The organism is Leptospira hartskeerlii (assembly GCF_002811475.1).
In the GTDB taxonomy this organism is placed as follows: domain Bacteria; phylum Spirochaetota; class Leptospiria; order Leptospirales; family Leptospiraceae; genus Leptospira_B; species Leptospira_B hartskeerlii.
Genome location: NZ_NPDL01000003.1, coordinates 1 through 57671, shown reverse-complemented (window position 1 = coordinate 57671; position 57671 = coordinate 1). Strand labels below are relative to the sequence as shown.

General features: G+C 40.9%; 56 protein-coding genes, 1 tRNA gene and 1 pseudogene (1 of these 58 running past the window's edge). 52 read left to right on the top strand and 6 right to left on the bottom strand.

Annotation, left to right across the window (positions count from 1 at the left end):
* The 3 genes from CH352_RS05675 to CH352_RS05665 form a co-directional block, all read left to right on the top strand.
* Nucleotides 1-2900: the 3' portion of an efflux RND transporter permease subunit gene (locus CH352_RS05675; RefSeq protein ID WP_100705865.1), read on the top strand. 388 nt of this gene lie to the left of the window's left edge; only the last 2900 of its 3288 coding nucleotides appear in the window; the start codon falls outside the window, past its left edge; it ends in the stop codon at nt 2898-2900.
* Nucleotides 2901-2917: 17 nt separating this feature from the next.
* Nucleotides 2918-3181 carry a BufA2 family periplasmic bufferin-type metallophore gene (gene bufA2, locus CH352_RS05670; protein WP_100705864.1) on the top strand — a complete coding sequence of 88 codons (264 nt, stop codon included), beginning with the start codon at nt 2918-2920 and terminating at the stop codon, nt 3179-3181.
* Between the two features lie 117 nt (nt 3182-3298).
* Nucleotides 3299-3607 carry an LIC_10421 family protein gene (locus tag CH352_RS05665; protein ID WP_100705863.1) on the top strand — a complete coding sequence of 103 codons (309 nt, stop codon included), beginning with the start codon at nt 3299-3301 and terminating at the stop codon, nt 3605-3607.
* 75 nt (nt 3608-3682) lie between these two features.
* Here CH352_RS05665 and CH352_RS05660 read toward each other — a convergent pair whose 3' ends face one another.
* Entirely contained in the window at nt 3683-4534 is an 852-nt protein-coding gene (locus CH352_RS05660) for a flagellin N-terminal helical domain-containing protein (RefSeq protein ID WP_100705862.1), read from the bottom strand.
* 311 nt (nt 4535-4845) lie between these two features.
* Here CH352_RS05660 and CH352_RS05655 point away from each other — a divergent pair, with 311 nt between their 5' ends.
* The 3 genes from CH352_RS05655 to CH352_RS05645 are packed head-to-tail and all read left to right on the top strand — an operon-like array spanning nt 4846 to nt 7915.
* Nucleotides 4846-5403 (top strand): cob(I)yrinic acid a,c-diamide adenosyltransferase, encoded by a 558-nt coding sequence (locus CH352_RS05655; protein WP_100705861.1) that lies wholly within the window; start codon nt 4846-4848, stop codon nt 5401-5403.
* Entirely contained in the window at nt 5376-6668 is a 1293-nt protein-coding gene (locus CH352_RS05650) for a peptide MFS transporter (RefSeq protein WP_100705860.1), read from the top strand. Before CH352_RS05655 ends, CH352_RS05650 begins: the two co-directional genes overlap by 28 nt.
* Nucleotides 6665-7915, top strand: a complete 1251-nt coding sequence (locus CH352_RS05645) for a C40 family peptidase (RefSeq protein ID WP_100705859.1) — start codon at nt 6665-6667, stop codon at nt 7913-7915. The genes CH352_RS05650 and CH352_RS05645 overlap by 4 nt, the downstream gene beginning before the upstream one ends.
* Here CH352_RS05645 and CH352_RS05640 read toward each other — a convergent pair whose 3' ends face one another.
* Nucleotides 7916-8530 (bottom strand): LON peptidase substrate-binding domain-containing protein, encoded by a 615-nt coding sequence (locus CH352_RS05640; protein WP_100705858.1) that lies wholly within the window; start codon nt 8528-8530, stop codon nt 7916-7918. It abuts the gene before it with no gap.
* A 62-nt stretch (nt 8531-8592) separates the two neighbouring features.
* Between CH352_RS05640 and rfaE1 the strand changes: the two genes are divergently transcribed.
* The 28 genes from rfaE1 (at nt 8593) to CH352_RS05500 (ending at nt 32407) form a co-directional block, all read left to right on the top strand.
* A complete protein-coding gene (gene rfaE1 / locus CH352_RS05635) occupies nt 8593-9603 on the top strand; it encodes a D-glycero-beta-D-manno-heptose-7-phosphate kinase (protein ID WP_165780152.1) in 1011 nt (336 codons plus the stop codon).
* Complete coding sequence (rfaE2, locus tag CH352_RS05630; protein ID WP_100705856.1) at nt 9600-10094, top strand: D-glycero-beta-D-manno-heptose 1-phosphate adenylyltransferase; 495 nt, start codon at nt 9600-9602, stop codon at nt 10092-10094. The genes rfaE1 and rfaE2 overlap by 4 nt, the downstream gene beginning before the upstream one ends.
* Nucleotides 10095-10175: 81 nt before the next feature.
* Nucleotides 10176-11792: a CTP synthase gene (locus CH352_RS05625; protein ID WP_100705855.1), complete on the top strand. Its 1617-nt coding sequence runs from the start codon at nt 10176-10178 to the stop codon at nt 11790-11792.
* A complete protein-coding gene (kdsA, locus tag CH352_RS05620; protein ID WP_100705854.1) occupies nt 11792-12643 on the top strand; it encodes a 3-deoxy-8-phosphooctulonate synthase in 852 nt (283 codons plus the stop codon). The genes CH352_RS05625 and kdsA overlap by 1 nt, the downstream gene beginning before the upstream one ends.
* Before the next feature lie 11 nt (nt 12644-12654).
* Entirely contained in the window at nt 12655-13281 is a 627-nt protein-coding gene (gene lptC / locus CH352_RS05615; RefSeq protein WP_100705853.1) for an LPS export ABC transporter periplasmic protein LptC, read from the top strand.
* On the top strand, nt 13278-14609 hold the full coding sequence (locus CH352_RS05610) for an LptA/OstA family protein (protein WP_100705852.1): 1332 nt from the start codon (nt 13278-13280) through the stop codon (nt 14607-14609). Before lptC ends, CH352_RS05610 begins: the two co-directional genes overlap by 4 nt.
* A 9-nt stretch (nt 14610-14618) precedes the next feature.
* Nucleotides 14619-15344, top strand: coding sequence for an LPS export ABC transporter ATP-binding protein (lptB, locus tag CH352_RS05605; protein ID WP_008590112.1), 726 nt, complete (start codon nt 14619-14621; stop codon nt 15342-15344).
* Nucleotides 15341-16777 (top strand): RNA polymerase factor sigma-54, encoded by a 1437-nt coding sequence (gene rpoN, locus CH352_RS05600; protein ID WP_100705851.1) that lies wholly within the window; start codon nt 15341-15343, stop codon nt 16775-16777. Before lptB ends, rpoN begins: the two co-directional genes overlap by 4 nt.
* Before the next feature lie 3 nt (nt 16778-16780).
* Nucleotides 16781-17743 (top strand): HPr(Ser) kinase/phosphatase, encoded by a 963-nt coding sequence (hprK, locus tag CH352_RS05595; RefSeq protein ID WP_086448715.1) that lies wholly within the window; start codon nt 16781-16783, stop codon nt 17741-17743.
* Nucleotides 17718-17984 (top strand): HPr family phosphocarrier protein, encoded by a 267-nt coding sequence (locus tag CH352_RS05590; protein WP_207766650.1) that lies wholly within the window; start codon nt 17718-17720, stop codon nt 17982-17984. Before hprK ends, CH352_RS05590 begins: the two co-directional genes overlap by 26 nt.
* Before the next feature lie 17 nt (nt 17985-18001).
* Nucleotides 18002-19777 carry an LIC_11548 family sensor histidine kinase gene (locus tag CH352_RS05585; RefSeq protein WP_207766661.1) on the top strand — a complete coding sequence of 592 codons (1776 nt, stop codon included), beginning with the start codon at nt 18002-18004 and terminating at the stop codon, nt 19775-19777.
* The gene (locus CH352_RS05580; protein ID WP_100705849.1) at nt 19778-21121 is read left to right on the top strand and encodes a sigma-54-dependent transcriptional regulator; all 1344 of its coding nucleotides are present in this window, start codon (nt 19778-19780) and stop codon (nt 21119-21121) included.
* Nucleotides 21114-21953, top strand: coding sequence for a hypothetical protein (locus CH352_RS05575; RefSeq protein WP_100705848.1), 840 nt, complete (start codon nt 21114-21116; stop codon nt 21951-21953). The genes CH352_RS05580 and CH352_RS05575 overlap by 8 nt, the downstream gene beginning before the upstream one ends.
* Nucleotides 21950-23893 carry a replication restart helicase PriA gene (gene priA / locus CH352_RS05570; RefSeq protein ID WP_100705847.1) on the top strand — a complete coding sequence of 648 codons (1944 nt, stop codon included), beginning with the start codon at nt 21950-21952 and terminating at the stop codon, nt 23891-23893. The genes CH352_RS05575 and priA overlap by 4 nt, the downstream gene beginning before the upstream one ends.
* A complete protein-coding gene (fmt, locus tag CH352_RS05565; protein ID WP_100705846.1) occupies nt 23893-24837 on the top strand; it encodes a methionyl-tRNA formyltransferase in 945 nt (314 codons plus the stop codon). Before priA ends, fmt begins: the two co-directional genes overlap by 1 nt.
* On the top strand, nt 24834-25838 hold the full coding sequence (locus CH352_RS05560; RefSeq protein WP_100705845.1) for a PASTA domain-containing protein: 1005 nt from the start codon (nt 24834-24836) through the stop codon (nt 25836-25838). The genes fmt and CH352_RS05560 overlap by 4 nt, the downstream gene beginning before the upstream one ends.
* On the top strand, nt 25835-26479 hold the full coding sequence (gene rpe, locus CH352_RS05555; RefSeq protein WP_100705844.1) for a ribulose-phosphate 3-epimerase: 645 nt from the start codon (nt 25835-25837) through the stop codon (nt 26477-26479). The genes CH352_RS05560 and rpe overlap by 4 nt, the downstream gene beginning before the upstream one ends.
* Nucleotides 26480-26581: 102 nt before the next feature.
* A complete protein-coding gene (rpsP, locus tag CH352_RS05550; protein WP_100705843.1) occupies nt 26582-26848 on the top strand; it encodes a 30S ribosomal protein S16 in 267 nt (88 codons plus the stop codon).
* Complete coding sequence (locus CH352_RS05545; RefSeq protein ID WP_100705842.1) at nt 26848-27078, top strand: KH domain-containing protein; 231 nt, start codon at nt 26848-26850, stop codon at nt 27076-27078. Before rpsP ends, CH352_RS05545 begins: the two co-directional genes overlap by 1 nt.
* Nucleotides 27071-27589 carry a ribosome maturation factor RimM gene (gene rimM / locus CH352_RS05540; RefSeq protein WP_100705841.1) on the top strand — a complete coding sequence of 173 codons (519 nt, stop codon included), beginning with the start codon at nt 27071-27073 and terminating at the stop codon, nt 27587-27589. The genes CH352_RS05545 and rimM overlap by 8 nt, the downstream gene beginning before the upstream one ends.
* Nucleotides 27579-28247 (top strand): tRNA (guanosine(37)-N1)-methyltransferase TrmD, encoded by a 669-nt coding sequence (gene trmD, locus CH352_RS05535; protein WP_100705840.1) that lies wholly within the window; start codon nt 27579-27581, stop codon nt 28245-28247. Before rimM ends, trmD begins: the two co-directional genes overlap by 11 nt.
* Nucleotides 28244-28678 carry a 50S ribosomal protein L19 gene (gene rplS / locus CH352_RS05530; RefSeq protein WP_100705839.1) on the top strand — a complete coding sequence of 145 codons (435 nt, stop codon included), beginning with the start codon at nt 28244-28246 and terminating at the stop codon, nt 28676-28678. Before trmD ends, rplS begins: the two co-directional genes overlap by 4 nt.
* Nucleotides 28679-28751: 73 nt before the next feature.
* Nucleotides 28752-29444, top strand: a complete 693-nt coding sequence (locus CH352_RS05525; RefSeq protein ID WP_100706241.1) for a ribonuclease HII — start codon at nt 28752-28754, stop codon at nt 29442-29444.
* The gene (locus CH352_RS05520) at nt 29413-30219 is read left to right on the top strand and encodes a hypothetical protein (RefSeq protein WP_100705838.1); all 807 of its coding nucleotides are present in this window, start codon (nt 29413-29415) and stop codon (nt 30217-30219) included. The genes CH352_RS05525 and CH352_RS05520 overlap by 32 nt, the downstream gene beginning before the upstream one ends.
* Nucleotides 30207-30470, top strand: coding sequence for an EscU/YscU/HrcU family type III secretion system export apparatus switch protein (locus CH352_RS05515; RefSeq protein ID WP_207766649.1), 264 nt, complete (start codon nt 30207-30209; stop codon nt 30468-30470). The genes CH352_RS05520 and CH352_RS05515 overlap by 13 nt, the downstream gene beginning before the upstream one ends.
* Nucleotides 30471-30484: 14 nt before the next feature.
* On the top strand, nt 30485-31669 hold the full coding sequence (locus CH352_RS05510; RefSeq protein ID WP_100705837.1) for an HD-GYP domain-containing protein: 1185 nt from the start codon (nt 30485-30487) through the stop codon (nt 31667-31669).
* Between the two features lie 86 nt (nt 31670-31755).
* Complete coding sequence (locus CH352_RS05505) at nt 31756-32115, top strand: YraN family protein (RefSeq protein WP_100705836.1); 360 nt, start codon at nt 31756-31758, stop codon at nt 32113-32115.
* A gap of 94 nt (nt 32116-32209) precedes the next feature.
* Entirely contained in the window at nt 32210-32407 is a 198-nt protein-coding gene (locus CH352_RS05500) for a hypothetical protein (RefSeq protein ID WP_008590301.1), read from the top strand.
* Nucleotides 32408-32437: 30 nt separating this feature from the next.
* On the opposite strand, the gene CH352_RS05495 is transcribed toward CH352_RS05500, so the two are convergent.
* Nucleotides 32438-33973, bottom strand: coding sequence for a YifB family Mg chelatase-like AAA ATPase (locus CH352_RS05495; protein ID WP_100705835.1), 1536 nt, complete (start codon nt 33971-33973; stop codon nt 32438-32440).
* 82 nt (nt 33974-34055) lie between these two features.
* Between CH352_RS05495 and CH352_RS05490 the strand changes: the two genes are divergently transcribed.
* From CH352_RS05490 to gspN, 14 genes are all read left to right on the top strand, one after another.
* Nucleotides 34056-34430: a type II secretion system-associated lipoprotein gene (locus CH352_RS05490; RefSeq protein ID WP_100705834.1), complete on the top strand. Its 375-nt coding sequence runs from the start codon at nt 34056-34058 to the stop codon at nt 34428-34430.
* Nucleotides 34399-35412, top strand: a complete 1014-nt coding sequence (locus CH352_RS05485) for a M23 family metallopeptidase (RefSeq protein ID WP_423789688.1) — start codon at nt 34399-34401, stop codon at nt 35410-35412. The genes CH352_RS05490 and CH352_RS05485 overlap by 32 nt, the downstream gene beginning before the upstream one ends.
* Nucleotides 35413-35498: 86 nt before the next feature.
* Nucleotides 35499-36392, top strand: a complete 894-nt coding sequence (locus CH352_RS05480) for a general secretion pathway protein GspC (protein ID WP_100705833.1) — start codon at nt 35499-35501, stop codon at nt 36390-36392.
* Between the two features lie 7 nt (nt 36393-36399).
* Nucleotides 36400-38190, top strand: a complete 1791-nt coding sequence (gspD, locus tag CH352_RS05475; protein WP_100705832.1) for a type II secretion system secretin GspD — start codon at nt 36400-36402, stop codon at nt 38188-38190.
* 4 nt (nt 38191-38194) lie between these two features.
* Nucleotides 38195-39868 (top strand): type II secretion system ATPase GspE, encoded by a 1674-nt coding sequence (gspE, locus tag CH352_RS05470; RefSeq protein WP_100705831.1) that lies wholly within the window; start codon nt 38195-38197, stop codon nt 39866-39868.
* Between the two features lie 11 nt (nt 39869-39879).
* Complete coding sequence (locus CH352_RS05465) at nt 39880-41106, top strand: type II secretion system F family protein (RefSeq protein ID WP_100705830.1); 1227 nt, start codon at nt 39880-39882, stop codon at nt 41104-41106.
* Nucleotides 41107-41136: 30 nt separating this feature from the next.
* Nucleotides 41137-41616 carry a type II secretion system protein GspG gene (locus CH352_RS05460; RefSeq protein WP_100705829.1) on the top strand — a complete coding sequence of 160 codons (480 nt, stop codon included), beginning with the start codon at nt 41137-41139 and terminating at the stop codon, nt 41614-41616.
* A 6-nt stretch (nt 41617-41622) separates the two neighbouring features.
* Entirely contained in the window at nt 41623-42192 is a 570-nt protein-coding gene (locus tag CH352_RS05455; protein WP_100705828.1) for a type II secretion system protein, read from the top strand.
* Nucleotides 42173-42712: a prepilin-type cleavage/methylation domain-containing protein gene (locus tag CH352_RS05450; protein ID WP_100705827.1), complete on the top strand. Its 540-nt coding sequence runs from the start codon at nt 42173-42175 to the stop codon at nt 42710-42712. The genes CH352_RS05455 and CH352_RS05450 overlap by 20 nt, the downstream gene beginning before the upstream one ends.
* Before the next feature lies 1 nt (nt 42713).
* Entirely contained in the window at nt 42714-43409 is a 696-nt protein-coding gene (locus CH352_RS05445; RefSeq protein ID WP_100705826.1) for a type II secretion system protein GspJ, read from the top strand.
* Nucleotides 43406-44536: a type II secretion system minor pseudopilin gene (locus tag CH352_RS05440; protein WP_100705825.1), complete on the top strand. Its 1131-nt coding sequence runs from the start codon at nt 43406-43408 to the stop codon at nt 44534-44536. Before CH352_RS05445 ends, CH352_RS05440 begins: the two co-directional genes overlap by 4 nt.
* The gene (locus tag CH352_RS05435) at nt 44536-46152 is read left to right on the top strand and encodes a cell division FtsA domain-containing protein (RefSeq protein ID WP_100705824.1); all 1617 of its coding nucleotides are present in this window, start codon (nt 44536-44538) and stop codon (nt 46150-46152) included. The genes CH352_RS05440 and CH352_RS05435 overlap by 1 nt, the downstream gene beginning before the upstream one ends.
* A 13-nt stretch (nt 46153-46165) precedes the next feature.
* Nucleotides 46166-46696 (top strand): hypothetical protein, encoded by a 531-nt coding sequence (locus CH352_RS05430; RefSeq protein WP_100705823.1) that lies wholly within the window; start codon nt 46166-46168, stop codon nt 46694-46696.
* A 1-nt stretch (nt 46697) separates the two neighbouring features.
* Nucleotides 46698-47651 (top strand): type II secretion system protein GspN, encoded by a 954-nt coding sequence (gspN, locus tag CH352_RS05425; protein ID WP_100705822.1) that lies wholly within the window; start codon nt 46698-46700, stop codon nt 47649-47651.
* A 140-nt stretch (nt 47652-47791) separates the two neighbouring features.
* Here gspN and CH352_RS05420 read toward each other — a convergent pair whose 3' ends face one another.
* The gene (locus CH352_RS05420; RefSeq protein WP_100705821.1) at nt 47792-51385 is read right to left on the bottom strand and encodes a vitamin B12-dependent ribonucleotide reductase; all 3594 of its coding nucleotides are present in this window, start codon (nt 51383-51385) and stop codon (nt 47792-47794) included.
* A gap of 216 nt (nt 51386-51601) precedes the next feature.
* On the opposite strand from CH352_RS05420, the gene CH352_RS05415 reads away from it, so the two are divergent.
* From CH352_RS05415 to CH352_RS05405, 3 genes are all read left to right on the top strand, one after another.
* Nucleotides 51602-51677, top strand: a tRNA-Asn gene (locus CH352_RS05415).
* A 382-nt stretch (nt 51678-52059) separates the two neighbouring features.
* A complete protein-coding gene (locus CH352_RS05410; protein WP_100705820.1) occupies nt 52060-52611 on the top strand; it encodes a hypothetical protein in 552 nt (183 codons plus the stop codon).
* 14 nt (nt 52612-52625) lie between these two features.
* Nucleotides 52626-54839 (top strand): membrane dipeptidase, encoded by a 2214-nt coding sequence (locus tag CH352_RS05405; protein WP_100705819.1) that lies wholly within the window; start codon nt 52626-52628, stop codon nt 54837-54839.
* Between the two features lie 106 nt (nt 54840-54945).
* Here the strand turns inward: CH352_RS05405 and CH352_RS05400 are convergent, their stop codons facing one another.
* Together CH352_RS05400 and CH352_RS05395 are read right to left on the bottom strand one after the other, a co-directional pair.
* Nucleotides 54946-55653, bottom strand: a complete 708-nt coding sequence (locus tag CH352_RS05400) for a LytR/AlgR family response regulator transcription factor (protein ID WP_100705818.1) — start codon at nt 55651-55653, stop codon at nt 54946-54948.
* Between the two features lie 33 nt (nt 55654-55686).
* Nucleotides 55687-57072 (bottom strand): sensor histidine kinase, encoded by a 1386-nt coding sequence (locus CH352_RS05395; RefSeq protein ID WP_243396239.1) that lies wholly within the window; start codon nt 57070-57072, stop codon nt 55687-55689.
* Between the two features lie 322 nt (nt 57073-57394).
* On the opposite strand from CH352_RS05395, the pseudogene CH352_RS05390 reads away from it, so the two are divergent.
* Nucleotides 57395-57671 (top strand): annotated as a pseudogene (locus tag CH352_RS05390) (hypothetical protein); the annotation flags it as partial.

Below are 57671 nucleotides of genomic sequence, written 5' to 3'. Positions count from 1 at the left end.
CGGATGCAAGCGCAGTAGGATGGGTATACCAATATGCGCTGATAGACCAAACGGGAAATAATTCTCTCGTGGATTTGAGGACTTATCAGGACTTTCATCTGCGTTATCTGCTGAACTCTGTTCCTGGGGTATCCGAGGTAGCAGGGATCGGAGGATTCAAAAAACAATACCAAATCACAATTCATCCAAACGCATTAAGATCTTATAATGTGGATTTTGAAACTGTTATCCAAAAAGTCCGAGAAAGTAATCAGGAAACCGGTGGAAGGTTACTCGAAATTTCCGGCGCAGAATATATGGTAAGAGGAAGAGGATATCTTTCTTCTCTCACAGATATAGAGAATATTCCACTTTCTACGGATGCGAATGGAACTCCAGTGCTCCTAAAAAACGTGGCCTCAGTCCAATTCGGGCCTGATATTAGGAGAGGGATCGCAGACTTGGATGGAGAAGGGGACGTAGTTGCAGGCACAATAGTCATGCGCCATGGGGAAAATGCACTTTCAGTAATCGAAAGAGTAAAAACCAAACTGGAAGAAATTAAAAAGAATCTTCCTAAAGGCGCAGAATTAATTACTACTTATGACAGATCCGAATTGATTGAACACGCAATCAGCAATTTGAAATTCAAATTGGTAGAGGAGATGATCATTGTTTCCATAGTGATCCTGATCTTTTTATGGCATTTTCCTTCTGCCATTATTCCGATACTTACAATCCCAATTTCAGTAATCATTGCATTCATTCCAATGAATCTACTGGATATCAATGCGAATATCATGTCTTTAGCGGGGATGGCTATTTCGATCGGTGTACTCGTAGATGGAGCAATCGTAGAAGTAGAGAATGCTTATAAAAAATTGGAAGAATGGGAAGCGGGAGGAAGAATTGGAGACTACCATGCAGTCCGATTAGAAGCGCTGCTTGAAGTAGGACCTTCCGTATTCTTCTCCTTACTTGTAATCGCCGTCGCCTTCTTTCCTATATTTACACTTGTAGACCAAGAGGGAAGGTTATTTCGTCCATTAGCATATTCTAAAAATATCGCAATGGCAGTTGCCGCATTCTTGGCGATCACTTTGGATCCCGCAGTTAGAATGTTATTCACCAGAATGGAGCCATTCCAATTCAAGAATGTATTTCTTTCTAAGATCGCAACGACCATGCTCGTCGGAAAATATTATCCGGAAGAAAAACATCCAGTCAGCAAAATCCTGTTCAGATATTACGAACCTGCCTGTCGTTATGTTCTGCATAGACCTAAAACGATTATAGTTTCTGCATTCACATTGGTGATTCTAACAATCCCTGTATATTTCAGTCTAGGTTCAGAATTTATGCCCCAACTGTACGAGGAATCTTTTCTATACATGCCGACTACATTGCCTGGCATTTCCGTAGCGGAAGCGGAGAAACTTATGATCGCCATGGATAAAAAACTGAAAAGTTTTCCGGAAGTGAAACGAGTTTTTGGAAAAGCAGGACGCTCCGATACAGCTACAGATCCTGCGCCATTTTCCATGATGGAAACTGTGATACTTCTTAAGACCCAGGACCAATGGAGAAAAGCAGACAGGTTCTATTCCAATTTGCCAAGGATCTTCCAATATCCGTTCCTTCCTTTTGTATCCGAAAGGCTCACTAAAGATGAATTAGTGGAGAAGATGAACAAGGAGATGCAATTTCCTGGAGCCACAAACGCCTGGACAATGCCGATCAAAACTAGGATCGATATGCTAAGTACCGGTATGAGAACTCCGATCGGAATTAAGATCTTGGGTTCTTCTTTGGAAGAAATCGAATCTATCGGGATCAAAATCGAAACTCTTCTCAAAACGGACAAAAATGTACGAAGTGTATTTGCAGAGAGAACTGCCGGTGGCTACTTCCTAGATCTGAATTTGAGAAGAGAAAAATTAGCAAGATATAATATTTCCGTGGAGACTGCTCAACAGATCATAGTAGCAGCCATTGGAGGAGAACCGATCACTCAAACCATAGAGGGGAGAGAACGTTTTTCAGTGAATGTGCGCTATCCGCGAGAGCTCAGAGATTCTTTAGAGAAGATCAAAACAATACTCGTTCCGACAAAAGAATTCGGTCATATTCCTATTTCCGAAATAGCAAGTATAGGAGCAAAAACCGGTCCGTCTATGATCCGAGATGAGAACGGATTTTTAGCAGGATACGTGTATGTGGATCCTTCTACTTCGGATATCGGAGGCTTTGTTGATAAGGCAAAGAAGAAGGTTTCCGAATCCATCCTTCTTCCTCCCGGTTATTCCATAGTCTGGAGCGGTCAATACGAGAATATGATACGTGTCCGCGAAAGAATGATGTACATTCTTCCTTTGACAATCTTCATTATATTTTTGTTATTGTACTTCAATACAAAATCCTATATTAAAACTTTGATCGTGCTCCTTGCAGTGCCATTTTCCTTGATTGGTGCAATTGGGCTTCTATACATTCTGGATTACCAAGTTTCAGTCGCTGTATGGGTCGGGATGATCGCTCTAATGGGATTGGATGCAGAAACAGGAGTATTTATGCTCATGTATCTGGACCTTTCTTACGAGGACGCAAAGAAAAAAGGACGCGTCCGAACCAGGGAAGATCTGATAGAAGCGATCATCCACGGAGCTGTACATAGGATCCGACCTAAGATCATGACAGTTCTTGCAGCAATGATGGGCCTTCTGCCTATTATGTGGTCTGCAAGCACTGGTTCGGACGTGATGAAAAGGATCGCAGCGCCTATGGTTGGAGGGTTAGTTACCAGTTTTATTCTGGAACTTTTGGTATATCCTCCTATATACATGCTTTGGAAGGAGGGAAAACTGGGAGATATTCTTCCCGTCCTTCCTTTAACCAAGAAAAAGAGAACGAAATCCATTTAAAATAATAGGAATAACAAATGAACAACACTACTAAAAAACTGATCATAGGAGCGGCAATCTCCGGACTATTTCTATCGGGAGAAGTCTTTTCCGAAAAACAGGAAACTGGTTCGGATAACGTAAAAGGAGAATGTCATGGAGTCAATTCCTGCAAAGGAAAAAGCGACTGTCATACAAACGGAAATTCCTGCTCGGGACAAAACTCCTGCAAAGGGAAGGGCTGGATCTCCTTAACGAAAAAAGAATGCGATGCAAAAAAAGGGACTTTCAAGAAGTCTTAACCATTTGATAAAAATCATTTCGCATTCCATGGAATGTTAAGATAAATTCGACCAATTTAATATTGACTACAGAAGAGAGAGCCCTTAATCTTAGCGGGCGCATATTTAGGAGTTTCTATGAAAAAAACTTTAGCAACCATTCTATTTTCCCTGATCCTGGCAAGTAACGCTTACGCATTCACCGAGCTGGACAATCTGCTCATCGCGGAAGCAACCACTCCGGATCTAAAAAAGATCGCAAAAGAGTATTTTAACAAAAAAGCCAAAGACCATAAGGATCTGGCGGATAAGTATAAATCCTTAGCTGGCCAATCCCACGGTGGAAAGGCAACTGCTGATGCAGCAGAAAAGGAAAAATATAAAAAGCTAGCTGATCATTGCGATAAAGAAGCAGCTGCTTACAAAGCACAAGCTGACAAATTCTAAACCCCAATACACTCGCAAAATAAAAAACCCGTCCTGGCGACGGGTTTTTTCGAATTTTCAGAAAATCTGTTCTTATTATCCGAATCTTTCACTCAGAAGTTTTACCACTTGTTCAGGTCTCATGTTTGCTTGCGCAAGCATTGCAACTCCACTTTTGGTTAAAATCTGATTCTTGGTGTAGTCCACGATATGTTCTGCCATATCCGCGTCCCTTACTCGGCTTTCTGCAGAAACCATATTGATATAATTTGACTGCAAGCCTTCTGCTGTAATTTCCAAACGGTTATAATAAGCTCCTAGATCGGATCTTTGTTTATTCACCCTTTGGATCGCGTTGTCAAGAATACCGATCATCGCATTGGAAGAAGCGGGAGTAGACAAAGTCTGCTTTTTCCCGTTGTTCTCCAGCTGAAGCGCACCTGCATTCATTGCATCCACGAAAATTTCCAGCTTCTCGTTTTGATTCGGTCCTACATGCAACTGGATCGGATTTTTAGAATCCTTGGAGTAGGCTCCACTCAAAGGACGGATCTTATTGAACTCGGCGGTTTTACCCAGCCTGTCCACTTCGTCTATGAGTTGGTCTACTTCCAGTTGAACGAGTTTACGATCATCATCCGAGTAAATCCCGTTGGAAGTTTGGATGGATAATTCTCTCAATCTTTGGAGAATATTATTCACTTGTTCCAGATTCCCTTCGGTAACCTGAATAAAGGAAACTCCATCCATTACGTTTCTTTCAGCTTGGGCAAGACCGCGAATTTGGGTGCGCATCCTTTCGGAAACTGCAAATCCCAATGCATCATCACCGGCACGATTGATCCTCATCCCGGTTGATAACTTTTCTGTAGTCTTGTCTAGCTCGTTATTAACTGTCTTCAGTACGTTGTTCGCACGAAGAGCACTGATGTTGTGATTGATAATCATCAACAACCTCCCTGTAGCTAGCAGTTCGGATCCGTCCGAACCATAGGCCGGGCTTTTAGGAGGGGAGAACCTCCCGGGCAACCCGGATATCCACTGCGAATTTCACTCCCTTATATATCTGGGGAGATTTTTTTTTACGATTTTTCCTAAAGACTAAAGTCGCAATCGACGATAATCCAAAAGAGGGAAAATCTGCCCTCATTCTACCACTCACTTTAGCTATTTCGCAACTTTTTTTCCGTTAAAACTGCTTTTCTTGCGGGAATTTTCAGAACTTTTTCGGATTCTGTCCCCTAAATTCAGGCCGAATCATGAAAATTTATACCAAAAAGGGAGACTCCGGAACCACATCCTTGGCTTCCGGGACAAGGGTCTCCAAATCTGATCCCAGAGTAGAATTATATGGAACCGCAGACGAATTAAACTCTGCGATCGGAGTCTCCATTTCTTTCCTAACAAAAGATTCCAAATTAAAGAACTCGTTAGAAAGGATCCAAAATTTACTTTTTGAATTGGGATCCGAGCTTGCCGGATATAAGAAGAAGGACGATTCTTCCTGTATCCTAGAAGAGGATATCTCCGAATTGGAAAAGGAAATAGATCATTGGCAGGAGTCACTTCTTCCTTTGAAAAATTTTATTCTTCCCGGCGGATCCTCTTCATCTTCTTTTCTGCATGTTGCGAGAACCTTGGCCAGAAGATTAGAAAGAGAACTGGTACGTTATAAAGAAGAAGGTCACGAGATCTTTGCTGAAAATCTGCGATTCTTAAACAGACTTTCTGATCATCTATTCGTAGCAGCAAGATACGCAAATTTTGAATCTAAAATCCCGGAACCAGAATGGAAATCCAGAGCCAAAGGCAAATAACTCATCCTAGAGGTTTGTATGTTCTCTTCTTCGTGGAAATGTGGGAGAGGTTTTCTTTTTACGGAATGAGAGCGCTTCTTGTTCTGTTTTTGACCAAAGAACTTTTGATGCAAGACGCCCAAGCGGGTAGAATATACGGGTTTTATAATGGATTCGTGTATCTGACTCCGATACTCGGCGGTCTACTTGCAGACAAATTTTTAGGATACAAACGTTCCATCTTCTTAGGTGGAATTCTAATGATGTTCGGCCATCTTTCCTTGGCATTTAATGGTCTTTGGACTTTTTATTTAGGACTCGGACTTTTAATTGCTGGAAATGGTTTTTTCAAACCTTGCATTTCCACTGTTGTAGGAAGAATTTACGAATTAGAAGGGAAACCTGAACTAAAAGATTCAGGTTTTACAATATTCTATTTTGGGATCAACTTAGGTGCGATCCTCGGAACCTGGGCATGCGCAAATCTTGCTGAATATAAAGGTTGGCATTATGGATTTGGGATCGCAGCAATTGGAATGCTGATCGGTCTTATCATCTTCGGATTTTTAGGAAGAAGAGTGAATCCCGAGGCATTTTTAGCGAATGGAAATCAAAGATCATCGGATCCGAAAACGGAAGATCCAAAACAAGATAGAGAAAGAATTTTTGCGATTATGGTTTTCTCTGCAATTACGATCACATTCTGGGCTTCTTATGAACAAATAGGCTCCTCTTTAAGCCTGATCATTGATAGATATGTGGATCGAAATATTTTAGGTTGGGAAGTCCCTGCTGCAAATTATCAATCTCTAAATCCGCTTTTTGTAGTGAGTTTGGCACTTGTGGTTTCTTGGATCTGGAAGAAATTCGAAGAATCAGGCAGGCATATTTCTACAGTAACTAAGTTTTGCCTTGGACTGATCATTTTGGGAATAGGATATCTTCTTCTTTCCTTAGTAACGTTCGGATCTTCCGAAAAATTTTCCTCTATTTGGATCATTCTTTCCATTTTACTTTTAACGATCGGAGAATTGTTTTTATCTCCAGTTGGTTTGTCTTTAGTTACAAAATTAGCACCTGTAAAAGTTGCCTCGATGATGATGGGATTTTGGTTTTTGGCAAACTTCTTCGCTCATGTTCTCGCCGGAGAATTAACGCAGTTCATGGGAGGAAGGGAGTCCTTGTCTGGGTTTTTCCTAATCTTCTTCTTTTTGCCTACGATCACTGCGATCGGTTTATTTTCTTTCCGTAAAAAACTAGAATCTTGGATGCATGGTGTAAAATGAGAGTTCGGATCTTAGCTAACCTTCTTCTTTTATTCTCCTTTTCAATATCCGCAGATCCTTTCGAAGACTTGCTTAAAAGCGATTGGGACAAATCACAATCACTTCTGATCAAAAACTCTGTTTTCCAAAAATTAGGACAAAGAGCCGGGAGCAAAGAAGTGCTCAAGATCACTAAAAATGTGATCCCTTGGGCAATCCTAGAAGGAGTTACCCCGGAAAAAACTGCAGAACTCATCGTAAATCTAGACTTCGCAGTCAAGGAAGGACTTACATTTGAAGAAGCGGAAGATGCGATCCCTGTCGCTTCCAAACGAGAAATTTCGAAAGAAGATTTCAGCTATATCGGTCTATATTTTAAAGAAACCAAAAAAGCAGGGATCAGAGAAGAGGTCCGAAATCGTTTTGTAGAAGCCGCCATGGAAAAAAAATGGGACGGGTTTTCTGTACTCGCAGGTGGAAGAGCGCTTATCGCAGGAAAACTCGTGGATTTTCCTGAAAACCGTTTAGCTTCTAAAATTTTGAACCAATTTCCTGCAAAAGGTAGAAATATCCCTTTTGCAAAAACGGAAAATAGTTTTAAATCCGTGCTCGATTCAAAACTGGACGGAGCTTCTTATATTCTTCTTTCTAATTTAAAAAAATTGCATGAAGGCGAGAAAGTTACTGCTCCTCAAAAGTATGCGTCTGCCCGCGCTGTAGAAACTTCTTTGGAAGAAGTAGGTGGGATCGTTATTGGAGACAGACCAAGAATTGAACCTTTGCCTGATCCTCCCTTGGTTCCGAATCTACCTGAACCTGGAGAACCAACTGAACCCGACAAACCGAGTAAAGAAAGTTGGGAAACTTTATCTTCTTCTATCTTGCAAAAAGTTGCGAAAGAATGGGTAGGAACTCCTTATAAATGGGCGAATGCTGCTAAAACCGGAACTGATTGTTCAGGTTTTACTTTTAGAGTTTTGACGGATGGTCGTATAGGTGTTCCTGAAAAAATGGTATCTCGCGCGTCCAGTGCTCAAACCAAAATGGGAACAGGAGTTTCTCATAATGAAATGAGATCTGGAGATCTAATCTTCTTCTCCGCTTCTCCCAACCAATCCAAGGTAACTCATGTGGGAATGGTCTTAAATGGAGAAGAATTCGCTCATGCTTCTTCTACTCGAGGTGTGGTAATCGATAAGATCCGGATGAAATGGTGGATAGATCGTTTTGTGATGTCCAGGCGAATATTTAAGAAAGTTATAAATTAGTTATTCGCCTAAGTTCATTTCTTCCACAATCCCAACAAGTAGTTGAGCCTTTTGGATCTGGTCCGTGCTGGAGAGGATCTCTTGCTTCTTCTTAAAATTGAAATTTAGGATCGAAGAAATAAAATCTACAGGAAATGGATGAGACCAAAGATCGTTCATTCTTAGGATCAATTCTTCCTTAGCTCCTTCTGAAAGTAGAATTCGTTTGGTGAGGTATAAGATCCGATCAAAGATCTCTACGAATAATTTATCTTCAATGTATTTGGAATCAGCTTCTAGTTTTTCTATCACTCCAATTCGAAATGGTTCCATGGTATCATAGGATTCCAGTTTTGCGATCCCTTTGCCTTCGAGTAGAATATTGGATCTTCCATCGGGAAGTGGATCTTTTCGAACAATCGTGCCCCAACCAAAAATAGTTTCAATTTCAGGTTGAGAACTTTTTAAATTGCCTGGCTCCATTTTAATAGGTGCGATCGCCATTTCCTCGCCGGACTCGGAACAATAATCCAACATCATCCTATATCTAGGCTCGAAAATATGAAGAGGAAGAAATGTGCCTGGAAATAAGATGACTTCAGGAAGAGGAAAGATCGGAATTGTAGTTCTTGACACCTAGGATTTATCCTAACCTGTTGAAGTGAAAACGCAAATCAAATTGTAAGACCGGTTTAAAATTGTACTACTTAGATAAAAAGCGATATTTGGAAGCGGCTTCTAAATTAAAAACCACTAAAATTATAGTCATCGGCGATCTCATCCTAGACGAGTATCTGATCGGAGAAGTGAACCGAATTTCTCCGGAAGCTCCTGTTCCAGTGGTGTGGGTGAGAAACGAAAAAACCACTTTAGGCGGAGCGGGAAATGTAGTAAAAAATCTTTCTCGCTTAGGGGTTCAATCTTTCGTTTTGGGTAGGGCTGGAAACGACTCAGCTGCTAAAACTTTGGATGATCTTCTTTCTACGGAGAATACGAGTTCTTCTAAAAATACAATTATACGTTCCGAAAAAGTTCCAACTATTCTAAAGACTAGAGTGATCGCAGGTCACCAACAAGTTTGTCGTATTGATAGGGAGGAAACATTTCCTCTAAGTGATGCAGAAGAAAAACAATTATTAGAAAGTTTTTCTAAGATCATCCAAGAAGCGGATGCAGTTGTTCTTTCCGATTATGATAAGGGAACTTTGACCGCGAGCCTCATCCGTAAAACGATCGATATAGCAGTCCAACATAAAAAGATCGTAACGGTGGATCCTCAGGTTTCTCATTTTTTCCAATACGAAAAAGCGACTGTAATGACCCCGAATCATCATGAAGCGGGAAAAGCTCTTGGAAAAAAATTAGAAACGAATGCTGAAGTGGAAGAGGCAGCCAAGAAGATTGCAGAAAATCTAAATTCTCCATCGATGATGATCACTCGCGGTGAAAAAGGAATGAGCCTTTATATTTCTTCCGAATCCAAAACCTACCATATCCCTACCGTGGCTAAAGAAGTATTCGATGTGACCGGGGCAGGAGATACTGTTATCTCAGTTTATACTTCTTTTTTAGCAGCTGGTTTAGGCGAATTAGAAGCAGCAATTGTTTCCAATGCTGCAGCAGGAGTAGTGGTCGGAAAACTAGGCGCAGAAACTGTTTCTTTAGAAGAACTTTTAGAAGCTCTGGAGAAAAGAGGAAGTTTTCAGTGAAGTCTTCTTTCTCTTCCTGTATAGAGAAAATCATTCCTTTCCACGAAGCGAAGAATGTTTCGGAAAAGATTCGCTCCAACCAAAAGATCGTTTTCACTAACGGTGTATTCGATCTAGTCCATAAAGGCCATTTGACTTATCTTTCTCAGGCAAGAGACTTAGGCGATGTTCTTTGGGTGGGGATCAATTCTGATTCTTCCGTAAAAAGACTAAAAGGTCCAGAACGTCCTGTAAATCCGGAAGAAGATCGGGCACTTCTTCTTTCCTGTCTTTCCTTCGTAGACTATATCAGCGTGTTTTCAGAGGACACTCCTTTGGAACTGATATCTCAGGTAGCGCCTCATATTCACGTAAAAGGGGGAGATTATGATCTGGAAGCTCTTCCTGAAACTCCTCTTGTTCGCAAATTGGGCGGAGAAGTGAAAATTCTACCCTTTGTTCCCGGTTTTTCCAGCACAGATCTGATTAGACGTATTCGCCAAAAACCCTAGATTTACTTCCCAATTCCGCGAAATTCCGAGTTGGATTTTCCGAGACTGAAGAAAACTCTGTTCAGCAGGTAGGAGTTCGGTTTGTCCAAAACTAAATTTATTTTCGTGACCGGAGGTGTTTGTTCCTCCCTTGGAAAGGGTGTATCCGCTGCAGCCCTTGGATGCCTTTTGGAAAGTAGGGGTTATACCGTTTCCCTGCAAAAAATGGATCCTTATATCAATATTGATCCTGGAACCATGAGTCCGTACCAGCACGGTGAAGTGTATGTGACCGAAGATGGCGCAGAAACTGATTTGGACTTAGGTTATTACGAAAGATTTACCAAATCTAAATTCACTCGTAAGAATTCTGTGTCTACGGGACAAATTTATAATACTGTAATCCAAAGAGAAAGAAAAGGGGATTACCTGGGACGAACAGTCCAAGTGGTTCCTCATATCACTAATGAGATCCGAAACAGGATCTATACTCTTGCGAGAGAAAATGCAACTGACTTTGTGATCGTAGAGATTGGTGGAACGGTGGGAGACATCGAGTCCATTCCATTCTTAGAAGCAATCCGTCAGATGAGATACGAACACGGACCTACTCAAGTTTTATTTATCCATGTTACTTTAGTTCCTACCATTACAGTAGCAGGTGAAGCAAAAACAAAACCTACCCAACACTCAGTTAAAGAACTTTTGGCATTAGGGATCCAGCCGGATATTTTGATCTGTCGCGTGAACCAGCCTATGCCTAAGGAAATGAAAGGAAAAATTTCCTCCTTCTGTAACGTAAAGGAAGAAAATGTAATCTCCGCTTCTGATATCAGCACTTCAATTTACGAAATTCCTAAAATGTATAAGGAAGAAAAATTGGACCAAGTAGTTCTAAAAACATTAGGATTAGAACTTGGAAAATCCAATTTTACAGAATGGGAGAAGATCATAAAAAGTCTTCATTCCGCAAAACAAACCGTCCAGATCGCGGTTGTCGGGAAGTATATTTCTCTTCATGATGCCTACCGTTCTGTTTACGAAAGTTTATCTCATGGCGGGATTGCAAACGAAGCAAATGTAGAATTCATCAAAGTTGATCCTGAAAAGTTAGATAAAACAAATGTGAAGGATGTTTTAAGATCCGCACACGGTGTTTTAGTTCCGGGTGGATTCGGAGATAGAGGAATAGAAGGTAAGATAGCAGCAATCCAATATGCAAGAACCAAAGGAATTCCATTCTTCGGAATTTGTTTAGGAATGCAATGTGCGGTAATTGAATACGCTAGAAACGTTCTTGGCCTTAAAGATGCAAACTCCACTGAATTCAGACCTGATTCTCCGGATCCTGTGATCTCTTTGATCGAAGAGCAGATGGACATCGATCAGATGGGTGGAACCATGCGTTTAGGATCTTATCCATGTAAGATCAAGAAAAACACCTTAGCATTCAATGAATACAAACAAGAACTGATCTATGAGAGACATAGACATAGATTCGAGTTTACAAACAAATACAAACAAAGGTTCGAAGAAAAAGGAATGATCCTTTCCGGTATTTCTCCCGATGAAAACCTGATTGAAATCGTAGAAATTCCATATCATCCTTGGTTTATAGGAGTTCAGTTCCATCCTGAATTCACTGGAAAACCTACAAAACCGCATCCATTATTTGCCGGATTCATCCGTGCTGCGGTCAAATTTGCAAGGAAGGCATAATGAGCGATAAAACTGCCCAAGAAAGGGATTTTTTAAGCGGTAAAAAGATTGGAGGAAAGAATCCATTCTTCCTGATCGCGGGTCCTTGTGTGATGGAAAACAGAGACTTACTCGAAAAAGTCTGCGCTGAGATGTTGGAGATCACCACAGAATTAGGTATCCCTTATGTTTTTAAAAGTAGTTTCGACAAAGCAAATCGTTCTTCCGTTTCTTCTTATAGAGGCCCTGGACTTACTGAAGGAATTAAACACTTAGAACATATTAAGAAAAAATTTAATGTTCCGGTTCTAACAGATATCCATGAAACAACCCAAGTTGGTCCCCTTAAAGATGTGATCGATATGTATCAGATCCCTGCATTCTTAAGCAGACAAACAGACCTAATCGCAGAATCCGCTAAAACAGGAAAATGGGTGAATGTTAAAAAAGGACAATTCTTGGCTCCTTCCGACTGCAGACATATCAAAACAAAAATCCAAGAATCAGGTTCCGAAAAGTATATGGTCACCGAAAGAGGGACAACATTCGGCTATGGGAACCTAGTGTTTGACGGTAGAACAGTTCCTATATTACATAGTTATGATATTCCAGTTGTATTCGATGCTACTCACTCCGCACAATTGCCGGGCGCAGCAGGAAATATTACCGGAGGTCAGAGAGAATATATTCCGAGTATGACAAGAAGTGCAGTGGCACTCGGAATAGAAGGAATTTTTATGGAAGTACATCCTGATCCTGCAAAGGCACTTTCGGACGCTACTACTCAGTATCCACTTTCTGAAATTAAATCCTTATTAAAGGAATTGGTTGGTTTAGACCGTTACGTAAAACAGGAAATCCTAAACCGCTAATCGATATAGCCTTGTATTCCCGCATACTCACTCTACTCAAAATAGACCCGGAAACCGCCAAAAAATATGGTCCGGGGCTAGGAGTAGGACTTGGAATTTTATTCTTAGTTCTTTTCTTCTATTCCGGTGGAAAATCGGACGCTAAATACACTCGTGTAGAGGAAGAAAAAGAGAAAGGTTCCACTGTTTCTTTTAAAAATTTTGCAAAAGACCAATACGATGAGAATGGAACTATATTATGGAAACTGAAAGCGGAAGAAGCTTATCTATACGCTGACGAAAAAAGATACGTTCTGTATGGGATCAATTTCGACCAATATGAGAATGGAAAGTTCAAGTCCAGACTCACCGGAGAAAAGGGAGAGATTAATCAGGTCAAAAAGCTAATGAAACTTACAGGAAATATTCTTCTTAAAACGGAAGAACATAGGACTCTGAGAGCAAAATCATTAGATTATAACGACGAGACCAAAGAACTAAGCTCCAATGAAGAAGTTGTGATAGATGCAAACGGAACTCATATCCGAGGAGTTGGCCTAAGAGCAGACAAGGATCTGAACAAGTTTACGATCCTAAAACCGAGTGCGATTACCCAAGGCGGTTCCAATCCACTCTCTTCTTCCCCTAAAGAAAAATGAAACGTATCCTAACCTTATTGTATTTATTATTATTTCTCCCTGCGCATTTGGGATCTCATTCCAGGCCTCCACTTTTATTCTCCGCAGAAACGTTAGATCCCAAAAGTTTCCAAGGGATCGGAGAAGCAGATCCAAAACGTAAGGAAAGTTTTCCTACATTTTGGGGAGCAAATGCACTTACCCAAGAAGATAGAGAGATCCAAGGTCTAAAAGTTACTATCTTCAGTTTAGAAGGTGGGGCCTGGATCCAACATAAAAAAGTTAAGCTGGGCGCAAACCGTATAGAAGTTTTTGGAAAAGAAGCATATAAGGCTTTTTTAAAGAACGGAGTACATATTGAAGACCAGGAAAACGGAACTGTCATGAGGGCAGGAGTAGGAGAATATGATAAGTATTCCGAAATGGTTTATATCAAAGAAAGGCCCAGGCTCAGCTTCCGGGACAAAACTGGCAAAACCACGGTCATTTCCGCAAAACAGATCGATAGAGAATTAAGCACTAAGATCACTAAGCTTCACGGTGGAGTGATCGTTAACCATCCTGAAGTTACAATCTTCTGTGCAGAAGCAGTATTTAAAGAATCAGAACATCTCATAACCACGGATCCAAATCCAATTCTTATTTCTAAGAACAGATATTTGAGCGGGAAAAAGTTATCCTTCTACACAAATGAAAGCAGGATCCTTTTGGAAGAAAATACAGTATTATTCCAATCTTCGGAAGAGACTAAAAAAGATCCGGAAGGAAATGAGAAAAAACAAACTGTTCTCACCATCCTAAAAGGAGATAAGATAGAAAGCCGCCCCAACGAAGAGAACGATCGTACAGTTATGATAAGCGGCAATGCAACAGTTCTAAGAAAAGATATAAAGATCACTTCGGATAATATTGAGTCAGTGGGAAAGGATTCACGTATTATCAAGGCAAGAAAGAATATCAAGGTTCACGATAGAGAGAATAATCTTCTTCTTTCGGGTAACGTATTCGATTATTTTAGGAATGAGAACTATCTTCACCTGACTGACGAAGGCAAAATGGAATTTTTGGATAAAAATTCAGATCAGGTAACAAGCACAATAACCGCTCAAGAATTCGAACGTTTCTTAGACCAAAAAGAAACAGTGATCCGAGGAAATATCTGGATCAAATCCAAGTCCACAGAGGCACAAGGCGAGTATGCCACTTATTTTGAAAACGACGAATCCGTAATTTTAGAAGGAAATCCTAGAATTAATCGAAGTGGTAAGATCCTAAGAGCGGGAAAAATCGTCTTTTATCCAAGAGAAGGAAGATCAATTCTGACAGAAGGAGTCCATTTAGGAAATTAGGCTTGCATAATGGGACAAAGGATCCGGTGCCAAAACTTAATCAAAATATACAATAAGCGTAAGGTTGTAGACGGAGTCAGTTTCGATGTTCGCAAAGGAGAAGTAGTTGGTCTACTAGGTCCGAACGGTGCCGGAAAAACTACATCCTTCTATATGTCCGTCGGTTTCGTAAAACCGGATTCAGGTCATGTATTCATAGACGACCAAGACGTGACGGATGCTCCGATGCATACTAGAGCAAAACTTGGAGTAGGTTATCTCGCACAAGAAGCTTCTATATTTAGAAAACTTACAGTCGCAGAAAACTTAGAAGCAATCTTAGAAACTCTGAACATTCCTAGATCCGAAATCATTCGCAGAAGAGACGAGCTACTGTTAGAATTACAAATTATGCGAGTGGCCAACCAAAAAGGTTTTACCCTTTCAGGTGGGGAAAGAAGAAGATGCGAAATCGCCAGAGCCTTAGTAACAAATCCGGATTTTATCCTTCTTGACGAACCCTTCGCAGGGGTGGACCCTATTGCAGTAAAAGATATTCAAACCGTTATAAATAGTTTAAAGAAGAAGGGACTGGGCATCTTAATCACAGACCATAATGTTCGAGAAACGTTAAAGATCACTGATAGAGCGTATATCATGCATAGTGGTCGGATCTTAATCGCGGGAACACCTAAAGAACTCGTGAATGATAAAGAAGCAAAAAGAATGTATCTAGGAGAGGACTTCAAGCTGTGAATCTGAACCACCAGTTAGTACAGAAGCAGACACAAAAGCTTGTCATGACGCAGGACTTGCGTCAGTCGATAGAGCTTTTGCCTTTGTCTACTCTGGAACTCGCTGACAGGATCAGCGCAGAACTGGTGGAAAATCCGATGTTGGAAGAGGAGCCAGGCTCAGAAAGAAGTAAAAGCCCGGAACTCTATTCGGTAGACGATCTAAAAAGAAAAGAGAAGAACGACTTTCTTAAAAATTCTGACCAAGGCTGGCAGGATTCTTTCAGCTTAGACAAACCTCAGTATAGAGGCACCGATGCTTCTGACAGAAACCAAAAATATATTGAATCCTCTCCTAACGCACAATCTCTTTCAGATCATTTACTTTGGCAGCTTAGGATCTCTTCCTTAAAAGGAAAAGAAATGGAGATCGCGGAAATTTTGATCTCTATGCTGGATGATAGAGGATTTATCTCCCAGACCCAAGCGGAACTTGCTACAGAGATAGGAGTTTCTGCCAAAATCATCAAAAAGGTTTTAGAACAGATCCATCAATTGGACCCGCTCGGAATTGGCGCAGGGAGCATTCAAGAAACATTATATATCCAGGCAAAGATCCTAAAACCGGAAGATAAAAATTTACACGATCTCATCTTAAATTATCTAAAAGATCTGGAAAAGCTGGATTATAAGGGAATTTCCAAGAAGATGGGTCTCCCTGTAGAAGCAATCGAAGCGATGGCAGCCGAGATCAAGAAGCTGGAACCGTTCCCCGCGACATTATACACTCCCCAAAAACCTGATTATATTGTTCCGGACGTTATCATCAGAGAAATAGAAGGTGAGTTCAGCATATTGCTGAACGACGAATGGCTTCCTAAATTAAAAATCAATAAAGAATATAAGGGAATGCTCAAAAAAGGGGCCGGTGCCAAGGATTCAGATAAGGAATATATTTCTACTAAACTTAACTCCGCAGAATGGTTGATCAGATCCGTAAACCAAAGAAGACAAACATTATATAGAGTTGTCTCCGCAATCATAGAACTACAAACTGAATTTTTTCGCAAGGGTGTGAGATTTTTAAAACCTCTCACGTTAAAAGATATCGCAGAAAGACTGGACCTTCACGAATCTACAGTATCTCGTATCACTTCCAATAAGTATGTTCAAACTTCTTGGGGAATTTTAGAATTAAAATGGTTCTTCTCCTCCGGATTAAAATCCAAAAGTTCAGAAGGAGGAATGGAATCCTCCAAAACAATTCATGACATTATACGTAATCTAGTAAAAGAAGAAGATCCCGAAAATCCACTCTCCGATCAGGACATAGTGGAAAAAATAGAAAGCAAAGGGATAGAGATCGCCAGAAGAACTGTGGCAAAGTACCGTAAAATCCTAAAAATTCTACCATCCAACCAAAGAAAAAAAGTAAAATCTCTGGAAGCAAGGTAACTCATGTCCGTTCCAGGTATTAATGTTTCTAATATTCTAAAAGATCATCCTGAGTTAGGTTTAAAACTCATCGCAGGAGAGAATGGTCTCCAAAACCGGATACATAGTTCCGAGATCAACCGTCCTGGTCTTTCACTCACAGGATTTTACGAAAGTTTTGCTCATGACCGAATCCAAATTTTTGGAAAAGGAGAATGGGCCTATATCACCTCTAAAGAAGGTGAGGATATGGAAAAGCTCGCCGCGGATTTTTTCCATTTTCATTTGAATTGTATCATATTCACTCACGGGAACGTTCCTCCTCCCATCTTTGTGGAATACTGTGATCGTCTGAATATCCCGCTCTTAGGATCGGATGTTTCTACCCACAAATTTATCACCCTCATCTCTCAAATTTTAGACAGAAGTCTCGCACCTAGGACTATGAGACATGGGGTGCTCATCGAAGTATTCGGAATTGGGATACTCCTTTCCGGTAAAAGTGGTGTTGGAAAAAGTGAAACAGCACTTGAGCTCATAGAAAGAGGGCACCGCCTTGTTGCAGACGATATGGTGGAGATCAGAAGACTTTCCGAAAGTTATTTGATCGGGACTTGCTCGGACCTTCTCCGTCACCATATGGAGATCAGAGGATTAGGAATTTTGAATATAAAGGATATATTCGGAATTGGCTCCGTGCGAGATCATAAACTGATAGAGCTGATCATCCATTTGGAAGAATGGACAGAAGAGAAAGAGTTCGACCGAACAGGACTCGAAAATAGAACGGAAGAAGTCCTAGGCGTCAATATTCCTCTGATAAAACTTCCGGTTCGTCCAGGAAGAAACATACCAATTATCGTAGAAACCGCTGCAATGAACCAAAGATTGAAAAAACTTGGAAAAAATGCAGCGGCAGAATTCAGCCAAAAATTAAATATTTATCTGCAGCAAGGAAAAGTTGAAAGAAATCCACCTCAAAATTAACGAAAACGGTGCAGGGATGCATGCTCGTCCTGCCTCTGTCTTTGTGAATTGCGCGGCAAAATACTCCTGCGAAGTTCTGGTCTCCAAAGACGGAGTAGAAGTGAACGGTAAAAGTATCATGGGACTCATGATGTTAGCCTTAGCTCCCGGTGCCGAATTTTCCATCAAGACTGAAGGCGCTCAGGAAGAAGAAGCAGCGAATGCTCTAGCCAAATTAGTGGAAGGCGATTTTGCGATATGAAATGGTTTCCATTTCGGATAGAAGAGGAGAATCGATATTATCTTCGAGATCTTCTGATTTTGTCCGGAGTGATTTCCATAGCAGTGCTCGCTGCCGAACTCATCCATTTTAGAAATTCTGAAAATATAGACATTGTAGATCGGATGCTGATCTATGTGTATTATACGGTTCCATTAGTCATACTATTCTTGATCCTATCTTATTTTTATAGGAATCGTAGGAATTTAGAAACTGGCAGACTCAAAAGTTCCATTCGCTATAGACTTTCTCTTTCTTTTTTGTTCATTGCAATGCTTCCTTCTTTTCCCGTATTTTTGCTCACTTCCAACGTGATCGGAAGAGTCTTCGAAGGATTTTACGGATTAGATATAGCCCAAGCTCTTGAAGCCGGAGATCATTTTGTCCGCAAGGAATTGGATGTTGAAAAGAATAATCTATTAGAAAAAGCTAAATTATTTCGAAATCTTGTCCAAAGGCAAAATCCAAATCCGAATCTACTAACAAATCGAGCAAACGAATTGGATCTGATCTCCAATCCCAATTATTATGTGGGTTGGTATGAGAATAGCGTCCCCGTTCTCGAAAATAGATCCTTCAAATTGGCTATTTCTCCCGAAGAATTCACGAGTTTCGGAACGGAAGGTATTTCAGAAAAACTTGCCCTAAGCCAGAATTTAGGATTTTATCTACTTAAAATAGATTCACCGAATCCTGCGAAATTCCTAATATTAGGAAAACGTGTTTTTCAGGGAGAAGAATCCAAGGCATATTCTTTTATCAACACAAGAAAGAATTATATCACCGCGGATTTGGCTAAGGAAAAACTACCTTATGAGGTTAGGCTTACAATCACTCTGCTTACAGTATTTGCATTTTTGCTCTCTATCTTCTTCTCGCTTGTATTTGCTCGGAAAATCTCACGACCGATCATAGACCTAGCCAACGCCACACAGAAAGTTTCTTTAGGAGACACTGATATCAATCTTCCACTTACGGAAGGAGGAGAGATAGGCGCGTTAGTAGAATCTTTTAACCAAATGGTCAAGGACCTAAAATCCAAAAACGAAGAGTTGATGCATACGCAGAGAATTGCTGCCTGGAAAGAAGTGGCACAGAGAATGGCCCATGAAATCAAAAATCCACTGACTCCTATCCAACTTTCTGCAGAAAGAATACGTAGAAAATTAAACTCGGAAGTCCCGGAAGAATTTCAAGAGATCGTAACGAAGGGAAGCGAAACTATAGTCGGTCAGGTAAAAATTTTGGAACATCTAGTAAATGAATTCTCAGAGTTTGCTAGAATGCCTGCACCTAGATTGATTAACCAGCATCTGGAACCTGTGGTATTAGAAAGCGCAAAACTTTTCGAGCATACGCCCGGAATCCAAATAGAACTCAACTTCGCCAAAAATTTACCCGAAATCTTTTTGGACAAAAAACTGTTTTTGGGGATTATGAACAATCTTTTCAAAAATGCAGTGGAAGCGATAGAAAAGAGAAGGCAAAGAGGAGACTCAGGCTTTTCCCAAGGAAAAGTTCGAATTTCTACCGTACTCGAAAAAAGGATCATGAGACGTTCAGTGGTTTTACTTGTGGAAGATAATGGGATCGGAGTTTCTCCTGAATACAGATCCAAGGTTTTCGAACCCTATTATTCCACAAAGGACGAACATGTTTCCGGGATAGGACTTGCAATCGTCCAAAAAACAGTGATCGATCATAACGGTCATATCTCAGTAGATTCTTCCGAATTAGGCGGATGTAAATTCAGGATAGAACTTCCGGTAGCTTAGATGAGAATATTCATAGTAGACGACGAACCGGAAATCCGCAAATCACTCCAAGATATTTTGGGAGACGAGAACTATGAAGCGGAACAATTTTCATCCGGCAAAAACTTCCTAAAACATCTTAAGATAGAAAGACCAAGTTTGGTTTTACTAGATGTTTGGCTCGGAAAAGAAGACGGACTTAGCATCTTAGATGAGATCAAAAAGATTTATCCGACTGTTCCGGTAGTAATGATCTCAGGTCATGGAACAATTGAACTCGCGGTACAAGCCACCAAAAAGGGAGCATTAAACTTTTTAGAAAAACCTTTATCCATCTCAAAAGTTTTAGAAGCCGTAGAAGATGCATTAGTATATTCTGAAAAATGGGAATCTCCCGAGATCAAACTGGAATCGGATGAAATTTTAGGAAATTCTCCTGCAATCCAAAAAGTAAAATTTTCAATAGCACAAGCCGCTGCTACAAACGCCAGAGTGTTTATTTACGGAGAGAACGGAACAGGAAAGGAATTAGTCGCCAAAACTATATTCAAAAATTCTAAAAGAAAAGACCAACCATTCGTAGAGGTCAACTGTGCCGCTCTCCCGGAAGAATTGATAGAATCCGAATTATTCGGATATGTAAAAGGTGCTTTCACAGGAGCCACGGATACAAGGATCGGAAAATTCGAGGCCGCCAACGGAGGCACCTTATTCTTAGACGAGATCTGCGATATGTCATTATCCACTCAGGCAAAAGTGCTTCGTATTCTACAGGAACAAAGATTTGAAAAGCTGGGAAGCACCGAACAAGTTTCTGTGGATGTACGAATTATTGCGGCCACAAATATCCCAGTTGAAGAAGCGATCAAAGAAGGAAAGTTTAGAGAAGATCTTTATTATAGATTGAATGTGATCCCGATTACGATCCCTCCGCTAAGAGATCGCAAATCCGATATCCCATTACTTGTAGATCATTATGTAAGACAAACAATCTCTGAAAATAATCTGAGTCCTAAAATTATAGAAAAAGAAGCAGTTTCCATCTTAGAAAACCATTTCTGGCCGGGAAATATCAGAGAATTAAAGAATGTGATCGAAAGACTTTGTATTATGACTGTAAGCGATATTATCCGCGCCCAAGATGTAAAAGATTCCATGACCGGTTTCGTAAAAGCGAACGATCTGGCGGAAAAAGGTGACTTCAAAAAGGCAAAAGAAGAATTCGAAAAACAATATATTCTAAAAACATTACAAACCAACGAAGGAAATGTTTCCAAAACTTCCAAGGCACTCGGAATAGAAAGATCTCACTTATATAGAAAAATGAAATCCTTAGGAATACAGGCGGAGGATATCCATGATTAAGCCTGGAATTTTTCGGGAACTAAAAGGGATCCTGCAAGACTTTAAGTTTTTAATCCAAAACGGAGAATTCCCGATCATACGCAGACAGGGAGAAAAAGATCCCGAGGATCTAGATCTGGAATGGAAAGATTCTTGGGACTGGTCCTCCACCGGGTCCAAAAAGGAAACTTCTGTCCCTGGAATACAAATGAGGATCCCTCCTAAAAAAGAGGACAGAAACTTCTCCTGTAAACTATGTTCCGATCGACTAAGTGCCGTCCGTCATTTTATCATCCGGGGCAGAAAGAAAATATTAGTATTACATTATACTGGGGAAACCGTCTCAGGAAAAGAATCCTTTGTAAAAACTTCTCCTTTAAAAATTTTCAGGACAAGCGAAGCGGAAGATCTATTCGATAGAATGATCCAAAAAGTATTTGGATTCACTATGAAGGAGTTTTATTTCCAAGAATTTCCAGGATGTTTATTTTCCCAAGACAGGTCGAATGAAGAAGACTGGAAAAGAAGGACCCAAAATTGCAAGGTCCAAGTGCAAGAAACCATCCAGGAAGAAGGCATCCAAGGAATTATACTATTAGGCGCAGCGGCCACTCTATATTTCGGAAAAGAGGAAGCGCTCAAACAAATGGGAAAAACCTTGGAGTTCCAACCTGGGACTCCAATGGTCGTACTTCGTTCTCCTGAAGCAATCTTAGTTGCGGAACAAAAAAGAAAATCCAGCAAGACTGATTCTCCTGAATTCCAAGACGCCAAGAAGAAAGAAATAGAAGTCAAAGAAAGTATCCTCTCACAATTAGGAATCTTTCATCAGGAGATTAGAGAAAAAATTTGATCCAATACGCGGAACTAGCCTTCGATCTTCCCATCTTAGAAGACACATTTACTTATGAGGTCCCTCCAGGCACCCAAGTCGGAATGAGGGTAGAGGCCAAACTCAGAGGAAGAAAAGAAGAAGGAATCGTATTATCCTTACATCATAATGAACCCAGCTACGAAGTCTTACAAGTAGATCGGGTAATCGACAAAACTCCAGTTATCAATGAAGAACAGATTGGGCTCGCTTATTGGGTAAAAGAACAGTATCTCGCTTCTCTTGGAGAATGTATCCACAAGATGATCCCATCAGGGAGAAGGCATTCTAAAGTAAAACTTACGGAAGATATCACTGCTTCCGAACCATTCAAATTAAACGAAGAACAAGAAGCGGCTTACCAAAATATCAAAGCCGATTTTGGAAAAGATTCTATCCATCTTTTATTCGGGATCACTGGTAGCGGAAAAACAGAAGTATATCTACATTTGATCCGAGACATTCTTCAAAACTCAAACAAAGGAGTTTTACTTTTAGTTCCGGAAATTGGTCTGACCTATCATATTATACGCAAATTAGAAGCAGTCTTTCCCGGCCAGATTGCATTATTACATTCTGCTTTGAAAGTATCAGAAAGATTTAAAGCATATACGGACCTTCTACAAGGCAAAAAAAGAATAGCAGTAGGAACAAGATCCGCAGTATTCGCGCCAATTGCGAATTTGGGACTTGTCATCATAGACGAAGAGCATGATGGTTCTTTTAAAGAACATTCTACTCCAAGATATCATGCAAGACAGGTTGCATTACAAAGATGCAGGCAAAATAAAGCGGTATTAGTTTTAGGATCTGCAACTCCTTCTTTAGAAGTGTATCATCTTGCGAAAACCGGCAAGATTGGTCTGCAAATCTTAACCAAAAGACCTGGAACTGCTAAGCCGCCTACGGTCCGGATCGAAGAAAATAAAAAAGATGCAAGACTGATCGGCTCGGAACTTACATTTGCGATCAAGCAGAGATTGGATAAAAAAGAACAAGTCATTCTACTTCTAAACAGAAGAGGGTATAGTCCTTTACTCTATTCAGAAAAAGAAAAAACATATATCCCTTGTCCAAACTGCACATCTCATCTATGTTATCATAAAAAAGGTACCGTTATCTGTCACCTCTGCGGTTTTTCGGATTCTCTCCAAAGATTGGAATCCAAATTGGGAGAAAAATTAGTCATGATGGGGACAGGTACCCAAAAACTGGAAGAATTCCTTTTAGAAACTTTTCCAGGAGCAAAAGTAGAGCGCCTCGACCAAGATTCTATCCAAGACAAAAGTGTTCTTACTGATGTGATCGGAAGATTGGTAGACGGAGAAATAGATATTCTCACTGGAACCCAAATGATCTCCAAAGGTTTGGATGCTGCTCGAGTCACTCTTGTCGGAGTTTTGAATGCGGGGATCGGTTTAGGACTTCCTGATTTCAGAGCGGGAGAAAGAGTATTTTCTCTTTTAACACAAGTCGCAGGAAGAGCAGGGAGATCCGATCTAGCTGGAGAAGTTTTAATCGAAACAAATACAGTAGATCATCCGATTATTCGAATGGCACTAGACCAAGACTATATTCGGTTTTATGAATCTGAGATCAAAACAAGAGAAGAACTTTTTTATCCACCATTCTCTCGCTTGATCCGTATTTTATCCAGATCTAAAGATGAAAGTCTTTCTCTCAAAACGATAGAAGAAGTTCACCAAGTTTTAAAAAAATATCTGCCTGAACCGAACACAGTTGTTTTAGGTCCGGCTCCTTGTCCTTTTTATAAAATTGATGCGAACTTCAGAAATCATATACTGATCAAAACGACCATGCAGAACAAATGGAGAGAGATCTTAAAAAAAGAGATCCGACCTCTTAAAATTTCTAAAAACGTTTACCTGGAATTGGATTTTGATCCATTGGATCTAGTCTAATGAAAATCGCATTTTTTGGAACCCCGGAACCTTCTGCCAAACTTTTGCAGGCGCTATTACAAGAGTCTGAGATCCAAGTACAATTCGTAGTCACAAACCCGGATCGTCCTAAAGGAAGAAGTAAAACGCTCGTTCCAAGTCCTGTGAAAGAAGTGGCACTTGCAGCAAATCTTCCCGTATTCCAATATGAATCTATAAAGAAGGAAAAAGAAGAAGCACTCCAAAACTTAGCCAAGTTTGATGCCGAACTCTATGTTGTATTTGCGTACGGTTCTATTTTACCTAAGGAAATTTTCTCTTATCCTAAATTTGGTTCTATCAATCTACATGGTTCCATTCTTCCGGACCTAAGAGGTGCTTCTCCAGTCCAAACTTCTCTTTGGAAAGGTTATACTAAATCAGGGATCAGCATCCAATACCTGGGAGAAAAAATGGACGAAGGAGATATCATCGCCATCCAGGAAGTAGACGTGGATCTAGAAGATGATACAGGAACCCTTATGGAAAAGATTACCCAAGCAGGGATCCAAAGACTAATTCCTTTCTTGAAAGGTCCAAGAACTTCTCCTTTTGCGGCTTCTCCCCAAGACCATTCTAAGGCAACTTATTGCACTAAAATCCAGGCAGAAGATAGAGTCTTAGACGTGAAACTTTCTGCAATAGAAATACATAATCGAATCCGCGCCTTAAGTCCGGATCTAGGCGGATATTGCCGTTTCAGAGATAAACGAATGGTTTTATGGAAAACAAGACCCGTAGATTTTTCCGAAACGCCGATCCAACCTGGCAAATTGAAACGAATGGACAAAAAGGCCCTTCTTTTACAGTGTGGAGATGGCCGTTTCTTAGAGATCCTTTCCGTTCAACCGGAAAATAAAAACAGAATGACTGTTGCAGATTTCATGAACGGTTTCCGTATTTCGGACGAGGATCGTTTCGAGTGACCAAGGAAGAACTCCGCTCTAAATATCTCCCTATCGGGGGTTACTTTTTTTTCATCGCATTCGGCTTAGTAGTCTTCTTCATAGCCGCCTTCTTAGTTGTATTTGTTCGTACTAAAAGCTCCACTATGGTAGTAATGCCGGATGTGGTAGGCAAACCGTACAACGAAGTCCATAACGAATTAATGCGTCTCCAATTGAAAGTCAGATTGGAGTCCAAACGTTATCCTGATAAAACAGATGGAATTATAATCTACCAATCCATTCGCCCAGGAAGAGAAGTAGAAGCTGGCTCCAAAGTTTCCCTTACAGTCAATATCGGTTTAGACAGAATCGATATGCCAAACCTAAAAGGGCAAAGTTTAGTCTCTGCTAAAAACTCCATGGAAAAAGTTCTCTCGGGAGAAACTTACGTTTCTCTGACATTGGGTGGAATCACTTATGTAGAGGTGAAAGAAGGAGAACAACCTGACACTGTAGTGGATCAAATACCGGAAGCTGGTAAAAATATCACCGCTGGCGAAAAAGTATTCTTACTAGTTACTAAACCTTCTACCAAGAAAAAAGAAGGGGAGCCTCAAGCAGGATTAGAATTTAAACCTGGTGATTCTTTTGCATTCGCTCAAAGAGCATTGGTAAGAGCAAAAATTTCTTCCAAAGCAGAAGTGGTTGTTACCAAATTTCGTCCCGATAATGGAAAAATTGAATCAGTCCAAAAAGTGGGAAATGAATACAAGTTTAAGGTATTTTATTTCGAGCCGGAAGATAGGATAGAAAGTGGATACGAAAGTTTCGTCTATGAAGCTCCTGAAAACGGAACTTATTCTTTAATCGTAAAAGACCAAAACGACGAAACAAAACAAATGGAAATCAGCGCTCCCACAACATACCAAGAGGGAGAAAAAATCCAGACCGTCTTTTACAGAACAGGAGACGTGACACTGGTTCTTTTGGACGAGAAAGGTTCAAAAGTAAAATCCAAAGACTACGAGAACGAATTTTGAAAATCTCCGCTTCTATTTTAGCCACCCAACTTACAGCACTTGCAAATACAGTTCCTAATTTTAAAAAAGAAGGAATAGATTTAGTCCACATGGATGTGATGGACGGAAACTTTGTGCCTCAGATCAGCTTCGGAGAAGCGGTCAATAAAGAGATCAAAGCAATGACCCAGATCCCTTTGGATGTTCACCTAATGGTAGAGAAGCCAGAGAATCATGTTCCGAAATACTATGAGCTAAATCCTTACTGCATTACTTTCCATGCGGAAACCACTCGTTTCCCAATCCGTTTAGCTCAGGAAATAAAGAAGAATGGACCGAAAGTAGGAGTTTCTCTCAACCCTGGGACTCCGGTCTCCGCATTAGAAACACTTCTACCTTATATCGATCTAGTACTCATCATGACTGTGGAACCTGGTTTCTACGGACAGAAATTCGTGGATGGGGGAATGGATAAGATCAGAAAGGTCAAGTCGCTCATTTCTAATTATCCGATCGAGCTGGAAGTAGATGGGGGAGTCAATGATACCAATATCAAAGAACTCTCTCAAGCAGGTGTGGATATCTGCGTGGTGGGCGCCGGTTTGTTTAAATCCGGAGACCCAAGTGAGAATGGTATCCGGTTAAAAAGCCTAGTAAAGTGATAAGCTTTATTAAATATTGACAGCCGGGCTTTCCGGGAAATTATGGCGTATTAGGGCGAGCCGTACGGTGAGCCATCCTTATTTATTCGAAGGAATTTTACTTTGGTTAAGATCAGACTACAAAGAACCGGAGCCAAAAACAACCCTCACTACCGGGTAGTGGCTGCAGATAGCCGTTCCCCTAGAGACGGTAAATTTATCGATATTCTTGGACACTATCACCCAGCAGAGGTGAAAAGCCAAACAGTCCTGGATAAAGACAAAATTTTAGGCTGGCTCAACAAAGGTGCTCAACCTACCGGAACCGTTCTGAACCTCATTAAACACGAGGGGATTTGGGCGGAATATAAACAATCCCTGAAGAAGTAATGGAAGAGCTGATCCGCTATATCGTTACTTCTCTAGTAGATCATCCGGAGGAGATTTCAGTACGTGAAATCGAGGGCGACGAACAAACCGTCCTAGAACTCCGGGTTTCCCCGAAGGATGTGGGGAAAGTGATCGGCAAAAATGGTAGGATCGCAAAGTCCTTAAGAGCGATCTTAACCGCAGCTTCCATCAAAGCCGGAAAAAATTTCTCCTTAGAAATTATTGACTGAGACTCGAATCCTAACCGGACATTTAGGAAAACCCTTCGGACTGAAGGGTTTTGTCCGACTGGTGGCAGAGGATAGCTCTGTTCCTGAACTCAAATTTCCTATCCAAGCGATCTTAGAATTTCCCTCTCGGGAACCTGTGCCTGTTAAGATCCTAAAGTCCTCTTTACAAGCAGGAAAGATACTATTACAATTAGAAGGGATCAACTCTCCCGAAGAAGCTTCCTCCTTAACAGGTGGAAAACTGTATATAGATCGTTCTCATTTTCCCAAATCCAAAAACGAAGAATATTATTTATTCGAGTTAAAAGGACTGAAAGCAATCTCTGAAGATGGAAAAGAACTTGGTTGGGAATTGATAGACATACTAGAAAATCCGGCACATTCTATCCTAGTCTTTCGAACGGAAGATTCCGAGGTCTTAGTTCCCTATGTGGAGAAACATGTAGGAAAAGTGATCTTAGAAGAAGGTAAGATCGTTTTGAAAAGTCCTGAGGATTGGAATGAAATTTAATTTTATTACCTTATTCCCAAACAAAGTCCAGGCTTACTTCTCGGAAGGACTTCAGGAGAAGGCGATCCAGAAGGGAGTATTCTCCGTTAATATTGTACATCTTAGAGACTTCTCCAATAATAAACATCTAAAGGTAGACGACACACCTTATGGCGGTGGTCCGGGAATGCTTTTAAAAGTAGAGCCTATAGACCTGGCCTTAAAGTCATTGGGAGAAGATAGAGGACTCGTAATTCTTACGACTCCATCCGGAATTCCATTCGATCAGAACGTTGCGGAGAAATTAGCTAAGCTTGAAAAGCCTATCACTCTTATATCAGGATACTATGAAGGAGTGGATCATAGGGTAACAGAGCATCTTGTTGACATAGAACTGTCCCTTGGAAATTATGTAATTTCAGCCGGAGATTTGGCTAGCCTCTGTATTACGGATGCTGTGTCCAGGCTTTTGCCCGGCTTTTTAGGCGACCGAGAGAGCCTGGAAGAAGAATCTCATAACGAAAGGGATGTTTTAGAATATCCACAATATACGAAACCTTCCGAGTACAATGGCTGGAAGGTTCCTGAAATTCTCTTGGGCGGAAACCACGCGGCGATCGAATCTTGGCGCAATGCCAATCGAAAGAAAGTCGACCCTGATATTACGAGGAATTTATGAAAGAACTTTTAAAAGGCGGACTTCCTACAGAAGCAAATCGTACCCTGAACTTCAACGTTGGGGATACTGTAAAGGTCCATTATAAAATCCAAGAATCCGGTAAGGAAAGGGTCCAGGTGTACGAAGGAGTTGTGATCTCCATCTCCAACGGCGGAAACGGAAAATCTTTCACCGTTCGTAGGATCTCCTATGACGTGGGCGTAGAAAGAGTATTTCCACTTTATTCTCCTCGTATCGCTAAAATTGAACTAATACGTAAAGGTAAGGTTCGTCGTTCTAAACTATTCTTCTTAAGAGAACGTTCTGGAAAATCTGCTCGTATTCGCGAGTTGAAAGGCGGAAAAATCTTAGTTGCAGAAGACAGAAAACGCCAAACTGCAGAAGAAGCAAAAGCTACTACTGCAACTGCGGAAACTACTGCAGCAGAATAAGAATCTTTAATGATTGCGGCAGACTTCTCTGCCGCAATTCTCTCCTTCCTTTTTACCTTCTCCCTTAAAGCCAATGCCTCTCGCAAATTTTGAACCGGAAGAATTGAAATTTTTTTCGGAGTTTCTTCCTTGCGGGATAGACGAAGCAGGAAGAGGTCCTTATGCAGGCCCTTTATCCGTAGGAATGGTTTCTTTTACTCCAGAAGTTTTGGAAAAGATCTATTCAGGGCAGATCTTAAAGGGACTCAACGATTCCAAAAAATTGACCGAATCCAAGCGTGAATCTTTGTTTCAAGAAATACAAGAAACAGCCCACAAAATTGCTCACGCATTCTTATCTCATACCTATATAGATCGTTACGGAATCAATAGAGCGGTCTTAGAAGGAATATTGAAATGTTATAGAAAGGCCTCCGACGCTCCGATAGAAAATACTGGAAGAAAACTTCTGCTCTTAATAGACGGAAACTATAATTTTTCCAAATATAAGGAATCGGAAGAGGTAAAACGCCAGTCTTACTATTATAAAAAAGGGGATTCCAGGATCGCAAGTATCGCGGCCGCATCCATTATCGCAAAAGTAAAACGGGACCGTTTTATGAAAGCGATCGCTTCCAAGTTTCCCGGTTATGGATTCGAAGCACATAAAGGATACGGCAGCGCGGGACATGAACAAGCAATCCGGGATCTGGGACTAGCAAGAATCCACAGAAGATCCTTCACAAAAAAATTCCATGCTACCGATTCCTCCTCCCAATCCGATTGATAAAAACCTAAACAATCAGATCCGAAAAACGGATCGGGTCCCGGAATCCCATCAAATTTCCTTAGTTATAAATTCCTCCACCAAAATCCTGAATCCGGAGACTTTCGAAGGAGAATCCAAAGATGCTCCATTTTTTAGGGTTTGGGTGAAAGAAGGTACCAAGGACGGAAAGGCAAAACTTCTCTGGAAAGGAGAAACATTAGAAGCCGAAACTAAGACAAGTCTTCTGACTGGGGAACAATTACTTTTATCCCGAACCATATCCGGCAGCGGCTCTGAATGGAAAATACAGGAAAGGAAACTAACGTTAGAAGCGGATGATTCCAAAACATTTTCTCCATTGGAAAAAGGACTCACAGGAGTTTTGGAGAAGGTACTACATAAAGAAGAAGGTCCCATCTCCGAGGATAGTATTTTAGCCTTCTTAAAAAGCTATTTTCCTCATTTCGAATGGAAATCGGAGACTCCTTATTTCGAGTGGGAATGGGAAGGAGGAAATGCGGAAGGATATCTTGGTGGAACCGATCCGGGTCGAATATTTGTGCTCTTTATGGAGACGAATGAAGACGGTCCAAGTCTATACAGGTTCCATTGGAAAAAAGAAGATGCGTCGGACCTGATTCTAACCGCTATTTATACTAGTTCTAAATTGTACTTGCATATAGGTCGGAATCGGAAAAAATTTATGCAGTTCTTGGAAGAATCGGGAGTTAGATTCCAAGAACTCAGGATACAATATAAGCCCTCTTTACAGAGAAGGGAATGGACTGCGTGAAATTCGGAATCGCCCTAAAGTTTACACCGAACGAAAATAAAGGACCCAAAATCCTAGCCAAGGGAGAAGGTCTATTAGGTGAAAAGATCAAGGGAGTAGCGAAGAGGCACGGAGTTCCAATAGTGGAGGATGCTCCTTTGGCCGAAGCACTTTCTCCGATACCGGTAGGACAAGAAATTCCGGAAAATTTATACAGAGCGGTTGCGGGTGTTTTTGCTTTCGTACTCAGCCAAAAAGCGGAAGCAAAGTAAGGGAATTTGAAAAAATGAAAAAATTGAACGTGTCCGAATTGAAGCCGGGTATGAGATTCACGAAACCCGTATATCTGGACAAAGAGAATCTGTTCATCACCTCTAATACTCCGATCACTGATTCGGACTTGGAGCGTTTGAAAAGATTCGGGATCACCGAAGTATTAACCCATGGTGATATTCTGGTCATAGATGTGGATCCAGAAAGATTGGAAACCCAATTAGAGGATTTTATCATCAGCACGATCGTAGACGAGGACCTTCTTCCATTGAAGGGAATTTACGATAACCTGAACCGCATTAAAGTACAATTTTCCAATCTGTATAAAAACACTTTCGCATTAGTACAAGATGTTTATAGAAAAGTTGCTGACGATAAGATATTTGATTTTGGCCCAGTGAGAGAACAAGGAGAAGCTCTTTCCGACTTCGTAAGGACTCACAATAATCTTTCTTATCTCATCCTTGGAATGAATAACCCTGGATATTATCTGTACAACCAGATCACTACTTCCACATTCTACGCTTTGATTATAGGAAAACTTTTGGACTTCTCCCGTCCTAAAATGGTAGATCTTGCAATTTCCTGTTTGGTAGCAGATGTGGGAATGACCAAAGTTCCTGCAACCATCTCCGAAAAAACAGACCAACTTACAGACGAAGAATACAAATCCATTTTAAAACATACGATCATAGGTTATCAGGTTCTGACCCAAAGGGTCAAAATTAAGAACAGTTTGGCGGTAGTAGCTCTTCAACACCATGAACGTTTTGATGGAAAGGGTTATCCTCAGAAAATTGCAGCCACAGCAATCGAAGAGAATGCTAGAATATACGCGATTGCGGATAATTTTTCCGCTCTGATCACAAACAGACCTCATCGACAAAGAGTACTTCCTCACGAGGCAATCAAGTCTATGATCAGCATGGATGTGGGCAAGTTTGACCTGAAAATTGTACGCACCTTCTTGAACCAAGTTTCCTTATATCCTGTGGGCTCCTGTGTGGAACTTTCAGATAAAAGAGTAGGAGTTGTTCTTGCTGCGAATGCGGACAAACCGTTAAGACCTTCTATTCGCATTATAAAAGACGAATATGGAACTTTTGTGCGCAACTTAGTTCTCGTGGATCTGGTAAAAGAGAACCATCTATTTATCGTCAAGGCATTAGATCTACAAGAAGCCACTGCAAATTCTTAAAATTTTTCCGGGTTTCTTTTCTTTAGATTTATCTTTAGATCAAAATTTTTTTTCTCCATTCTTCTTTTCCGAAACACGTCTTTTGTATGGGATATAGCTCCAAACGAAGAGTAATAAAAGGGAAAGAAGGAGAAAATATTGCCACAGAACTTCTTCTTAAGTTAGGCCATACCATTTTAGAAAGAAACTTCCGGATCAAAAGGGGAGAAATCGACATAATCAGTGAGAAAGAAAACGTCCTTTATTTTACGGAAGTGAAATACTGGGCCAGAACTTCTCCGCTTCACCCACTGGAAATCTTCGGAACAAACAAGATCCGAAGAATGAAAACGGCAGCCACGTATTATTTGAGTAAAAACGTTTCGTTTAGAGATCATTTTGTCTCCTTCTCTCTGGCCCTAATTACTGAAAAAAGGGAACTGAAATATTATCTTCATCTATTCTAAAACAATCGTTAAGCGATTTGAAAAACGAGTCGATTTTCGAATTGTCTGCGGGTTCTCAAGGATGAGGACCTTAAATCGTTACAAGGAAGTAACTATGAAAAGCATCCAAATTCTCGGCAACTTGGCCGGGTCCGATCCGTTCGGGCCAGACCCAGTGATTCTGAGAAAACGAGGAGTTCCAATCAAGAAGCGGAAATTCGAGGACTATAAGAAGAAGATCGAGGACGAAAACTACATAGATTTCGCAATCGATAAGATCGCTATGGAACTCTCGCATTTCCTGTCAAAGTAACCACAAAAATAAAACCGTCGAAAGAACAAGTTAGGTTACGGCCCTGTTTTCCGGAGACCATCCGGAATTCAGGAAAACAAGGGCCTCCTCCAAATTCCTCAAAAGTATTTCCTCCGAACCTTCCAGATCTGCAATCGTTCTCGCTACCTTTCTAAAATGAGCCACCTTACGAAGGCTGAACTTTTGGCTATGAACAGCTTTCCAAAAGATAGTTTCACATTCCTTGGAAAGAGGGATCATTCTTTCTACTTCTTCTCCTCGCAATCTTCCGTTATATAATTTTCCTGTTTCTCTAAATAATCTTCGGTATTGTATATCTGCCGCGGATTGGATGGAGTCTCGAATCGATTTTAGATTTATGGAAACCTTCTCCGCATCAGTATTTCCTGAAAAACCTAGATGGTAGAATATTTCGATCCGATCCAAAAAAGGACCCGTAAAGGGGGATTGGTAATTCCGTATACTTGCGACACTACAATTACATTCTTTTATTAAAGTTTGGTAATATCCACAAGGGCAGGGATTGGTGGCACCTATGAACAAAAAAGAAGCAGGGTAGGTGATAGATCCTCTGATCCTCGAGATCGTAATTTGTCCTTCCTCCATCGGTTCCCTTAATACTTGTAAATTGCGGGAATGGAATTCTGAAAGTTCATCTAAGAATAATATTCCGTTTCCGGCGAGGGAGACTTCTCCCATTCTTAAACTGCTCGAACCTCCAGCGAGTGAAATATCTGATATTGTATGATGAGGACTTCTAAAGGGTCTTTCTATTTCAGTATCGGAAAGTATCTCTTGTAAAGAACGTATTCCTAATAGTTCAATTCCTTCTTTCTCTTGGATCTTAGGAAGAAATCCGTAAGCCATTCTCGCGAGCATCGTTTTTCCTGCACCCGGCGGACCTGACAATAAACAATGATGAAATCCTGCACTTGCGATCTGGATCGCTCGTATAGCAGGCAACTGACTTTTATGAAGTTCGGATTTCCCTGGGAGCTCTTCCGATCTGATCTTTATCTCACCTTTGAGCTCAGGCTTGATATCTCCTTTCGCTAAAGAGACTAAATCTTTTAGATGGGAGATCGCATAGATCGGAAATTTTCCGAGGATAGATGCTTCTTTTCGGTTTTCAAACGGGACAACTGCCGCCGTAAAACCTAAATTCGCAAGACCGGAGAGTATAGGTAGAATTCCTTTCAGAGGTCTTACGGAACCATCTAGTCCGAGTTCTCCTAAGAAAAGAAAATGTTCTAGGTTTTTCGAGGGAGGTAATTGCTCTGTTAAATATAAAATTCCTGCGGCGATAGGAAGATCTAAGTATGTCCCTTCTTTTTTTCTGCCGGCAGGAGCAAGATGGACCAGAATATTCTGGAGGGAATACTCGAATCCGCTGTTCTCTATTGCGATCCGTATCCTATCTGCTGATTCTTTGATGGAAGGGCCTGGAAGTCCTGTGATTAGGAACCTTGGGATCCCTCTTTTAATATTGATCTCTACGGATATTGGAAAGGGAAGTATTCCCTCCAGAGATGCTCCCAGAAATTTGGTCAGTTTACATGTTTCCATAACCGGAACAGGTGCGGAAAAATTCGGGCCTCGCGCTTTTTTTCTAAAAACTAGTTTATCACTTCCGGACCTTCAGTAAGTTATGCATGAAATGGTGCGATTCTTCGCTTTTTTACTGGCTCTATTTACCATACAGTGCGGAGCCAGGTTGATCAAAAAAGAGAAGTTATTCGAGATCAACGAACACTACCAAGATAAGATATACAGCCTTAAAAAAGACACAAAAGTCTCTATGACTGAAACTTTTAAGAAGGGAATGTTGGTCCGAATCTATGTCGAATCGACTCCTTCCCTAATCAAAGTGAAATGTTTCCCGGCAGACCAGAAAAGGGAACATGCGATCGGCAGGCTGATCGCCTATCAGGTAAACGATGATTTAGAGAAAAAGACCATTAGTATAGAGGATTTGGATAAGATCGTTGCAAATGAGCTCACGGAATATAAAAAGAAAAAGTAGCCGTCGTTCTTCCTTAGGTTCAAGAAGGCATCCCGATGCGGCCGATATTAAATATGTGAAACGGACGATTCTTTGCCTTCCCATTATATCCGCCATGGTGGCTTCGGCTTTATCGGCCGATCCGCTCAAAAATTACGAAAACGCAATCAACGATTACGCGAATAAAGATTCTTCCTTCTTCACTGACAAGGAAGAGCGTAAGATCAAACAATTATTCTCTCAATCCCCGGAAGAATGGGAAGAAGATAAATATTCTTCTCTCAGCTACAATAAAGATAAGTCCAATCTGGAACTTCCTTCTTTTATAAGTATCAATCCTATCGTTTCTTCCAAGATAGTTAGCCAAAGCGGCTTTATTATAAAATCCTATATTGTAAAACCTAAGGATACGTTATTCAGGATCGCTAAATCCTTAAAGACCACTGCTGCTAAAATCTCAGAAGCAAACGGTTTAAACAAAGGTTCCGTTCTAAAAGTAGGACAGAGCTTAAGTGTTCCTGTAAAAGTTGGGAATGCATCCCGCCAAAAGATAGAATACAAACGAGTATTCATCACTCCAGTTTTAGGTGCTAGATTTTCTTCCAGATATGGCAAAAGAAAAGATCCATTCCACACGGGTGGAGGTGGTTACCATACTGGGATAGATATGGCTGGCCCTCAAGGAGCACCGATCTTAGCTTCCGCAGATGGTGTGGTAAGTTTTGCCGGAGTGAACGGCGGTTACGGGAACTCAGTCATCATAGATCATCCAAACGGTTATAGGACCATGTATGCGCATTGCGCTAAAATTACAGTGGAAGAGGGAACGAAAGTGAAAGCTGGCACGGTCATAGGTGCCGTAGGTCGTACGGGCTCTGCCACAGGTTCCCATCTCCATTTCGAGGTGTTCTATAACGGAAAAAGGATCAATCCTGAGGTAGCACTTAGGAAGACCTTAAAAATTGTTACTAACCTGGACCCAGGCAAAGTAGCAAAGCTTTAATAAACGATCATCCTTTCAAAAGCCGAGACCATAGTTTAAGGTCCGGCTTTTTTAGAATGATTCCTTGAGAATATCCGAAGGGCGCAATGAACGCAATTTTTATCGAATTCAGAAAACATACATTCTATGTTCTGATCCCTGTCGTGATATTTTTTTCCTTCTCTCTGGCGTATCTTTGTAGAGGGATACTTCTACTTTTTCTGACCCCGAATGTGCAAACAGGTTCCTCCACTTCAGCACCCAGAAGACCCGTAGCCGAAAATTCAATAACCGTTGAAATGTCCAAGGAAATGGTCACGGGTTCCTTATTTAGGGGAAGTCTAGCTCCTCCTCCTGGGGAAGTTCCCGCAGGTGCAGATGGGACCCCTGGAGCTCCTCCAGATACTGGAGAAGGGGAAGAGATGAGAGTCACTGGAACCTTAAGTGGTCACTGGAGTTTTGCCCGAGTCACTATTCTTGAAAAAGGGAAGCAAAGTGCGGAAGAATTCGCAATGGGAGAAGCAGTCGGCGGATACAAAGTAAAGTCCATTCTTCTCAACCATGTTGTCCTGGAAAAAGGGGGGCAATCTCTCAAGGTAGAGATAGGCCAAACACCGGGAGAAGCCAGGGCCAAGTTAGGAGCACAGGCGGATGTCCCAGGAGGACCACCTGCTGCTGATACAGTGCGTAAAATTCTGTCCAGACAAGACGTGAATAGAAAATTAGCGAACGTAGCAGAACTTTATAAGGGAAAATTCGGTCCTTATTTGGAAAATAACACGATCGCGGGTTACAAAATATACAGTATAGGCAGCGATCATATTTTTTATTCTTTGGGAGCTAGGACCGGAGACGTGGTGCGACGGGTAAACGGAATGCCCTTAAACGATACGGTGAAAATGATGGAAATATGGAATTCCTTGAAAACGGCCGATAAAGTATCCGTAGACGTAGAGAGAATGGGCAAGATATTGTCCTATGAATTCATCATCCGGAATTAAAGATTAAATGCGCAAAACAGATTTACGATCCAGATATTTGAGAAACGCCACATTTGCGTTTTTACTTCTTCTTTCGGTGAACGAAGGTTTACTCTCCCAGGCTTCCAAAAAAGGAAGTAAGAGAAGTACGACCCCGTCTGCAGAAGATACAAAAGAAAAAACCTTTTACGCTAACTGGAGAGATACGGAACTTAATGATTTTCTAAAAGGGATGAGCGCAATCCTAAAGAAAAACATACTTTTGGATGAGAGTTTAAAAGGTAAGAAGATCACGATCATCTCCCAAAAAGAGATACCGATCAAAAACGCATTTCCATTCATGAAGGCAGTTTTGGAATCCATGGGATTCGCGATCGTAGAAGAAGTGGATCTGATCACTATCGTAAAATTGAAGGATGCACTTGCCAGATCTCCTTATGTTAGAGTGGGTAAGGAGCCAATCCCTGAAACGGAAGCGTTGGATAATCGTATTATCACTCAGATCATTCCGGTAGAGAACGTAAAGCCGGAAGAATTGGAACCTATCTTAAAAAGATTAACTTCTCCTAATACAGATATTATCGTTTATAGAAATACGAATACAATCGTTCTTTCAGGTTCTACCGCTGACATCAATAAGCTTCTCACTTTAGTAAATGAGTTGGATGTAAGACCGGATGAGACTACTCCTGGAGCAGTTGCCTCTGCCGGCGATGTTCATATTTATACCTTAGAATTTAATGAAGCGGAGAAGATCGCGGCTACTCTGATCAAATTGGATAGTCCAAACGTAGGCGACCAACCTATACCAAGCGGAGCGCCTGGCGCTCCACCTCCTCCTGCTCCTAAAGTAGAGAAGATCAAAGCAGTAGCCCATAAAGAATCCAATTCAGTGATCGTTACTGCGACCGAAGCAGAATGGAACGAGATCCGTAAAATTATCCGAGTTCTGGATTCTGCTAGAAAGCAAGTATTGTTGGAAGTTTTGATAGTAGAACTTTCTTCCACAGATACAAATGACTTCGGTATTGACTGGAGATTCCAAGGGCAGGGCCCTTATAGCCAGTTCAACTCAGGACTTGCTAAAGAAGGAAATATTATTAACTCAAGCGGTAGGATCAACCCGAACCTAAACACATTATCCGGTTTCTCTCTTGGATTCGTGCAAGCCGGAGCGCAACAGATCTTAGGGATCTTAAGTGCAAACCAAGGAAATGAGAACTTCAACGTATTGTCTGCTCCACAAGTTCTCACATTGGATAACCAAGAAGCTGAGATCAACGTTGGACAGGACGTTCCAGTTAGGACCCAAAGCCGTAACGCAGGTCTTGGTGGTGCAAACGCAGTAACAGTTGACAACTACGAATATCGCCCGACCGGTATTAAGTTAAAATTCACCCCTCACGTGAATAAAAATAACCGAATCACTTTAGATCTTTTACAAGAGATCAAAAACATCGCCTCCATCGCGCTTGCGGGAGGAAACCCTACATTTAATAGAAGGGAAGTGAAGACCACCATCACCATCGACAACAGACAAACGATCGTGATCGGGGGCTTGATCTCCAACGATAAACAAAAACGTCTGATCAAGATCCCATTACTGGGAGATATTCCTTATCTGGGTTGGATCTTCCGTAGAACTACCGAACAATTAAAAAAGACCAATTTGATGGTTTTTATCACGCCACATATCTTGGACAATCGTGAACTTGCTGATAAGATGACTGTTAAGAAGAAGTTACAGCAAGAAAGATACGAAATTGAAAGGGAAAGGGTCCTAAATAAGGAAGCCACTATCAAGGAACGCGGAGAATAATACGGTGAAAACTCTAGGTGATATTCTCGTAGAAGACGGGGTCATATCCGCCAAGGATCTAGAAGACTCCCTCAAGCTACAAAAAAAGAATCATTTACCTTTAGGACATATTCTTCAGAAAAAAGGGATCGCGGGAGAAGTAGACGTTCTCAAGGCGATGGCCCGATTATACAAAATGGAATTCAGAGAAAAACTGGATTTCAAGGGTATGGAAGAAGTTTACGACCGTATCCCTCTTAAACTCATCCAAAAAAGTAAAATAGTTCCTTTCGAACTAAATAAGAAGAATGTTAAAATTGCGGTGTCCGATCCTACGGATCTTCACCCGATGGATGATGTACGTACTGCATTAAAAGAATTTAAAATAGAATTCATACTCGCGCCTGAACCGGAAGTGATGAGACTCATTCACTCCCAGTTCGATACTACTTCCGCAGCTGCAAAAGACCTTCTGAATGAAATGGAAGGTAGTTTCTCCGAACTTGCGGAAGGTTTCGATAACGAAACTATCGATCTTTCTGATGATGCTCCTATCATCAAGATGGTGAACGTGATCCTTTCTCAAGCAGTAAACGAGAGAGCTTCGGATATTCACGTAGAACCATACGAAAAAAGTCTAGTGGTCCGATACAGGATAGACGGTATTCTTCATAACGTATTAACTCCTCCTAAGTCTTATCATGCGGGAATTACCTCTCGTATTAAGATCATGTCCAACCTGAACATCGCAGAGAACAGATTACCCCAAGACGGTAGGATCAAACTCAGACTTGCAGGAAAAGATGTGGATATCCGGGTTTCTACTATCCCTTGTCAGTTCGGAGAACGTATCGTTATGCGTCTCTTGAATAAGACGGATCAGAAATATTCCCTGGAGACAATGGGATTTTATCCGGATCTTGTTAAAACACTTCGCACTCTTATCTACGAACCCCACGGTATTATATTAGTTACGGGCCCTACCGGATCCGGAAAATCCACCACATTGTATTCTGCTTTGACCGAGCTCAATACTGAAGAAAGAAATATCATCACATGTGAAGACCCGGTGGAATACCAAATAGACGGTGTTTCTCAAATGCAGATGCAGGAAAAGATCGGGCTTACATTTGCAACAGGACTCCGTGCAATTCTACGTCAGGACCCGGACGTAATCATGGTAGGGGAGATCCGGGACGAAGAGACTGCGAGGATCGCTATCCAAGCTTCCTTAACAGGTCACTTAGTGTTTTCTACTTTGCACACGAATGATGCTGCTTCTGCTGCAACAAGACTTGTGGATATGGGGATTGAACCTTATCTGATTACTTCTACTGTTTTGGGATTTATGGCCCAAAGACTTGTAAGAACTATATGCAAAGAATGTAAAATTTCCTATAAACCAACGCCTCAAGAATTGGAATCTATCGGAATTTCCAAAAAGGAACTGAAAGGTGGGCTTTTATACAAAGGAAAAGGTTGTTCTCACTGTATGAACACTGGATTTAAAGGAAGAACGGGAGTTTACGAACTTCTGATCATCAATACTCCGATCAAAAATGCCATACTCGCGGGATCCGATACGAATAAGATAAATGATATCGCCTTAGAAAACGGATTTGCTACCATGAGAGATTATGGGATCCGAAAAGTATTGGATGGAGTTACCACCCCGGATGAAGTTCTAAGGGTTACTTAAGTTTTCCTTCCATGGCACTTTATACTTACACTGCGTTTAACAAGAAAGGAAAGGAAGAAAAGGGAATTATAGATGCCCCAAATATCCAATCCGCAAGAGCTAAACTTAAAAGCAAAGGTTTTTACGTTCGCCAAATTTCCGAAGATGCAGAACGAAAAGACAGAGAACTTTTTCCATTCTTAGCTAGACTTCTTTATAGAGTTCCTAAAAAGATCATAGGTCTTTTTTCCAGACAACTCGGAACTCTTTTAGGCGCAGGTATTCCTCTAGATAAATCGCTATCCAGTATCATCGAACAGACAGATCACGAAGTATTTCGCAAAGTTGTGATCGCAATGCAGGCGGACATTACCGAAGGAAGTTCCTTATCAGATTCGATGAGAAAACATCCGGACGTATTTCCAAATCAATATCCTTCTCTTGTTTCAGTTGGAGAAAGAACAGGTGATTACGAAACTGCGCTCATGCGTCTCGCCGAGATGGAAGAAAAAAACCTACAGTTAAAAGGTAAGGTCACCACTGCACTTGTTTATCCTGGAATTATTTTCTGCCTTTTACAGATCGTAATTATATTTCTTCTCACCACAGTTGTTCCCCAGATTGAACATCTATTCGTAGAGTTTAATGCAACCCTTCCGGTAATTACTCGGATCGTGATCGGAAGTTCCAGAATCCTGACAGGGTATTGGTTTTTGATCTTTCCTATGATAGGTGCCGGAGTTGTGGGCTTCTTCTTTTATAAATCCACACCGGAAGGTAAGGAAAAATGGGAAAAGTTCGTTCTTAAGATCCCAATTATTAGAACACTCAATAAAAAAGTGCTTATCTCCAATTTTGCGAGGAACTTAGGGATCCTCCTTACAAATAGAGTGCCTCTCATAATTTCTCTCCAAATTGTGGAACAGATCGTTAATCACTCCGTTTTCGGACAGGAAATCCGAAACGCATGCGATAGAATTCGAGAAGGAGAGAAACTTTCCGCTGCATTCACAGGGTCAGAGATATTGCCACAACTAGTTATTGGTATGATGTCTGCCGGAGAAGTTTCCGACAGGGTGCCTGAGATGTTGAATAAGCTTGCGGAAATTTACGACCAAGAAGTGGATTCAGCTTTGAAGAATGCGACACAGGCAATCGAACCTCTGATGCTCGTTTTTATGGGTTTTGCGATTGGTATCATTATGGCGGCGATCATCGTTCCGATGTTCAGCTTGACCCAAAACTTGCAAGGTATATAAATTTAATAGGAAGAAATAGGAGAACCGACTTTGAAAACGGGAAACAAACGGAGAAAAGGATTCACTCTTATCGAATTAGCGATCGTCGTCGCCATCTTAGGTGCTTTGATGACTATCATTCTTGTCAGCGTGGATTTCGGCGGAGTGAGCATCGAAACCGCAAAGATGAAGATCAAAAAAGATAAACAGGAACTTAGATTACATCTAGAAAGATATGCTTCCAAATTCGGAAGTTATCCAAGTGAAGAGCAAGGACTTGATGCGTTAGTCGAAAAACCGACTACCGGAGAAATTCCTGAGACTTGGATCCCTATGGTGAGCAGCAAGGATTCTATCAAAGATCCATGGAAGAACCCGTACAAACTTAGATACGACGGTGCAGGTGAGATCCAGATCATCACTTTCGGTCAGGATAAAACAGAAGGTGGAGAAGGTTTAAACTCAGACTTCGATATCACAAAAGAAGAACAGTATCCTCCTCAATTCACTTCAGCCGGCTCTAAAAAATAATCCAAGATGGGCCCAAGAGCGAAAGGCCGGATCCGTTCCGGCTTCACATTGATCGAATTAGGAGTCGCAGTATTCCTGATCGGAGTGATGTTCGCTCTTGTGCTTCCCTCTTTAGTAAATTTACTAACACCAGGCGCCCAAGAAGAAGCGATGTTATTGCATGACGTCGTGAACTTCTGTTTCAGAAGGGCGAAGATCAACCAAAGAACCGTCTATCTAGAGTTAAACGTAGATACTGAAACGTATACCATCCTAGACATGGAAAGGGACGAGACTGGCTTGAAAGAAGTTCCAGTATTCAAAGATAGAGAACTCCCAAGCTCTTCCGCAATCGTAGATGTGATGGATGGAAGAGGTTATAGATATAATACGGGAAAGATCCGCATTCCATTCTCTCCTATGGCAGTAGCGGAAGATTTTTATATCCATTTAGGTCCCGATCCGGAAATCACAAGAACGCTGATCATCAAACGTTATGGTGGAAAATCGGAAATTGAGGACGGGGAAGTTGTAGTTTCCAAGGAACAATTGGAAGAATACAAACGTAGCGAGCAATATGGCACGAGTAAGTTTTAAAAGAAAGAACCTTCGGCATGGTTTTACAATTTTAGAAATGACCTTGGCGTTTGCGCTCGCCGCCGGTTGGCTTCTCTATGTATTGATGGTAGTTTCGGAAGGGATACGTTTAAAAAAAGTAGCCGCATTACAAATGGAAGCTACCCATTTAGCAAAAATTAAAATGGCTCAGATAGATTCTGCCACCATTCTTCAGGCAGACACTAGTTCCGGAGATATTCCAGGCTATCAAGACTGGAGATTCACGACAATCGTCAAAGAAGAGAACTTAGATCTTCTGAAAATGGCCGGAAAAGAAAGCGGTAAAAAACCTGAGGATCTGTTAGGCGGTACAAACTCTAGCATGAACCAACTGATCGCAAAAAGGACAGGCAATAACCAGGGTTCTGCTACAGGCGGACTCATCGCAGTATTTCATATTTATGTAACAATAGAATATCCTACAGGTGGAAGAGACAACCAAGGAATTCCAGTAAAAGAACAATACACGATTGAGACCTATAAAGCGAGAATGAACTGACATGGGAAATTTTTATCTACATTCCGCTTTTCTAAAACTTCTTCGGAAAAGAAGAAGGTCCGGATTTACTCTGATAGAATTAACCATTGTCGCAGCTTTATTAGGCGTGCTTCTTGGAATGGTTTTCGGGACTTATGCTACGATCCTAAAAGTCACTCGTCCTACTTCAGGAACGGAAGGCGTAGACAGAGAACAGGCAATCTCCGTTATCGAAAATATTCGAAGCACATTGACCATGGCCTTCTATTTTCAAACGGAAAAAAATCTAGTCTTTGTAAGTAGAAAAGGACGCAAATCGGAAGATGGACCAAGACACCCTGGAGAAAGTACTAAGGATCATTTTATAGTGTTTGCAGCGGTCCATCCTAACTCGGAGGAAGTTGCACTTCCTGAAGTACGAGAAGTAGAATATTATCTAAAACAAAAAGACGGAACTGATTATTATAAATTAATGAGAAGGGAAGATGAGATTGTGGATCGTTACCCTTTCGTAGGCGGACAAGAATACGAATTATTGGATAATGTAAAATCTCTCTCCTTTAAATTTTCCAAAACAGGAAAAGAATGGGAAGAAGAATGGGATTCCTTCCAAAGAAAAAGTATCCCTCGTCTTATAAGAATAGAGATCATCGCAAATATGGGAAACAAGGAAAGACGTTTTGAAACTCTTGCCTTCCCAGGGATGCTTATGAAATGAATTCAGGTCTTGGTTTTAAAGGCAAAAGATTCTCTAGAAGAAGGGGAGCAATCGTTATGCTCCTTGTCGGAGGGATAGGTGTAGCTGCCTTAACCACTACCTTAGATTTTGCGGAAAGATCGATGGCGGAATATAAAATTTCCCAAGGAGAAATGTCAGGCTTCAAAGCTTCTCTTTTGGCAAAGGCTGGATTCCAAGGAGCCTTGGCTGCGCTCAGAAAAATCCCGGAAGAACAACTCTACCAATCTGGAATAGGTCTGAACCCACCTCCGGTTCCAATGGGAGGAGGTTGGATCTATTATAAGATCCAGGGAGAAGATGGAAAAATTAATTTAAATTCTATCTTCAATGCGGACACGAAAGAATTAAATTTAAGAAACCAAGAAATGGCCCAAAGACTTCTGGAACGTTTGGGAATGAAGAAAGAGCTTTTCAATCCTGTAGTAGATTGGTTGGACGATGATAGCCAGGGAAATTTCGAAATTTCATACTATGAAAAACTGACTCCGCCTAGAAAGATCAAAAACGCGTACATGTATTCTCTTTCAGAGCTTACCTCAGTAAAAGGGTTCGATCCTAAAATAGTGTATGGCTCTCAAAAACCTCCGGACTACGAACAAAAGTATTCCAAGGATTTTATGTCCGACGAGGAAAGAAGCCTGATAGGGGAGTCCGATTTTGTTCTGGCAAATAATTTAACCGCATTTGTGCCCTTCCAGAGAAACTATGACGATAGAATCAACTTGAACGCGGCGCCGTACTTCGTTTTAATGTCTCTATCCGATTTTATGAACCGCCAATCCGTTCTTCAGATCATGAAAATGAAAATCAAAAAGGGCGGCTACCTGAAGGAGATTAAGGATCTGGAAACCATTCCAGAATTCCAAGTGCCTTCCGTTGGTGGACTCTCCCTCTACAAAGAATTAGCAGGAGAAGGAACCGATGTCTCCGGTGGAAGGATCAAAACAAAAGGCGAAATATTTCGGATCAGTGCAGTCGGGGAAGTAGAAAGAAACTATAATAGTAAAAAAAGTTCCGATGTTATGAAAGGACCTAAAATCGTACGTAGGATCACCGGAATTTTTGACCTGACCAATAACCTGATGCTATATTATAGAGAAGATTAATGTTCTTATACGAAAAGTTTTTAACCGTAGATTACGGTACAAATTCCGTAAAGGGTGTACTGTTCCAAAGAGTGGCAGGGAACCTAACTTTGCTTAGAGCGGAATCCATGCCTATCTCCAGAATGGAAGAAAAGGAGTACGAAACAAACGTACTTCGTTTTATAAACACCTATTTTGCGGAAGAACATGCCATCGTTCTTTGTCTTTCTTTAGATAGACTTTTCGTAAGAGAAATCTCTATTCCTTTAACCACCGAAAAAGCGGTGAGAGAAGTGATCCCTTTCGAGATAGAAAGTAGAGTTCCTTTTCCGATGGAAACTGTGGAAGTATTGGGTTCCGTTTGGAGGATCGATCAGGAAAAATCGGACGTAATTACCTATACTTCTCATCATTCGGAATTCGATACATTAGCTTCTCCTTTTTTAGAATCCAGTCTTGTATTTCGCGGGATCTTTGTGGATTCAATATGTTTGGGTTCTATCATCTCCAAACACTTACATAAAGAGATACAATTTGCAAATGTCGCCCAGTTGGATATAGGCGGCAAAAAATCCATCTTGAATGTAACTAAGGATGGAAAGATTGCTCATACTCGTTTTCTTTCCGTGGGTGGAGATACTCTTACGGAAGAAATCGCCAAAGCATTAAAGATCCCTAAAGATAAGGCTGAGGCCTTAAAGACCAGTATACAATTCGAACCATTCCATTCTCCGGAAGACGGTTTGAATCTATTTGCAAAAGAATACAAACTCAAAGTTGCAGATATCAAAAAGGCATTTGTCATTGTTCAGGAATTTTTTACATCCTTAAGCGAAGAAGTGCGCAGAAGTTTCCTTTCTTTAGAAGAAACGGAAAGACCCGAGGCAATTTATCTTTCGGGAGAAGGAAGTAAGATCAAGGACCTGGAATCCTTTTTAGGAGAAGACCTAGGTATCCAGGCCAGAAGATACGATTTCTTAAGCGCTGACCCGGACAGATTTGCCACTTGTTATGGAATGGCTTATCACCTCATTCAATCTAAAAAAGCTAAAATAGATTTTTTAGAAACCCCTTATGTCAAAAGATTAAACAAGAACTTATTCGACATTAGCATATTCAAACCTCATATTATATTGAGCTCGGTTTCTTTTGTACTTTTGATCGGTGTATTTTTCTTGGGTATTATTTCGGATAAAAGAAAACTCGCAGCCGCAAATAAGATCCTAGCTGAAAAAGTAAAATCTAGCACAGGTTCCAGTGTTCCTTCTAACAGAGATCCAATAGAGTTTGCAAAAAGCCTAAGAGATGGTGCGGAAAGAAAAACTGAACTCTACAGAAAGTATCTTTCCAAACCGAGTGTGCTAGACGTACTACATGAGATTTCCTTAAAGTTTCCAGATCCAGGAATGCAACCATTCTTATTCCAAAGTATCACTTACGATAATGGTTCAGTATCCATCCAAGGCGCAGTAAATGAGATCTCAGAAATCGGAAAAGTACAGGACTCTTTGGCGCGTTCCCCCATGTTTAAAAATGTAAAATTAGATAGCAACCGTCCGAATTTCGGACTCAAAACGTTTAAAGTCTCCTTTGTGATCAAAATGGAGGTGACCTCTAAAATCGAAGAAAACGATTAAGAGGGACCCGTCTATGTGGCAAAAATTACAACCTAGGGAAAAACTTTTATTAGTGATCGCGGCCGGACTGATTTTGGTCCTTCTTGTATTCTTAGTAGTCCGTAAAATTTACAGGCTCAGAACGGATCTTTCTGAAACGGTAAACAATACTCCTGGACTCGTGGCCCAATTGGACAAAACAATCTCCGACTATTTATTTTTCAGATCTTTGGAAAACGTGAACACAGGGGAGAATGACCAGAGTGCCTTTGCAGCGAAGCTGGAAAGGATCTTTTCCGATAATGGAGTGAAGGATAGAATCTCCACTATGAGGCCTATCCCTGCAAAAGCGATCGACAAAGGAAAATACCAAGTAATCGTTTTCGAAGTGAATTTAAGAGGTGTACCTCTGGAAAACGTTATGTCTGTATTGTATGATATAGATAAAGGCAATAAGGTAAATGCCAGGGTGGAATATTTCCAGACCAATAAACCTTACCAAGACAAAAATACCTACGACGTGAACATGAAAATCGCGGCCTATAGTGTCGCTCCTGGAAAATAAGATGGCTCGCGCTAAAAAAATAGAAATTGAAGAAGAAGAGGAAGAACTAATCTCCAACGAGGAAGAAGAATTCCTCACGATGGAATTGGAGGAATTACCTCCGGAAGAGGAAGAAGATACTCCTAGATTTTCCCTCAAACAAAAGCTCATATTGATCGGAAGCGGGCTCAGTTCCTTTCTTCTTTTTTTGATCCTATTGTTCCCTTACGAAAATATAGTCCGACAGCTCATGAATTCTTCCTCCGGACAACCAAGCAGTGTATTTTTTAACGAATTATCTGTCTCAGTTCTACTCGGAAAAGTTTCCGTAAAGTCCATGGAGATCATGGGCCAAACATTCAAGATCAGATCTAAAGATGCTCAGATCAAAGCAGGACTTTTTTCTTTATTGAGAAAAAAAGTAAACGGTGATTTCGAGATAGAAGAATTGGAAGTAGACTACGATGGCCAAACTCTAGGAAACATTGGAGAGTTAGAAGGCCACTTGCAGTTGGACTCTTTGTCCGTACCGGCCAGCAGGTTCGGTGGGTCATTCTCTCTTAAAATGCCGGAAGGAAAATTCGGATCTTTTCCGAATCTTCCTGAAATTCCTTTTGTAGGAAAAATAGAAAATTTCTTCGTAAATAAGATACTGATCACCTCTAAAATAGACCAAGGAATGGTAGAGTTCGAAGAATTTATTATAGATACTTCGGTAGCAAGATTGGATCTTCATGGGAACATCCGACTTTCAGATTCATTCTCCAATTCCCAATTGAATTTAAGAGCCTGTTTCGAATTAGAAAGGAATTTTGCCTCTGCTGCAGAAAACCAGATCATTGTTGGTGCATTGGATCTTTTAGAAAAAGGTGGAAGTGGAAAATGTATCCCGATCACCGGAAGTTTCCAAAGACCTGAATTCAAGATCCCTGGTTTGAATGCTCCTGCAGGTTTGCCAGGAAGTCCGGCTCCTTAATCCAAAGCAAATTTCAATCAATCTGGCATTAGTGCAGGCTTTAGAGAATATTCACTTTTTCTAAAGATACAAAAAAACCTCGAATGGTATAATCAGCCACCCGAGGTTTTTTCATTTATCCGCGCTCTGAATCTCTTAGATCAAGAGCATCCGGTAGTTGCCCCGCAGGACATACATTTCAAACAGGAACCGTTTCTTACCATCTCGAAAGATCCACATTCTGTGCAGGAATCTCCAGTATAACCTTTGATCCTTGCCATTTTGATCTCTTCCATTAAAGCAATCCCTGAACTTGGTTTTTCCGTCCTCATCATCTGAGAGTAGGAAATTGTTTCCGGCTCTGAAGAAGGAGCAGTTTCCACTACTGCAGAAGTTGCTGGCTGAACATCTGCCTTAGGCTGGATAGACTCGGAAGATTTTCTGGATCCGATCTCGTCTCCTCTTAAATCTTCAGGAGCTACTTGGCCAAGATCATATCTTCCCAAATACGTGATAGCAAGTTCTCTGAAGATGAAATCGATTACGGAAGTACTCATTTTGATATGTTTATTTCCGGTCACGATACCATTTGGCTCAAATTTGAAGAATGTGAATGCATCCACAAATTCTTCTAATGGAACTCCATGTTGTAGACCTAAAGACACGGAAATCGCGAATGCATTCATCAAACTTCTGAATGCTGCACCTTCTTTGTGCATATCCACGAAGATCTCTCCGAGTTGTCCGTCTTCGTATTCACCAGTTCTTAAATAAACTTTGTGACCGCCTACAACCGCTTTTTGAGTATAACCTGCACGTCTGTTCGGAAGTTTACGTCTATGAGAGATATACTTATAAACGATCTTTTCTGCAAACTGAGAAGGATCTTTAGAAACTGCAGCTTCTGCGATCTCTTCTTGTTCTTCTAACTCGATCCCGTTTAGAAGTTCCAATACAGAGTTTAACGGTTGAGAAAGTTTGGATCCGTCGCGATACAGAGCATTCGCTTTTACCATCATCTTCCAAGAGATATAGTAAGCGTTTTTGATATCTTCGATAGTTGCATCTTCCGGAAGGTTGATCGTCTTAGAGATCGCACCGCTGATAAACGGCTGAGCAGCAGCCATAGTGCGGATATGGGACTCATAGGAAAGATAACGTTTTCCGTATTTACCACATTTGTTCGCGCAATCAAATACAGGATAATCTTTCTCTTTCAAGTATGGAGCGTTCTCGATGGTCATCGTTCCACAAACATAATCGTTTGCTTTATTGATCTCATCTTTAGAGAAACCTAAATGCTCGAGAAGATTGAATGTGAAAGAATCATAAGTTTCTTTTGCGATACCAAGGTTCTTTTGTAAGAAATTCTCACCTAAGTTGAATTTGTTGAACGCAAAATTGATATCGAACGCATAAGGAAGAGAAGCTTCTACTTTTTCCAAGATCTCGTTCGTGAAACCTTTTTCTTTCAGGCTTTGAGTATTGATTACAGGAGCTCCGTTTAAGGTAGCATGTCCTTTACAATAATTTACGATAGATTCGATCTCAGAAGGGGAGTATCCAAGTTTACGTAGAGCCAAAGGAACGGATTGGTTGATAATTTTGAAATAACCGCCACCCGCTAATTTTTTGAATTTCACCAGAGCGAAATCAGGCTCGATACCGGTAGTATCACAGTCCATCACAAGTCCGATTGTTCCTGTTGGAGCAATTACTGTAACTTGTGCGTTTCTGTATCCGAATTCCTCTCCAAAAGAAACCGCTTTGTCAGAATCTTCCTGAGCAGCTTTCAAAAGGTAAGAAGGGCAGTACGCAGGATCAATTCCAACAGGAGTGATAGTCAGTCCTTCGTAATCTTCGGAAGGAACATTATAAGCTGCTCTTTTATGATTTCGAAGTACTCGAAGCATATGTTTTTTATTCTTCTCATAACCGGAGAATGGCCCGAGTTCTTTTGCCATTTCCGCAGAAGTAGCATAAGAAGTCATATGCATGATAGAAGAAATTGCACCGGTAATTGCCATAGCTTCCTTAGAATCATAAGGAATTCCCATGATCATCAATGCGGAACCTAAGTTTGCATATCCTAAACCTAAAGTTCTGAACTTATAAGAAAGTTCTGCGATCTCTTTGGAAGGGAACTGAGCCATGGTCACGGAAATCTCAAGGATGATTGTCCAGAGACGGCAAAGATAGCGGAAACTTTCTACGTCAAAGACTAGAGTTTCCGGATCTACAAATTTCTGTAAGTTCGCAGAAGCCAGGTTACACGCAGTATTATCCAAGAACATGTATTCTGAACATGGATTGGAAGCGTTGATATTTCCATCTTCAGGACAAGTATGCCATTCGTTGATGGTAGTATGATACTGTGTTCCTGGGTCAGCAGAAGACCAAGCGGCAAAAGAAATTCTATCCCAAAGATCTCTTGCTCTGATCGTTTTTGCAGGTTTCGCAGCTCTTTTTTCTTTGAGAGCTTTTTCCTTTTCAGTTCTGTTATATAAATGCCAAGGAAGATCTTGTTCAACTGCAGTCATGAACTCATTCGGAAGACGAACTGAGTTATTGCTGTTCTGACCGGAAACAGTATTATACGCTTCTGATTGCCAATCTGTGGTTAATTCTTCAAAAATGAGTTCTTTATAACCTTGTCTCGCAAGATCGATCACTCTCTTGATATAATTATCAGGAATTAAAACTTTCTTAGCTTCTATGATAGTTTTTTTAAGAGCGGAGTTCTTTTTAGGTTCGAAACGATCCTCTCCCTCCATCTCGTAACAAGCTTTCATGATCGCATTTAGATGTCTGTTGTTCAGAATGGATCCGGTTACTAGAGAAGCTACTTTCTTCTCTTCTTCGACTTTCCAATCTACGAAACGATCGATATCCGGATGATCTACATCCAAACATACCATTTTAGCAGCACGACGAGTGGTTCCACCAGACTTGATCGCACCAGCAGCACGGTCTCCGATCTTTAAGAAACTCATTAAACCGGAACTTTTTCCTCCGCCAGAAAGGGATTCGTTTTCCGCTCTCAGGTTGGAGAAGTTGGTTCCCGTTCCGGAACCGTATTTGAATAGGCGAGCCTCACGGACCCAAAGATCCATGATACCACCTTCATTCACTAAATCATCGTCTACACTTTGAATAAAACATGCGTGAGGTTGTGGATGTTCGTATGCGGAAGAAGATTTTACTAATTTTCCACTGGTAGGATCCACATAGAAATGTCCTTGGGATTTACCGTCGATCCCATAGGCCCAATGTAATCCAGTATTGAACCATTGAGGGGAGTTGGGAGCTGCCATTTGAGAAGCCAGCATGAAAGAGACTTCTTCATAGAAAGTTTTAGCACTTTCTTCGTCAGAAAAATAACCGTATTTATATCCCCAATAGGTCCAACAGCCCGCTAAACGGTTGAAAACTTCCTGTGCTGAACTCTCTCCACCGAAACGATCTTCCGCTTTTAAAGAAGAAAGTTTTTCAGTGTCCGGTTCAGAGCGTTGTAACCATTCCGGAATGCCTTTTTCATCTACTTTTTTTAAGTATTTTGGCACTCCTTTACGTCTGAAATACTTCTGGGCAAGAATATCTACAGCAACTTGAGACCATTGGTCTGGAACAAGAATGTCCTTGGCTTCGAAAACGACGGAACCATCAGGGTTAGAGATCTTAGAATTCCTCTTAACCCAGTTTAAATCCTTAGAAAATCCCTTCTCAGGTGAAGTGAAATGTTTATTTAGCTTCATAGCATTCTCCTTATGAAACTCCGGCAAAATATAGTGCGTTTTTGGATTATGTCACGCTACTATAGCTTTCAAATTTTCAGGTAGTACTTTTTCCGAAAGCTGTTCGGTTTTTGCCGGAAAATTGTATGTAGATCCGATCAGAAAATACCTATGTCTCGAAGATTTTTCATTGCCAGCCTGCCTCATTTCTAAAAACTGGATTCTGCTACCAGACACTCCCCTTTAGCTCAGTCGGTAGAGCAAGTGACTGTTAATCACTGGGTCGCAGGTTCGAGCCCTGCAGGGGGAGCCAATCTTATCAGATTTCAGCATATTTACGATCTTCTTAATAGACCCCGTAGATCCACATTTGTTTAGTCTTTTTAATAGAATTTACGTTATTTTATTCGAAAATCCTTAGCGATCTAACGCCTTGCGTGCGATAAAAACTGATTCGATTTGTTTTCACGCGAAGCCGCTAAGAATAGAAGATCTCGGATTTAGGATTTCAAAATTACTTTGTGTGCACCGTGATCTCCGCACGAAAATCGCGGATTTTTTATATAACAACGGATAGAATATAAAGATTTCCCTTATATAAGGAGTAGATAAGAATTTTTCCGTTCATCATACATAGATACACTTTCATCCCAAACTCATTGCATAGGGCTTAGAAACCTAGTATTTTCCTTTCTATGTCATTTAAGAAAATAACTATCCTGGTTTCATCACTACTTGTCGCAGGAATTTTGCTCTTATTACTTCTACCTTCTTCTTCTAAGAATGCTGCCGTTTCTAATTCCGGAAATAGCTTCTTTTCCGAAGGTTTTTCCGCATTTTCCAATATTCTACGCTCCGGTTCCTCCTCCTCATCCAATGAAGAAGAAGGACTCATACCTGCTTCTCTCTTAAGAAATGAAACTCCTGACAATCTATATTGGGTAGCAGTAGCGACTCCAAGAGATGCCGTGGAAATGAAAGCCCAACACGAACTTAGAGAAGATTGGGCAGCTCTTTATGGAAAGATCTACTCCAATAAAGCAACTCGCAAAGAGATAGATGAGTATTATACGGCTCAAATCAAACTACAAGAAGATCAATTGGAGCTATTGAAGATCATGGAGGATAGATATCCGGAACGTTTGAACGACGATTCTAGAAGAATGATCCTGGCCGGTAAGGAACTATATGCTAAAAAGTTAAAAGATGTAAAAAACGAATATGAAAAACACATAAACCAAAAATAGATTTGGAGAGAATTATGAATTATCGGTCAATACGAAGATACGTATTCGGCTTCGTAGTATTTTTCGCAGGAAGTGCATCCGTGTTTGCGGATCCTTATTGGGGAACGTTTCAAAAAGACAGCTGTACGTCAATTTTCCCTGGCAAGCGTCAGTATTCAGCTATCCTTTACGGAATCCCTTCGGGACAAAGCTGGGAAACTACATGTGCGAATATGCCAGCAACCGTTAACGGCCAAGCGTTTACTAAACCTAGTCGTTGTGTAAACACAGGATTCAATGAGTGGGGACAATTCGATGTACTCGATGACTCCTGCGAAGCGAACTGGGCAGCAACGGACGACGGTGGAGCTTATAACTGGACACATAAGAATGATGGTTGCCAAACATCCGGGACCTATGCGGGCAAAAGAAAATATTCTTCCCGTTTATGGAATATTGTAGGTATGACTTGGGAAGCAGCATGCGCTAAAATGCCGATCACAATCGCAGGTAAAACCTATACTACTCCTGATAGATGCGTGAACACAGGAAGCTCCACAGGAATGTGGGGAGAATGGTACGTTGCAGATTCAAGCTGCGAGTCCGCTCCGCAAGCGTATGCAAGAGGTACTAGCGATTCTCTCAAAAGAACAGGAACTCTCTCTGGTTATGTGGATCTTCATACTCACCCGATGGCTAACCTAGGTTTTGGTGGAGTGATCTTCCATGGATCTCCTTATGGAGAACCGGCAGTTGCACTTCCTGATTGCCCTAGTATGTCTAACGAAGGCCACTCTGCAGGACACTCCAGAGTAGAAGCAATCGTTCAAGATGATATTATTGGAGCTCTACTTTCTACAGCAAAACATGATAATAGAGGATACGCAAGTTTCCCTTATTGGCCGGCAAACAATAGCTACACTCACCAAACAATGTATTACGAATGGATCAAACGTGCCTATGAAGGCGGTTTAAGAACCATGGTAGTTCTTGCGGTGAACGGTGACTATATGTTCGGAGCAACTGATAATGGTCTTCCGGATATTATCAAAGGGATCGCAATCGCAACAGATCCAATCTACGATCTAAACGACATGAACACTTTACGTCGTCAAACCCAAGCAGTATATGATATGCAGACTTGGATCGATACAAAAAGCGGGGGAGCGGGTCTTGGATGGTTCCGTATAGTAAAAACTCCTGCGGAAGCACAAAGTGTGGTCGCTGCAGGTAAACTCGCAGTCGTTTTAGGTGCGGAAGTTGATTACCTAGTAGATTGTAATACTACAACTTGTACTGATGCGATGATCACTCAAGGTGTTCAAGAAATGTATGACGCAGGTTTACGTTATATATTCCCAATTCACTTGAAAACAAACGGATTCGGTGGAGCAGGTCTCTACAATATCCTTGGAAGTGGAACAAAGTATGACTGTAAACATTACGGACAAGACTGTAACGTAGCAGGTTTAACTTCTTACGGACCTAAGATCATGAAAGCCCTAATGCAAAAAGGGATGATCATAGACGTGGGTCACATGTCCGCAAGATCCTTGGAAGGAGCTTTGACTTACGCAGAACAACAAGCTTATCCAGGTATCGTAACAGGTCACACCGGTGTATATGATATGGCGAACAAAACAAATCGTCATGAGGCTAATCCTACTGGAACGGCACTCAAACGTATCATCGCTTTAGGTGGAATGATCGGACTGATCCCAGGACAAGGAAATCTGGATGAAGTAGGGGAATGGAGACAAAACTCTGATGGTAAATATATTTCTCACGCATGTGGAGGAACCACTCAGACATTTGCTCAATCCTATCAATATCTTAGAAATCTGATCGGAGACCCAGCTTATGACGGAAGACTTACTGTCGGAACAGACTTTAACGGATTCGCTCATATGCCTGGACCTCGTTACGGAACCAGAGCATGTCCAGGAGGAGTGTCTACGATCACTCAACCTGATTCTGCTAAAGTAGCATATCCTTTTGCACCGGATGCTTCCATTAGAAAAGCTGCAACTCTTTCAGCTCTTCCTTCAATGGCAAAATATACATTCGGTAACAGGACATTCGACTTTAACACAGAAGGAGCTTCTCATATTGGGCTTATGCCTGACTTCTTTGAAGATTTAAGACAGCAAGGACTCAAACGTTCCGATCTGGAACCTGTTTATCGCTCTGCTGACTTCTTCGCTACTATGTGGCAAAAAGCAGTCACAAGAGGTGCAAGTATCCAATAAAGAAATCTAACGAAATAGATTTTTCTTAGCCCGCCAAACCCTGCGGGCTTTTTTTTACTTACTTGAAAATTGAGAATTCACCGGCCTGTGGATACGTTCGAGTTTATCAACCCAGCATATCTTTTAGAGTATTATAATTTGATCTAGATAAGGCAACTTCTGCGGAATCGCCTAGAAGTACTTTAAAATGATTTCCTTTTCCGTGTAGTATCTTTTTTACTTCGGATAGATTGATAATGAAAGATCTATGAGAACGGAAAAAATCGGAATTGAGCTCAGATAGAACGGATTCCATCGTTTTACGGATCAACTCTTTGCGGCCTGATTTAAGATGGATCTCTGTGAAATTTCCTGAGGCTTCTAAATATAGAATATCCTGAAATCGGATCACTTCTATCATTCCATCTTTCTTCAAGGAAATACTATTCTTACGCATAGAATCCGCTTTAGAAGCGGACGCGGACTTCATACGATCGATTGCAGCGATAAATCGTTCTCTAGTGAACGGTTTAGCTACAAAATCCAAAACTCCGAAGTCAAATGCACTTACTGCATTTTGTTTGTCCGAGGAGATCACAATCGTATAAAAGGAATCTTTTTCGGGAAGTTTCAATATCTCGTATCCGGATTGTCCTTTCAAGTTGATATCTAAAAGAAGAAGGTCGATAGGATTTTCTTTAATACTATAAAGAGCAGGAGTCAATTCATCGAACGTTTTTAGAGAGACTAAACTTTTTCCGAATGCCTCCCTGCAATAATGCTGGATGGTCCTTGCCATCAGCTTATCATCTTCGACTAGAACAGCTCTCACCATGCTTAGCGATTTCTATAAAAAATTCTCAAATGGTCAATCTGAAATTTTCGTTCTGGCAAATAGAAGTGTGAATGTTGCACCTTGTCCGGGTTTACTTTCTAAACTGATCTTTGCATTCAATAGTTCTACTAATCTATGAACTGCATAAAGCCCAACTCCGGTAGAAGGTTCATTGCCGGTAGGCTTAGCGGATAGACGAGTGAATCTAGAGAATAAAAGTTTTTTATCCTCGTCAGTGAATCCTTTCCCCTCGTCCCTGATCTGGATCTGTATAAAATCTCCATTATCCTTTATCAATTTAGAATGGATGAATATAGAACCGCCTGGAGGTGAATATTTCACAGCATTTGAAACCAAATTATCCAGAATGCTCGCAACCGCCTTTCTGTCTGAGCGCATTTTTAGATCTTCTTTATCAAATTGAGTATGAAATTTTATTCTCTTCAAAGAAGCCTGGTAATCGAAGTTTTGGATCGTAGATCTTATATAAGAATTTATATTAAGAATATCATAATCGATCTTAATATTTTCGAAACCGGAAGCTGCGATCCCGACAAGATCGTCAATATGCCCTAAAATTTTTCTGGAAGAACTTTCTATATCAGTAAGGATCTCTTTCTTCTCCTTATCGGAAAATGATTTTAAATTTTTACGAAGGATCGTGCTAATACTCATGATCCCTGAAAGTGGGCTCTTCAGATCGTGAACAGCAATACTGATCATATCACTTTTATTCGTATCTTCTTCTTTTAACCTTTCATTTAGACGAATGATCCTTTGGGTTTTAAGATAAGTATTCGCCAAAGTTAAGAAGGACACACGATCAAAGATCAGGATCAAAAACAGAGTGACCAAAGGGTTTTGCAATAGTACAGGTTCTCTGTTACCGCTATAATAAATAAAACCGTATAGGATCGCATAATTGATCGTGTAGATAAAATACTTTGTATGGTCCGGAAATCTAAACATGATCGCCACGCTAAACATAGCCGTGGAGAAGAGAGAGATCTCAGGAAGCCTGGGAAAGACCACAACTGTGATACAGGTCCCTGTGAGGGAAAGAAGAAGGACCCCAAGCCGGCAAAATAATTTGATCCGATCCAGATCCGCTCTGTGCAAACGACCGGAATTCAAAAGAACATTCATCGTTAGGAAAACGGAATAAAATACCAGATCAAATAGAACGAATGAATTGTCCTTAGCATCCGAAAATGCATCTACTAGATCATAGAAGGCAAACGGTAGAATGATGATAGGTAGGATTAGATAAACATATCTGAGTACGATCAGAATTTCCAAGTATGCGTTTCGAGTAAATACCGGCGCAAAATTTACGGAAGAAAGTATCTTCGCTTTTCTATACTGCCTAAGTGCAAAACGATAATTAAGCCCGAAAAAAAACCGAAGTAACGCCTGCATATTTCCAAATTTATCTCTTTCCCTTTTAAAAAACTCCCTTTTTTGTCTAATCATTCGATTTAGGAAAACTAGTGAAAAAACTTTGTCAAAAAGATGAACAAGAAAAGCCATAAATTCCAGAGAAAAGAATGAACTCATCTCCAAGAATATCATAGTGCGATCCGTTCTAGTTTATAATTTTATGACTTAAGTATCGATTTTTATTCTTCTTTTGCTTTGCAAAAATTACTAGAGCATGTTTTCAAATATTTATAACATTTTTCTAATAAATAATTACAAAGAATTTGCATAACGGAGCGAGATGTAATATACTGTTCGGCCGATGCCATCTAAGAAAAACGTATTACTGGTTTCTTCTACTTTCGTTGTAGTTGTTCTCATCTTTATTTTTACTAGGAACCATGACGGCGCGGCAAACTCCTCTTCCAAAAATATTTTTTCAGAAAGTCTCTCTATCTTCTCCGGATTTATCGGTTCGAGAACTTCTTCTTCTACTTACAATGAAGATAACGCGGTCGTATCTGCTTCTCTTCTAAAGAGTGAAACTCCTGACAATCTATATTGGGTAGCAGTCGCTACTCCGCAAGACGCGGGAGAGA

Coding starts and splice junctions, on each gene's coding strand:
- CH352_RS05455 (WP_100705828.1), top strand. CDS start 41,623: ATGGGCCCAAGAGCGAAAGGCCGGATCCGTTCCGGCTTCACATTGATC.
- hprK (WP_086448715.1), top strand. CDS start 16,781: ATGTCCGTTCCAGGTATTAATGTTTCTAATATTCTAAAAGATCATCCT.
- CH352_RS05480 (WP_100705833.1), top strand. CDS start 35,499: ATGAACGCAATTTTTATCGAATTCAGAAAACATACATTCTATGTTCTG.
- bufA2 (WP_100705864.1), top strand. CDS start 2,918: ATGAACAACACTACTAAAAAACTGATCATAGGAGCGGCAATCTCCGGA.
- CH352_RS05405 (WP_100705819.1), top strand. CDS start 52,626: ATGAATTATCGGTCAATACGAAGATACGTATTCGGCTTCGTAGTATTT.
- gspD (WP_100705832.1), top strand. CDS start 36,400: ATGCGCAAAACAGATTTACGATCCAGATATTTGAGAAACGCCACATTT.
- CH352_RS05435 (WP_100705824.1), top strand. CDS start 44,536: ATGTTCTTATACGAAAAGTTTTTAACCGTAGATTACGGTACAAATTCC.
- CH352_RS05490 (WP_100705834.1), top strand. CDS start 34,056: ATGCATGAAATGGTGCGATTCTTCGCTTTTTTACTGGCTCTATTTACC.
- CH352_RS05660 (WP_100705862.1), bottom strand. CDS start 4,534: ATGATTATCAATCACAACATCAGTGCTCTTCGTGCGAACAACGTACTG.
- rplS (WP_100705839.1), top strand. CDS start 28,244: ATGAAAGAACTTTTAAAAGGCGGACTTCCTACAGAAGCAAATCGTACC.
- CH352_RS05575 (WP_100705848.1), top strand. CDS start 21,114: ATGATTAAGCCTGGAATTTTTCGGGAACTAAAAGGGATCCTGCAAGAC.
- CH352_RS05485 (WP_423789688.1), top strand. CDS start 34,399: ATGAGCTCACGGAATATAAAAAGAAAAAGTAGCCGTCGTTCTTCCTTA.
- CH352_RS05400 (WP_100705818.1), bottom strand. CDS start 55,653: ATGGTGAGAGCTGTTCTAGTCGAAGATGATAAGCTGATGGCAAGGACC.
- CH352_RS05465 (WP_100705830.1), top strand. CDS start 39,880: ATGGCACTTTATACTTACACTGCGTTTAACAAGAAAGGAAAGGAAGAA.
- CH352_RS05610 (WP_100705852.1), top strand. CDS start 13,278: ATGAAACGTATCCTAACCTTATTGTATTTATTATTATTTCTCCCTGCG.
- CH352_RS05665 (WP_100705863.1), top strand. CDS start 3,299: ATGAAAAAAACTTTAGCAACCATTCTATTTTCCCTGATCCTGGCAAGT.
- CH352_RS05410 (WP_100705820.1), top strand. CDS start 52,060: ATGTCATTTAAGAAAATAACTATCCTGGTTTCATCACTACTTGTCGCA.
- CH352_RS05580 (WP_100705849.1), top strand. CDS start 19,778: ATGAGAATATTCATAGTAGACGACGAACCGGAAATCCGCAAATCACTC.
- CH352_RS05650 (WP_100705860.1), top strand. CDS start 5,376: ATGGAAATCCAGAGCCAAAGGCAAATAACTCATCCTAGAGGTTTGTAT.
- CH352_RS05450 (WP_100705827.1), top strand. CDS start 42,173: ATGGCACGAGTAAGTTTTAAAAGAAAGAACCTTCGGCATGGTTTTACA.
- CH352_RS05445 (WP_100705826.1), top strand. CDS start 42,714: ATGGGAAATTTTTATCTACATTCCGCTTTTCTAAAACTTCTTCGGAAA.
- CH352_RS05515 (WP_207766649.1), top strand. CDS start 30,207: ATGGACTGCGTGAAATTCGGAATCGCCCTAAAGTTTACACCGAACGAA.
- CH352_RS05505 (WP_100705836.1), top strand. CDS start 31,756: ATGGGATATAGCTCCAAACGAAGAGTAATAAAAGGGAAAGAAGGAGAA.
- CH352_RS05440 (WP_100705825.1), top strand. CDS start 43,406: ATGAATTCAGGTCTTGGTTTTAAAGGCAAAAGATTCTCTAGAAGAAGG.
- fmt (WP_100705846.1), top strand. CDS start 23,893: ATGAAAATCGCATTTTTTGGAACCCCGGAACCTTCTGCCAAACTTTTG.
- gspN (WP_100705822.1), top strand. CDS start 46,698: ATGGCTCGCGCTAAAAAAATAGAAATTGAAGAAGAAGAGGAAGAACTA.
- CH352_RS05395 (WP_243396239.1), bottom strand. CDS start 57,072: ATGCAGGCGTTACTTCGGTTTTTTTTCGGGCTTAATTATCGTTTTGCA.
- kdsA (WP_100705854.1), top strand. CDS start 11,792: ATGAGCGATAAAACTGCCCAAGAAAGGGATTTTTTAAGCGGTAAAAAG.
- CH352_RS05645 (WP_100705859.1), top strand. CDS start 6,665: ATGAGAGTTCGGATCTTAGCTAACCTTCTTCTTTTATTCTCCTTTTCA.
- lptB (WP_008590112.1), top strand. CDS start 14,619: ATGGGACAAAGGATCCGGTGCCAAAACTTAATCAAAATATACAATAAG.
- CH352_RS05500 (WP_008590301.1), top strand. CDS start 32,210: ATGAAAAGCATCCAAATTCTCGGCAACTTGGCCGGGTCCGATCCGTTC.
- CH352_RS05510 (WP_100705837.1), top strand. CDS start 30,485: ATGAAAAAATTGAACGTGTCCGAATTGAAGCCGGGTATGAGATTCACG.
- CH352_RS05420 (WP_100705821.1), bottom strand. CDS start 51,385: ATGAAGCTAAATAAACATTTCACTTCACCTGAGAAGGGATTTTCTAAG.
- CH352_RS05525 (WP_100706241.1), top strand. CDS start 28,752: ATGCCTCTCGCAAATTTTGAACCGGAAGAATTGAAATTTTTTTCGGAG.
- CH352_RS05545 (WP_100705842.1), top strand. CDS start 26,848: ATGGAAGAGCTGATCCGCTATATCGTTACTTCTCTAGTAGATCATCCG.
- CH352_RS05495 (WP_100705835.1), bottom strand. CDS start 33,973: ATGGAAACATGTAAACTGACCAAATTTCTGGGAGCATCTCTGGAGGGA.
- CH352_RS05430 (WP_100705823.1), top strand. CDS start 46,166: ATGTGGCAAAAATTACAACCTAGGGAAAAACTTTTATTAGTGATCGCG.
- CH352_RS05520 (WP_100705838.1), top strand. CDS start 29,413: ATGCTACCGATTCCTCCTCCCAATCCGATTGATAAAAACCTAAACAAT.
- CH352_RS05655 (WP_100705861.1), top strand. CDS start 4,846: ATGAAAATTTATACCAAAAAGGGAGACTCCGGAACCACATCCTTGGCT.
- trmD (WP_100705840.1), top strand. CDS start 27,579: ATGAAATTTAATTTTATTACCTTATTCCCAAACAAAGTCCAGGCTTAC.